Origin of the sequence: Microbulbifer agarilyticus, assembly GCF_020171345.1 — a bacterium.
Lineage (GTDB): Bacteria > Pseudomonadota > Gammaproteobacteria > Pseudomonadales > Cellvibrionaceae > Microbulbifer > Microbulbifer agarilyticus_D.
Window position 1 is genome coordinate 1556606 of sequence record NZ_JAIUZM010000001.1, and the last position, 57671, is coordinate 1614276.

Annotated in this window: 46 protein-coding genes (1 of these 46 cut by a window edge); 20 read left to right on the plus strand and 26 right to left on the minus strand. The window is 58.9% G+C overall.

Going from position 1 to position 57671, the window contains the following annotated elements:
• The 3 genes from LCM31_RS16395 to LCM31_RS06565 form a co-directional block, all read left to right on the plus strand.
• On the plus strand, nt 1–2841 hold the 3' portion of the coding sequence (locus LCM31_RS16395; protein ID WP_224868509.1) for a PAS-domain containing protein. It extends 576 nt beyond the left edge of the window; only the last 2841 of its 3417 coding nucleotides appear in the window; its start codon lies off the left edge, out of view; it ends in the stop codon at nt 2839–2841.
• 67 nt (nt 2842–2908) lie between these two features.
• Complete coding sequence (locus LCM31_RS06560; RefSeq protein WP_224868510.1) at nt 2909–4108, plus strand: MFS transporter; 1200 nt, start codon at nt 2909–2911, stop codon at nt 4106–4108.
• The gene (locus LCM31_RS06565) at nt 4095–5027 is read left to right on the plus strand and encodes an alpha/beta hydrolase (protein WP_224868511.1); all 933 of its coding nucleotides are present in this window, start codon (nt 4095–4097) and stop codon (nt 5025–5027) included. Before LCM31_RS06560 ends, LCM31_RS06565 begins: the two co-directional genes overlap by 14 nt.
• Before the next feature lie 384 nt (nt 5028–5411).
• Here LCM31_RS06565 and LCM31_RS06570 read toward each other — a convergent pair whose 3' ends face one another.
• The 5 genes from LCM31_RS06570 to LCM31_RS06590 all read right to left on the minus strand — a co-directional run bounded on the left by LCM31_RS06570 (nt 5412) and on the right by LCM31_RS06590 (nt 9251).
• Nucleotides 5412–6089, minus strand: coding sequence for a response regulator (locus LCM31_RS06570; RefSeq protein ID WP_224868512.1), 678 nt, complete (start codon nt 6087–6089; stop codon nt 5412–5414).
• Complete coding sequence (locus LCM31_RS06575) at nt 6074–6874, minus strand: 3-hydroxybutyrate dehydrogenase (protein WP_224868513.1); 801 nt, start codon at nt 6872–6874, stop codon at nt 6074–6076. Before LCM31_RS06575 ends, LCM31_RS06570 begins: the two co-directional genes overlap by 16 nt.
• A 102-nt stretch (nt 6875–6976) precedes the next feature.
• Nucleotides 6977–7186, minus strand: coding sequence for a hypothetical protein (locus LCM31_RS06580; protein WP_224868514.1), 210 nt, complete (start codon nt 7184–7186; stop codon nt 6977–6979).
• A gap of 326 nt (nt 7187–7512) precedes the next feature.
• The gene (locus LCM31_RS06585; protein WP_224868515.1) at nt 7513–7797 is read right to left on the minus strand and encodes a hypothetical protein; all 285 of its coding nucleotides are present in this window, start codon (nt 7795–7797) and stop codon (nt 7513–7515) included.
• Between the two features lie 359 nt (nt 7798–8156).
• Entirely contained in the window at nt 8157–9251 is a 1095-nt protein-coding gene (locus LCM31_RS06590) for a hypothetical protein (protein ID WP_224868516.1), read from the minus strand.
• 179 nt (nt 9252–9430) lie between these two features.
• On the opposite strand from LCM31_RS06590, the gene serB reads away from it, so the two are divergent.
• Nucleotides 9431–10474, plus strand: coding sequence for a phosphoserine phosphatase SerB (serB, locus tag LCM31_RS06595; protein ID WP_224868517.1), 1044 nt, complete (start codon nt 9431–9433; stop codon nt 10472–10474).
• A 70-nt stretch (nt 10475–10544) separates the two neighbouring features.
• Here serB and LCM31_RS06600 read toward each other — a convergent pair whose 3' ends face one another.
• The 7 genes from LCM31_RS06600 to epmB all read right to left on the minus strand — a co-directional run bounded on the left by LCM31_RS06600 (nt 10545) and on the right by epmB (nt 23017).
• Complete coding sequence (locus LCM31_RS06600) at nt 10545–10736, minus strand: hypothetical protein (RefSeq protein WP_224868518.1); 192 nt, start codon at nt 10734–10736, stop codon at nt 10545–10547.
• Between the two features lie 159 nt (nt 10737–10895).
• Nucleotides 10896–14015 (minus strand): efflux RND transporter permease subunit, encoded by a 3120-nt coding sequence (locus LCM31_RS06605; RefSeq protein ID WP_224868519.1) that lies wholly within the window; start codon nt 14013–14015, stop codon nt 10896–10898.
• Nucleotides 14012–15091 (minus strand): efflux RND transporter periplasmic adaptor subunit, encoded by a 1080-nt coding sequence (locus tag LCM31_RS06610; protein ID WP_224868520.1) that lies wholly within the window; start codon nt 15089–15091, stop codon nt 14012–14014. Before LCM31_RS06610 ends, LCM31_RS06605 begins: the two co-directional genes overlap by 4 nt.
• 246 nt (nt 15092–15337) lie before the next feature.
• Nucleotides 15338–17356 (minus strand): M1 family metallopeptidase, encoded by a 2019-nt coding sequence (locus tag LCM31_RS06615; protein ID WP_224868521.1) that lies wholly within the window; start codon nt 17354–17356, stop codon nt 15338–15340.
• 219 nt (nt 17357–17575) lie between these two features.
• The gene (locus LCM31_RS06620) at nt 17576–19663 is read right to left on the minus strand and encodes a GGDEF/EAL domain-containing response regulator (protein WP_224868522.1); all 2088 of its coding nucleotides are present in this window, start codon (nt 19661–19663) and stop codon (nt 17576–17578) included.
• A 279-nt stretch (nt 19664–19942) separates the two neighbouring features.
• Nucleotides 19943–21751 (minus strand): hypothetical protein, encoded by a 1809-nt coding sequence (locus LCM31_RS06625; protein ID WP_224868523.1) that lies wholly within the window; start codon nt 21749–21751, stop codon nt 19943–19945.
• Between the two features lie 216 nt (nt 21752–21967).
• Nucleotides 21968–23017: an EF-P beta-lysylation protein EpmB gene (gene epmB / locus LCM31_RS06630; RefSeq protein WP_224868524.1), complete on the minus strand. Its 1050-nt coding sequence runs from the start codon at nt 23015–23017 to the stop codon at nt 21968–21970.
• A 107-nt stretch (nt 23018–23124) separates the two neighbouring features.
• Between epmB and efp the strand changes: the two genes are divergently transcribed.
• Together efp and epmA are read left to right on the plus strand one after the other, a co-directional pair.
• Nucleotides 23125–23697, plus strand: coding sequence for an elongation factor P (gene efp, locus LCM31_RS06635; protein WP_010133269.1), 573 nt, complete (start codon nt 23125–23127; stop codon nt 23695–23697).
• 271 nt (nt 23698–23968) lie between these two features.
• Nucleotides 23969–24934 carry an EF-P lysine aminoacylase EpmA gene (gene epmA / locus LCM31_RS06640; RefSeq protein ID WP_224868525.1) on the plus strand — a complete coding sequence of 322 codons (966 nt, stop codon included), beginning with the start codon at nt 23969–23971 and terminating at the stop codon, nt 24932–24934.
• Between the two features lie 26 nt (nt 24935–24960).
• On the opposite strand, the gene LCM31_RS06645 is transcribed toward epmA, so the two are convergent.
• The 3 genes from LCM31_RS06645 to LCM31_RS06655 all read right to left on the minus strand — a co-directional run bounded on the left by LCM31_RS06645 (nt 24961) and on the right by LCM31_RS06655 (nt 27743).
• Nucleotides 24961–25821: a GNAT family N-acetyltransferase gene (locus tag LCM31_RS06645; protein ID WP_224868526.1), complete on the minus strand. Its 861-nt coding sequence runs from the start codon at nt 25819–25821 to the stop codon at nt 24961–24963.
• 63 nt (nt 25822–25884) lie between these two features.
• Nucleotides 25885–26715 carry a serine O-acetyltransferase gene (gene cysE / locus LCM31_RS06650; protein WP_222248643.1) on the minus strand — a complete coding sequence of 277 codons (831 nt, stop codon included), beginning with the start codon at nt 26713–26715 and terminating at the stop codon, nt 25885–25887.
• A gap of 41 nt (nt 26716–26756) precedes the next feature.
• Complete coding sequence (locus LCM31_RS06655; RefSeq protein ID WP_224868527.1) at nt 26757–27743, minus strand: serine/threonine protein kinase; 987 nt, start codon at nt 27741–27743, stop codon at nt 26757–26759.
• A 131-nt stretch (nt 27744–27874) separates the two neighbouring features.
• Here LCM31_RS06655 and LCM31_RS06660 point away from each other — a divergent pair, with 131 nt between their 5' ends.
• Complete coding sequence (locus LCM31_RS06660; protein WP_224868528.1) at nt 27875–28195, plus strand: antibiotic biosynthesis monooxygenase family protein; 321 nt, start codon at nt 27875–27877, stop codon at nt 28193–28195.
• A 101-nt stretch (nt 28196–28296) separates the two neighbouring features.
• Here LCM31_RS06660 and LCM31_RS06665 read toward each other — a convergent pair whose 3' ends face one another.
• From LCM31_RS06665 to LCM31_RS06675, 3 genes are all read right to left on the minus strand, one after another.
• Nucleotides 28297–30276, minus strand: coding sequence for a S8 family serine peptidase (locus tag LCM31_RS06665; RefSeq protein WP_224868529.1), 1980 nt, complete (start codon nt 30274–30276; stop codon nt 28297–28299).
• A 429-nt stretch (nt 30277–30705) separates the two neighbouring features.
• Entirely contained in the window at nt 30706–31851 is a 1146-nt protein-coding gene (locus LCM31_RS06670; RefSeq protein ID WP_222231446.1) for a beta-ketoacyl-ACP synthase III, read from the minus strand.
• 209 nt (nt 31852–32060) lie between these two features.
• Nucleotides 32061–32795: a ComF family protein gene (locus tag LCM31_RS06675; RefSeq protein WP_224868530.1), complete on the minus strand. Its 735-nt coding sequence runs from the start codon at nt 32793–32795 to the stop codon at nt 32061–32063.
• Nucleotides 32796–33012: 217 nt separating this feature from the next.
• On the opposite strand from LCM31_RS06675, the gene bioB reads away from it, so the two are divergent.
• From bioB to bioC, 3 genes are read left to right on the plus strand one after another with little or no spacing between them, the layout of a single operon-like run.
• Entirely contained in the window at nt 33013–34080 is a 1068-nt protein-coding gene (gene bioB, locus LCM31_RS06680; RefSeq protein WP_224868686.1) for a biotin synthase BioB, read from the plus strand.
• A gap of 14 nt (nt 34081–34094) precedes the next feature.
• Complete coding sequence (bioF, locus tag LCM31_RS06685) at nt 34095–35300, plus strand: 8-amino-7-oxononanoate synthase (protein WP_224868531.1); 1206 nt, start codon at nt 34095–34097, stop codon at nt 35298–35300.
• Nucleotides 35301–35308: 8 nt separating this feature from the next.
• A complete protein-coding gene (gene bioC / locus LCM31_RS06690) occupies nt 35309–36952 on the plus strand; it encodes a malonyl-ACP O-methyltransferase BioC (RefSeq protein ID WP_224868532.1) in 1644 nt (547 codons plus the stop codon).
• A gap of 20 nt (nt 36953–36972) precedes the next feature.
• On the opposite strand, the gene LCM31_RS06695 is transcribed toward bioC, so the two are convergent.
• The 7 genes from LCM31_RS06695 to LCM31_RS06725 form a co-directional block, all read right to left on the minus strand.
• Nucleotides 36973–37851: a cyclase family protein gene (locus LCM31_RS06695; protein ID WP_224868533.1), complete on the minus strand. Its 879-nt coding sequence runs from the start codon at nt 37849–37851 to the stop codon at nt 36973–36975.
• 420 nt (nt 37852–38271) lie between these two features.
• Nucleotides 38272–38928, minus strand: a complete 657-nt coding sequence (locus tag LCM31_RS06700) for a DUF6515 family protein (RefSeq protein ID WP_224868534.1) — start codon at nt 38926–38928, stop codon at nt 38272–38274.
• 102 nt (nt 38929–39030) lie between these two features.
• Nucleotides 39031–39909, minus strand: a complete 879-nt coding sequence (speB, locus tag LCM31_RS06705) for an agmatinase (RefSeq protein WP_224868535.1) — start codon at nt 39907–39909, stop codon at nt 39031–39033.
• A gap of 407 nt (nt 39910–40316) precedes the next feature.
• The gene (gene nspC, locus LCM31_RS06710) at nt 40317–41510 is read right to left on the minus strand and encodes a carboxynorspermidine decarboxylase (protein WP_224868536.1); all 1194 of its coding nucleotides are present in this window, start codon (nt 41508–41510) and stop codon (nt 40317–40319) included.
• A 75-nt stretch (nt 41511–41585) separates the two neighbouring features.
• A complete protein-coding gene (locus tag LCM31_RS06715) occupies nt 41586–42785 on the minus strand; it encodes a saccharopine dehydrogenase family protein (protein ID WP_224868537.1) in 1200 nt (399 codons plus the stop codon).
• Between the two features lie 38 nt (nt 42786–42823).
• Nucleotides 42824–44746: a biosynthetic arginine decarboxylase gene (gene speA, locus LCM31_RS06720; protein ID WP_224868538.1), complete on the minus strand. Its 1923-nt coding sequence runs from the start codon at nt 44744–44746 to the stop codon at nt 42824–42826.
• A gap of 299 nt (nt 44747–45045) precedes the next feature.
• Nucleotides 45046–45843 carry a DUF6515 family protein gene (locus LCM31_RS06725; protein WP_224868539.1) on the minus strand — a complete coding sequence of 266 codons (798 nt, stop codon included), beginning with the start codon at nt 45841–45843 and terminating at the stop codon, nt 45046–45048.
• 226 nt (nt 45844–46069) lie between these two features.
• Between LCM31_RS06725 and panC the strand changes: the two genes are divergently transcribed.
• From panC to LCM31_RS06745, 4 genes are all read left to right on the plus strand, one after another.
• Nucleotides 46070–46918, plus strand: coding sequence for a pantoate--beta-alanine ligase (gene panC, locus LCM31_RS06730; protein ID WP_224868540.1), 849 nt, complete (start codon nt 46070–46072; stop codon nt 46916–46918).
• A 16-nt stretch (nt 46919–46934) separates the two neighbouring features.
• Nucleotides 46935–47324, plus strand: a complete 390-nt coding sequence (gene panD / locus LCM31_RS06735; protein WP_224868541.1) for an aspartate 1-decarboxylase — start codon at nt 46935–46937, stop codon at nt 47322–47324.
• 243 nt (nt 47325–47567) lie between these two features.
• Entirely contained in the window at nt 47568–49433 is a 1866-nt protein-coding gene (locus tag LCM31_RS06740; protein WP_224868542.1) for a bifunctional acetyl-CoA hydrolase/transferase family protein/GNAT family N-acetyltransferase, read from the plus strand.
• A 2-nt stretch (nt 49434–49435) separates the two neighbouring features.
• Nucleotides 49436–50362 carry a histone deacetylase family protein gene (locus LCM31_RS06745; RefSeq protein WP_224868543.1) on the plus strand — a complete coding sequence of 309 codons (927 nt, stop codon included), beginning with the start codon at nt 49436–49438 and terminating at the stop codon, nt 50360–50362.
• Between the two features lie 190 nt (nt 50363–50552).
• On the opposite strand, the gene LCM31_RS06750 is transcribed toward LCM31_RS06745, so the two are convergent.
• Entirely contained in the window at nt 50553–50906 is a 354-nt protein-coding gene (locus tag LCM31_RS06750; RefSeq protein WP_224868544.1) for a cupin domain-containing protein, read from the minus strand.
• Nucleotides 50907–51218: 312 nt separating this feature from the next.
• Here LCM31_RS06750 and acs point away from each other — a divergent pair, with 312 nt between their 5' ends.
• From acs to alaE, 6 genes are all read left to right on the plus strand, one after another.
• On the plus strand, nt 51219–53156 hold the full coding sequence (gene acs, locus LCM31_RS06755; RefSeq protein WP_224868545.1) for an acetate--CoA ligase: 1938 nt from the start codon (nt 51219–51221) through the stop codon (nt 53154–53156).
• A 373-nt stretch (nt 53157–53529) separates the two neighbouring features.
• Nucleotides 53530–54381, plus strand: a complete 852-nt coding sequence (locus LCM31_RS06760; protein WP_224868546.1) for a universal stress protein — start codon at nt 53530–53532, stop codon at nt 54379–54381.
• Nucleotides 54382–54540: 159 nt separating this feature from the next.
• On the plus strand, nt 54541–54957 hold the full coding sequence (locus LCM31_RS06765; protein WP_224868547.1) for a RipA family octameric membrane protein: 417 nt from the start codon (nt 54541–54543) through the stop codon (nt 54955–54957).
• A 155-nt stretch (nt 54958–55112) separates the two neighbouring features.
• A complete protein-coding gene (locus tag LCM31_RS06770; protein WP_224868548.1) occupies nt 55113–55502 on the plus strand; it encodes a VOC family protein in 390 nt (129 codons plus the stop codon).
• Between the two features lie 16 nt (nt 55503–55518).
• Nucleotides 55519–56505 (plus strand): TIGR00341 family protein, encoded by a 987-nt coding sequence (locus tag LCM31_RS06775; protein ID WP_224868549.1) that lies wholly within the window; start codon nt 55519–55521, stop codon nt 56503–56505.
• 343 nt (nt 56506–56848) lie between these two features.
• Nucleotides 56849–57445, plus strand: coding sequence for an L-alanine exporter AlaE (gene alaE / locus LCM31_RS06780; protein WP_224868550.1), 597 nt, complete (start codon nt 56849–56851; stop codon nt 57443–57445).
• Nucleotides 57446–57671: the final 226 nt, after the last annotated feature.

Here is a 57671-nt window from a genome sequence, read left to right on the forward strand (position 1 = left end):
GCGTTCGAGGCGCTGGTCAAGATTGGCGCGCTGGTGGCGGTGGCCTGGTTTGTGGTGGGTGCCGCGTTTGACGGTTCGGTGGATCTGGCACGTTCAGTACTGTCCAGCGAGCGGGTGGCGGCGCTGGCGGAATCGCGCCCTGCGGATACCGGCTTTTTCGCGGTGGTGGTGCTGGGGATGGCGGCCATCTTCTGCCTGCCGCGGCAGTTCCATATTCTGATGATCGAGAGCGACGGCGAGCGCGATATCAAGACCGTGCGCCGATTGATCCCGCTATATCTGGCGCTGGTATCGGCGGCAGTGCTGGTGGTCGGCTACGGCGGCCTGCTGTGGCTGCCGGAGAGTTACGCCAATGCCGAGCGCTATGTGCTGGGTATCCCGCTGGAGAGCGGTACGCCGTGGCTGGCATTGCTGGCGTTTATCGGCGGCCTCTCTGCTGGTTCCAGTATGGTGATTATTGCCACGATTGCGCTTTCCACCATGATCGCCAACACCATGGTGGTGCCCTGGTGGCTGAAGCGCCTGCAGCAGCGCCCGGCCGGGGTGGCACTGGGTAGCGACCTGCGCCGGGTGCGGCGGGTGATTATCGGCCTGCTGATGCTCGCCGCGTTTGGGGTGAGCGAACTGATTGGCTCCGGGGTCAGCCTGGGTACCTTCGGGTTGCTGTCGTTGGCACTGGTGGCCCAGCTGGCGCCATCGATGGTCGCGGCAGTGACCTGGCCTGGGCACTGGTTCCAATTGCGCGCCGCCGGTGTGATCGCCGGTTTGCTGGTGGGCTCGGCGGTATGGGCCATGTCCGCGCTGCCAGCGGCGCTGGGGCAGGCCGACCTGATCGCCGGTGCGCTGGGGCTTGAGTGGAATGCGTTGACCACCAGCTGTGTATTCGGACTCGGTTTGAACGCAATTGCGCTGGCGGCAGTGTCGCTGTTGCAGGAGCGTCTGCAGCCCGGCGGTGGTGCGGTGCAGGCCGCCCCTGTGGATAAGTCGCAGCTGCGTCAGTTACTGGCACGGTTTGTGGGCGAGGCGGCCGCCGAGCGGGCGCTGGCGCCGCTGGCAGAGGGGGCTGAGGCCGACTCCGGCAGCAAGGCAGCCAGAGAGGCTGCGCGTAAATACCGCGAGACGGTAGAAAAGATTCTCGCGGGCATCGTCGGCAGTACCAGTGCCCAGCGCCTGGTGCGCCAGCTGGGTGAGCCGGACGTGACCGCGCAGGAGTTGCAGCAGGCCTCGGAAATCTATCAGTTTGGCCGCGGACTGCTGCAGAGCAGCATCGACAATATCGATCAGGGTATTTCGGTGGTGGATGCCAACCTCAATCTGGTGGCCTGGAACCGCCGTTATCTGGCGTTGTTCAAGTACCCTGCGGAGATGATTTACGTGGGGCGCCCGGTGGCGGAGCTGGTGCGCTACAACGCCAGCCGCGGTGAGTGCGGCCCCGGCGATGTCGAAGAACATGTGCGCAAACGCGTCGAGCATTTGCGCAACGGCACCGCTTATCGGGTGCAGCGCAATCGCACCGATGGCACGGTGCTGGAAATTCGCGGTAATCCGCTGCCCGGCGGCGGCTTCGTAACCACGTATACGGATGTGTCCGATTACCAGCGCGCGCTGGCTGAGCTGACCGAGATTCGCAACTCCCTCGAACAGAAGGTGGCGCACCGCACCGTTGAACTGGAAACCGTTAACGATGAGCTCCAGGAACTGAATCGCGAGCTGCAGGCGGCAAGCGCCGGCAAGACCCGCTTCCTGGCTGCCGCCAGTCACGACCTGGTGCAACCGCTCAATGCCAGCCGCCTGTTTATCGATGCGCTGGCCGCGCACGCGCTGGAAGATGACAGTCGACAGCTGCTCACCCGTGCCGACCGCGCCCTCGCCTCCGCCGAACAGCTGATCACCGACATGTTGCAGATCGCGCGCATGGACGCGGGGGATATTCGCCCGAGCTTCGCCCCGGTATCCCTCGACAGTATCCTCGACGACGCCGTGGCCCAGGCCCGGGTCGCCGCCGGCAGCCGGGGTATCCGCCTGCGTTACCGGCGCAGCCACCTGTGGGTGCACAGCGATGAAAAGATGCTGCGCCGGGTGGTGCAGAACCTGCTGGATAACGCGGTGAAATACACCGCGCGCGGTGGCGTACTGGTAGCGGCGCGCAAACGCGGCGCGGACATATCCCTGGAGGTGTGGGATACCGGTGAAGGTATCGCCCCTGAGCAGCAGCAGGCGATCTTCCGCGAGTTCTGCCGTTTAACTTCGCAGGATTCCGACAATGTGGCGCGCCAGCACGGTTATGGGCTCGGCCTGGCCACGGTGGAGCGCCTGTGCCGGCTGTTGAACAGTCCCATCAGCCTGTCTTCGGTACTCGGCCGCGGCAGTGTGTTCCGCGTGCGCTTGCCGCGCGCCACCGCCCGTGCCGCATCGCGCCCTGCCGTGACGCCGATCGCCGGGCGCGGCGCCAAGCTCAATCTGCAGGTGCTGTGTGTGGATAACGAGCCATCGATCCTTGAGGCCATGGCGGCACTGCTGAGTGGCTGGGGGTGCACGGTGCACTGCGCGCGTAATCGCGCCGAGGCACTCGCGGCGGCGGAGCCGGATCTGCTGTTGATGGACTTCCATCTGGACGATGGCGACAACGGTATCGATCTGGCCGGTGAGCTGCTGTCCCGCTGGGGAGGCGGCATTCCCTGCGTGATCATTTCTGCCGAGAACACCAATACAGTGAAGACTCGCGCCCAGAACGCGGGCTGGCAGTTCCTGCAGAAACCGCTGCGCCCGGCGGCACTGCGCGCCTTGCTGCAGCAGCGGCAAAAGTCGTGCAGTGCGGAGTCTGCGACCAAGGTCGTATAGGCAAAAGCCTGCGATCCGACGCAGTCTGACCTGTGAATACATCAAGAATAAATAGTGGTATCCCGCGATGAAAAAAACCGTGTTGGAAATACTGATGTTCAGCGCCTACGCGCTGTTCGCCGCAAGCTGGGTGTCCGGGGCCATTCTCACTCCGGCGATCCAGTCGTCCTTTGGTGAGGAAGGCTTCGCGAATGCGACCTGGGGCAGCAATGTCATCACCATCGCCAAGATCGTCGGCAACCTCGCCGCCGCGGCCCTGCTGATGCGCCTCGGTGCCAAGCGCGCGTTTCTGATCGCGATCATCCTGATTGCCGCCGGTGGCTTTGGTGCCCTCGCCGGCAGTTACGGTGCCTGGTTGATGTCCCGTCTGGCCCTGGGCCTCGGTGGCGCGCTGGCGATCGTTTACTTCGCACCGGTGGTGCTGCATTACTTCTCTGCCGAAGAGCGCCCGCTGATCAATGGCATCAACGCCGCCGCGTTTAATGCCGGCAACCTGCTGGCCCTGCTGACCACCACCGCGCTGCTGAGCTGGTTGGGCAGCTGGCAGTCCGTGGTGGTGCTGTACGGGGTGATGGTGCTGGCGCTGGGTATCCTTTGGTGGCTGAGTGCCGAGAACTTCCCGCTGTCAGGCGGCGGCGACAAGCCGCAGGAAGAGTACGGCTTCAGGCAGGGCGCCCGCGAAGGCTTCAACTGGTGGTTGCCGCTGGCCTACTGTGGTGTGCTGTTCTGCTACATCGCGGTATTTGCACTGTTCCCCCTGATCGACGGCTTTGCGGTGGCGAGTAATCACCTGTCTGCGGTGATGATTGCCGCGGGTATGGTGGGCACCGTAGCTGGCATTATCGTCACCAAGCGCTATCCGCTGCGTCTGCCGGTGTTGCGCTTCGGTGGTCTTGCGCTGGTGGTATTTGCCGCGCTGATGGTCACCAGCCGCGATCCGATGATTGCCTACACCGCAGCCGCGCTGGCCGGCTTCTGCATGTTCCTGCCGATGACCGCACTGGTTACCCTGCCGCAGGAACTGCCCGGTATGACCCCGGCAAAAATTACCGTCACTTTCGCCATGTTCTGGTCCGTTTCTTACGGTGTGGAAACGGTGTTGATGTACGGCGCCGGTGTGCTCGCAGACGTTACCGGTGAGCCGGCAACGGCTGCGTATTTTGCGGTCGCCTGTTCTGCCTCCCTGTTTGTGTTTTCTTTCCTGCTGCCGGAAAGCGGCAAGAAACCCAGTGAAGAAAACCTGGAGGCCGACAATGCGACAGCTTAATCCGAAACTCGCCGAATGGCTGGTGGCGGTCAACGCCCAGGTCGCACAGGTTAAAGCCGCCGGCTTCGAACCGACCCCGGTGAACGCGCGCGAGAGTCTCGCTAATCTCACTGCAGGTTTCGTTACTGCAGGGCCAGAGATGAAGGTGTCTGATACGGTGGTAACCGGTGGTGAATATGCGGTGCCGGTACGGATTTATCAGCCGGAAGGCGCGATCGATGGCGCGGCGATTATTTACTGCCATGGTGGCGGGCATATGGCCGGCAGCGTTACGGTGTATGACCCAATTTGTCGACGCGTGGCGGATGCCAGCAAGCGCACAGTTATCTCCCTCGAATATCGTCTGGCGCCGGAGAATCCTTACCCGGCTGCATTGAATGACTTGATCAGTGTGGTACGCCATCTGGGTACGGCACTGGACCGCAAGGGTGTTGCCCACAATGGTCGCTGGATCTTGATGGGCGATTCCGGCGGTGGTGCTCTGTGTGCTTCGGCTAGCCGGCTACTGCAACATCAGCCGCATACCATTGATGCGCAGGTGCTGATCTACCCGAGTCTGGACTACACCATGCAGACGCCTTCCATTGAAGAGAATGGGCGAGGCTATTTGCTGGAGAAAGAAAAAATTCTCTGGTACTTCCAGAATTATCTGCAGCGTGCGGAAAATCCCTATTCGGTTTCGCCTCTACACGGCGAGTTCACCAAAAATATGCCTGCAACCCTGGTTGTTACTGCGGAGTTCTGTGCTCTGCGGGATGAGGGCGTGGAATATGTGAATAAGGTGCGCGCCGGTGGTGCCAATGCAGAGCTGCTGCACTTTGATGACATGATTCACGCGTTCTTGAATGTGGAAAACCTTGTGCCTGAGGCGTGTGAGCGGGTTTATCGCCATGTTGCTGAGTATTTGCAGGGCGTCTAGGTGGGCCCTCGGTGCTCTGGTCGCGATTCGCGGCGCCTCGGCACCGGGTATTCGTTTTTGAAACCGCTGTGAACCCATCCCTGGGCGCTGCGTCGGCGACGTCCCTGTCGCCGACGCTTTCAAAAACGAATCCCCGGTACCAAGCCTTCAAATTACCCATTAGTACTTCGTAAGCATTGGAAAAACCCAGCTTACGGAGTGGATATATCGGATGTGAAGGTGGAGTGCCGGGTGTGGATTTTCAGGAGCGTCGCAAACAGGATGTTTGCGCCGCAGCGCCCAGGGATGGGTTCACAGCGGTCCTGAAAATCCACACCCGGCAATCCGCCGCCATGGAATTCAGAACAAAGCTTTTAAGGCTACGAAGTGCTGAATAAAGCAGAATTAGAGCTGAATCAGCGCCTGCGCCTCTCGAATCAGCTGCTTGCGATCCCGCAATTCAAGCTTGCGTAAAATCGCAGTCACGTGGCTTTTCACCGTTGGCTCGGTGATGTCCAGGTCATACGCAATCTGCTTGTTCAGCATGCCCTGCGCAATCATCTGGAAAATCTTCAACTGCTGGGGAGTAAGCTGCGTGAGTTTGTCGGCGAGCGCAGATTCGGTCTCCGCCTGCAGTGCCTCCTCGCTGAACCACTGGTCCCCAGAAAGCACGCATTCTATACACTGCAGGATTTCATCCGGCCGCGCAGTTTTGGACAGAAAACCACTGGCGCCGAGGCCAGATGCTTGTTGAATAACGGAGTGTTTATCGCTGCCGGACACAACCACGACCGGCACCGCGGGAAAATCGTTGCGGATACGTGCCAGGCCACTGAAGCCCTCGCTGCCGGGCATATTCAGATCTAACAGCAGCAGGTCGACTTCCGATTGGGAGAGACGTTCCAGGGTGGAATCGAGATCCTCACTCTGTAGCAAATCCGCATTGGGAAAATGACTGGAAAGGGTCGTCGCCAACGCATCGCGATAGAGCGGATGATCGTCGGCAATCAGCAACTGATAATTCACGGCAGCACCCTGAAGGATAAAGTGAGCGGGTGCGAAGGATACTACTGTGCGGTCCATCCACCGTCCACCGGTAGTGATGCTCCCGTAATCGTGCTGGCAAAGTCACCGCACAAATACATAGCCAGTTCGGCAATAGCATTTGCTGGACTGGCTTTTGCCATGGGTTGTTTGGCGCCGACCAGCTGTGCGCGAGCGGTATCCAAATCCACGCTCTGCGCGCGACTGATCGTCTCAATCTGGGGTTGGATCAGTGGGGTCTCGACCCAACCCGGACAAATTGCATTGGCGGTGATATTGCAGTCGGCATTTTCCAGAGCCACAACCTTGGTTAGCCCCACCAAACCGTGCTTGGCCGCGCAGTAACCGGCCTTGTTTTCCGACGCAACGAGACCGTGTACCGAGGCGATATTGATGATGCGTCCCCAGTTCGCAGCACGCATGGCCGGCACCAGGTCGCGCATCAGATAAAAACTGGCGCTCAGGTTGATCGCAAGGATCTGTTGCCAAACATCCGAGGGGAACTCATGGGTGGGGGCGGTGAACTGAATGCCGGCGTTATTCACCAGCACAGAGGGGTTGCCAATGGCTTCGCGGGTTTCGCTTACCAGCAGGGCACAACCCTCTTCGCTGGACACATCGGCGCTGCTGAAGCCTACCTTGCCGTCGTAATCGGCAAACTCTTGGCGTATGGCTTGGGCATTATCCGCATCGGCAAGCCCGTGCAGCATCACATGGTAGCCGGCGCGACCGAAGCAATGGGCCATTGCAAGGCCGATTCCACTGGTGGAACCGGTAATCAAGACGGCGCGTGATGTATCTTGTTGCACGGCAAACTCCCGCATGCTTTCTTCTTTGCAGAAATCCTAGCAGTGGCGGGAGTTGCGGGTCTGTATGACCAAGGTATGAGAGAGGGCTCATACCTTGGTCTACTTGGTCCTGATTAACTAGCCAAGCTTAACGGCGATGCGCTCTGCCGCGATGTGCTCCGCTGCGATGGGCGCGATGCGCTCCGCTGCGATGAGCGCGATGCGCTCCGCTACGATGGTAACGATGGGATCCACCGCGATGGTAGCGGTTTCCATGATAACGATGTCCACGATTGTAGTAGTGGCGACCATGATAGCGGTGGTGGCGATGGTAGTAACCGCGCCCATAACGATAGTAACTACCGCGATAGCGCGGGTAGCCGTAACGGTAATAGCGTGGCGAAGAGTAATAGAAGGACACACTACTCGACGGATAGACGTAGGGCCGTGAGTAGGGGTAGCTCGAATAGCCCACGCTACTCGACGAATAATATCCGTCGGAGACACAGGCGCCTAACGTGAGGGTGCCGAACACCGTTATGGCCAAAAGGCCTTTCTTGATAATACTCTTCATGCGAGACCTCCGCGTTGCAGAGTAAGGGTGTGGCTCTGCGCAAACCGGAATGGTTGGCAGTGCGGTACACCAAAAGTTTTGAAATTACGTGTGCGCTGGATTAGCGCGGCTGATTAATTCGGCTACTGGGCATTTCGCGGCGGTAGTCGCCGCCACCACGGGTGTAGTAGTTCGGATGCCGAACGTTGTGACAACGGTTGTTCTGGTGGCAGTGGTAGTAGCGGCTCTGGACTCGGTAGTAGCCGGGCCCTTCGTTGGTACGGTTGATGGCCGTCGTGGTGTCGGTCATGTCTTCCATGGTGGTGCAACCGGTGGCAAGCAGCATTGCTGCGGCCCCCATTGCTCCGGCGAATCGCCCGGCGAACCGTTCTGGTGAACGCTTCATGAAAACCTCCGCGCCCGTAGGCGGGTAACTTTTTTACTTCCTTTCGATCTGTTCGCTGCTTGACAACAGGTGAAACAGCCTCGAAACCCAAGTGAAAGTTATTTAAAGGTCGCGGAAGGCTAATCACTACCCATTGCGATGAATATCAACAACTAAAAAGTTATGAAGGGGTGGTGGGATATAAGCGGATGGCTGGAAGTTGAGTGGCGGTGCCGCTATCCGATGCGGGTTTACGAGACACGCCGTGCACCCATCCATGGGGGCTCTGCGAAAACATCCCTGTTTTCGAAGGTCTCGCAAACCCGCACCGGATAGCGCCCCCTTCACATCTGACCGCAAATATTTTGCGTGAGAGGAAGCTAGGCCGAAACCAACTGCTGTAACTGGTTGTCCAGCAATTGCTGCAGCTTGGGATTGAGCCCGGTGACCTCGGCGCCCCAGTCGGTAGTGTGGCACTGGATGCGGTCCGCCAGAGACTCGTCATCGAGCAATTGTGGGTGTAGGGTCAGGCCGCGCGACTGGCTTAGCAGTTGTTCGCCATTGAAGTCGAACTGATCGGGCTTCGACGGTAGTACCGCGAGGGCCAACTGCAGGCCGGTGGCGCGGCTGGATTGCTGCAGGCCGCGCAGTAACAGGCCGGCACACACCGCGCGGAAAGCGGCATCTTCGCCGGCAAAGCCGAGTCCGACGGAAGGGCCGGCGCTCGGCAGCGGCTGCGCATCGTAAATACGGGTGAGCAGTTGCAGGCGCTGTTCCAGTTCGCCCTGCAAATTATCCAGCGCGCTGCGCGAGAGCTGGTTGCCGAGCTGTGCCCAGTTAAGCGGGCGCAGGTAAAGCCCGGAAGTAACTTGTGGCTGCGGTTTGGGCTGGGCCTTGGGCACCAGTAGGGGTTTGCGCTGCTTGGGTTTGTTGAACCGAAGTTGGGAAATGCCCATGGCGCAGGCGGCGCTGAACGGCAGTGCAAAGATCATACACAGCAGCAGGCTCGCCCAGGGGTAGCCTACCTGCGCACCGGGCTGAATGTTCAGCGCCACACTGCCGGCAAAGCTATCGTGCAGCACCACCGGCTCGGTAATCATTTCTCCGCGGTCGCGCACCCCGGTTTGTGCCAGTGGGCTGGAGTCTACGTCCTGAATAGTCACGCCATGTACGGCGGGCAGTACCAGTGTTTGCTGGGCCAGCAGCTGCAGGCTGATGCGGTCGCCGGCAACGATCTGTTGCAGGCTCTGGCTCGCGAGCAGTTTTGCCGCTGCAGTGGCACTTGCTCGGTCGCGGTTCTGCGCTGTGGATAACTGCTGACTGTAGGCGTGGCCCAGAGTGGCCAGGCAGAAGCCGCAAAGGGTCAACCAGATGGTGGCGGCAATGAGCTGGCGCTGGCGCTTGGGGCTCAGTTCTTCCAGCCACTGGGGCAGCGATCCGGAACGTTCGGACAGGCGGGTGAGGAGTGTTTTCATCGTGTTTTTACTGTGCGAACAGAAGTCCGCCCGATTCTATCCCACTTCTTCAGTGAAAAAAGGCGCCGGGCTATAATGCGCGGCCAATTCACTTGCGGCCCGGCGGTCATTCGCGCCCGGGCCGGGCAAATCGCGCTCAATGACGCGCGTATAAAGCAGCCAGCCAACGAGATTCAGTCATGGACGCCAGCTCCCCATCAGCCCACCCATCCACCCAGTACACCTCCCTTGCCGATGCCAGTCATGCAGCCTTCTCGCTGCCGGTTGCCGCAACCCTGCCAGAGGCCCCCGCGGCGGTCACTGCTGCCTGGTGCCTGACGGTGCTGGCGGACGACATCGAGGCGGTGCAACTGCAGCGACTGGCGGAGTTTATTGAGGCGAATGAATGGCGCCCGGTGATGCTGGATATTCTGGCCGCGCGGGAAGATTGCCGCGTGCTACGTATCCAGTTGGAAGGGGATATTGCGTTTGCCGCGGCGCGGTTGGCCCTGCTGGAGCTGGCGCAAACCCTCGGCCTTGAGCTGGTATTGCAGGCGGGCAGTACCCAGCGCGCACCGAAGCTTGCCTGTTTCGATATGGATTCCACCCTGATCCAGGCGGAAGTGATCGACGAACTGGCGAAGATCGCCGGTGTTGGTGACCAGGTGGCGGAGATAACCCTGTCGGCGATGCGCGGCGAGCTGGATTTTCAGCAGAGCTTCCGCAAGCGCATGGGCTTGCTGAAGGGCTTTACCGAAGCGAGCCTCGCGGAAATTGCCCCGCGTATTCCGGTTATGCCCGGCGCCCAGCGCCTGCTGCTGGCGCTGCGCGCACTGGGGTGCAAAACCGCGATTCTGTCCGGTGGCTTCACCTACTTTGCGAATTATCTGCAAGACAACCATCTGGCGGTGGACTTTGTCCACGCCAACCAGCTGGCCTTTGCCGACGGTGCCCTCACCGGTGAGGTGATTGACCCGATTGTGGACGGCGCGCGCAAGGCACTGCTGTTGCAAGAAATTGCCCAGCAACTGGATCTGTCACTGGATCAGGTGATTGCGGTGGGCGATGGCGCTAACGACTTGCCGATGCTGTCGCTGGGTGCGCTGGGAATTGCGTTCCATGCCAAGCCGAAGGTGCGGGCCGAGGCGCCGCAGGCGATTGACGGATTTGGACTGGATGCGGCGCTGTACCTGTTTGGCCTGAACGACCGTCAGATTAGCGACTTGGTAGGCGAAGCCGCTTGATTAGGGGCGAAGCCGTTTGAGTGGAGACGCAGCCGCTTGATTAGGGGCTGGGCCGCCTAGCGGAAATGTCTTAATCGAAGGCGTGGTAAGCCGCCGCGTATCTGGCGGCGAGGCCTACCGCTGGCGCCAGCTCGTTCACGGTACTGGCAAATGGCATGCGCGGCTTGCGCTCCCCATCCCGATAGCACACCTGCTTGGTGCAGGCGCTCATCATCATTAGCAGTGAGATCAAAGCCGTGGCGGCGAGAAGTCGCTTGCCCATGAACATGGTCGTTTCCCTGTATACGATGTTCTGTTTCTGTCCAATTGTGCGAGTTAGACGACCTCAACGCGAAAAAAGTTGCGGTCGTCTCACAAAAGACTGGCAGAGGTTAAGAGATCTGCGCCAGCTTAGATAGTCCGGCGCAGAATTAGCCGCCACTCAATCCTGTTTTTGCGCTGGGTACTCCGCGTCCAGCTCACCAATTTTACGCGCCACCTGTCCCGGCGAGCCAGTGCGGCGAGCCAGTACATCATAGGCCGTCGGCACGATGTAAATAGTGAACAGTGTGGCCGCGAGCACCCCGAACAACACCACGGTACCGATCACCGCGCGGGTCTCGGAACCCGCACCGGATGACAGCAGCAGTGGCAGCGAGCCCGCTGCGGTGGTGATGCCGGTCATCAGGATCGGGCGCAGGCGGGTTTCCGCTGCCTGGCGCAGTGCCTGGCCAAATTCTACGCCGCGATCGCGCAACTGGTTTGCAAATTCCACGATCAGGATGCCGTTTTTGGCGGCAAGTCCCACCAGCATGATCAACCCCACCTGACTGTAAATGTTCAGCGATTGATTGGTCAGCAGCAGGCCCAGCAGGGCGCCGGCCATGGCCAGTGGCACCGTGAACATGATCACCAGCGGGTGCACGAAGCTCTCGAACTGGGCGGCGAGCACCAGGAATACCACCAGCGCGCCGAGCAGTATCGCAAACAGAATGGTGTTGCCGGAATCCTGGAAGTTCTTGGATTGCCCCTTGTAGTCAACCACCGGGGTGCCTTCCAGATTATCTGCCACCAGCTGGTTCAGGTAGGCCAGCGCCTCTCCCAGTACCAGGCCATCGGCCAGATTGGCGTCCAGGGTAATCGCGCGCACCCGGTTGTAGCGTTGCAGCTGCGGTGAGTCCGCGTATTCGCTGACTTCCACCAGGCTCTGCAGCGGGATCAGCGCACCACTGGTTTTGGAGCGCACGTAGAGGTTCTCGAGGCTGTCCGGGGTGCGTTGCAGGTCCCGCTCGCCTTCAAGAATTACGTCGTACTCCTCGCCGTTGTTGATAAAGGTGGTGGCGCGCAGGGAGCCGAACATGGTCTGCAGGGTGGTGCCCACATCGCTCACCTGAACCCCCAGGTCCGCGGCGCGCTCGTAGTCCACATTGATGCGCAGCTGCGGCTGGGTTTCCTTGTAGTCCCAGTCGACGCCGAGCAGTCCCGGGTTGGATTCCGCCAGCGCCTGGTTCAGCTGGTCGCGCCACCCGGTGAGCTGGCCGTAGCTGCTACCGCCCAGTACAAATTGCACCGGCTTGCCGAGGCCACCACCGAAACTCTGGCGCATCACCGGGAAGGCGCGCACACCGCTCAGGTCTTTCACCGCCGCGCGCACCTGGTTCATCAGCTCGAATGCGGAGGGGCGTTCACCCCAGGGTGCCAGGGTGAAGATCACCATACCGGTATTGAACGTGGCCGAAGTGCCGAAGGAACGCGGTGAGCGCACCAGCAGGCGGTTGACGTAACCCTTGTCCACCAGCGGCATCAGGCGCTCTTCGATGGTGTCCATGTACTCCTGCATGTACTGGTAGCTGGCGCCCTCGGGGCCGTTGACCAGCAGGAAGAAGGAGCCGCGGTCTTCCCGCGGGGCATATTCGGTGGGGATCAGACGGAATGCCAGCGCAGCGAATGCCATTACCCCGAGAAACACCACACCGGCAATCCAGTGTTTGCGCAGCAACACATCCAGCCCGCGGCTGTAGCGGTGCTGCACGCGGGTCAGCGCCTTGTCCATGAAGCGGGTGGCCGCGTTGTGGGAATCGCTGGGACGGATCAGCTTGGCGGCGAGCATCGGCGACAGGGTAAGCGCGGTGATGGAGGAGAAGATCACCGCCGCCGACATGGTCAGCGCAAACTCGGAAAACAGCCGGCCGATATCCCCCTCGAGGAAGGTGATGGGTACGAACACCGCCACCAGCACCAGGGTGGTGGCGACCACCGCAAAGCCCACCTCGCGCGCACCGCGGTAGGCGGCCAGCAACGGCGGTTCGCCGTACTCATCCATGCGCCGGAAAATGTTTTCCAGCACCACGATGGCGTCGTCCACCACCAGGCCGATGGCCAGTACCAGCGCCAACAGGGTGAGCAGGTTGATACTGAAACCGAACGCATACAGCAGGATTGAGGTGGCGATCAGGGACACCGGTACGGTAACCGCGGGCACCAGCGTTGCGCGCCAGTTACCCAGGAACAGGTAGATCACCAGGGTCACCAGAATCACCGCGATGGCCAGGGTGGTGTACACCTCCTTGATCGCCTCGGATACGAAAACCGAAGCGTCGTAACTCTGGCTGAGGCGCATACCGTCCGGCAGGGACTTGTTGACCTCAACCATCTCCGCCTTGGCCGCTTCCGCCACGGCGACGATGTTGCCGGTGGACTGGCGGGTAATACCGATGCCCACCATGGGCTCGCCATTGCCGCGGAAAGTCGAGCGGTCTTCCGCGGAGCCCAGTTCGACCCGCGCCACATCGCCCAGGCGCACCACATGTCCGCTGTCACCGGTGGTGATGGCGAGACGGGCAAAGTCTTCGGCGCTCTGGAACTGGCGCTGCAGGCGCAGGGTGAACTGACGATCGCTGGACTCCAGATAGCCCGCGGGCAACTCGCGGTTTTCCGCACGCAGCGCCTGTTCGATATCTGCACTGGTGACGTTATGCGCGGTCATCGCGCCGCGGTCCAGCCAGATACGCATGGCGAAGTCCTTGGCACCACCGACCCGCACCCGCGCCACGCCGTCGAGTACCGAGAAGCGGTCCACCAGGTAGCGGTTGGCGTAGTCGGTCAGTTCCGGCACGGTCATGCGGTCGGAGGTCAGGTTCAGCCAGATCACCACGTCGTCGCTGCTGTCGACCTTTTCGATCTCGGGCGGATCCGCTTCCACCGGCAGGTTGTTCAGCACCCCGGAGACGCGGTCGCGCACATCGTTGGTGGCGCCATCCACGTCGCGGTTGATATTGAACTCGATGGAAATGCGCGAGCGCCCGTCGCTGCTGGACGAGGTGACCGTCTTGATGCCCTCAATACCGGCGATGCGGTCTTCGATCAGGCGGGTGATGCGGGTCTCGACAATCTCCGCAGAGGCACCGGGATAGTTGGTGTCGATGGAGACAATCGGCGGGTCGATATCCGGGTACTCGCGCAGCGCCAGGCGGTCGAAGCTGATCAGGCCGAATACCACCAGCAGCAGCGACAGTACCAGTGCAAAAACCGGGCGTTTGACCGCCGTATCACTGATGATCATTGCTTGTGGGCCCCGTTCTCAACTTCCACGGCAACGGGCTGGCCGTCGCGAATATGCAGCGTGCCACGGGTCACTACCTGGTCGCCCTGAGACAGGCCGGTGAGTACCTCTACCTTACCTTCGTAGCGCTGGCCGATCTGCACCTCGCGGCGCTGCACCATATGCCCGCCTTCGGTTTTCTTCACCACGTACACCGACTGTTCACCGGCCAGCGGTACCAGCGCGGCCTCCGGAATCGTCAGTGCGCGACGCGGGTTGGTGACAACGCGTACGCGCAACAGCATGCCGGGCTTGAGCTGGCCGTCGCGATTGTCGAGGCGGCCGCGCACAGTAAACGCTCGGGTCTGCGGGTCTACGCGCGCCTCGACAATCATCACTTCGCCGTTGAACACGCGGTTGGGGTAGGCCTGGCTTGTTGCCTCGATGGCCATGCCGCCGCTGATCGCGGACAGCTGGCGCTCGGGTACGGTGAAGTCCAGCTTCAGGCGCGCGCTGTCCTGAATGGTGGTGATTTCGGTGGTCGGGGTCACCAGGCTGCCGACGCTGATATTGCGCAGGCCCAGCTGGCCGTCAAACGGGGCGCGGATAATGCGATCGTCGATGCGCGCCTGCAGGCCATCCACCAGTGCGCGGGTTTCGGCCACCTGCGTCTCGGCGGCCTCCAGTTGTTCGCGGGTGGTGAGGTTTTTGGTTACCAGGCCGCGCAGGCGCTTTGCATCGCGCTCGTAGCGCTGCAGGGTGGCGCGAGCACGCGCCAGTTCCGCCTTTTCCTCGCCGTGGCTCAGTTCCACCAGCACATCGCCGGCCTTTACGCGCTGGCCGCTCTCAAAGTGCACGCGGCTGATGTGTTCCGTGACCCCCGCGCGAATGGAGACAAACTCCCACGCCTTGGCGGTGCCGAGGGCTTCTACCGGGTTGGAGATCTGTTCCAGCTCGACCGGCGCTGCGCGCACCGGCACCGGGGCCTTGTTCGGTTGCGCCAGGGCGGCAGAGGGCAGCAGCAGTGTGGCGACGAGGGCGAGCCTGGCACAGGCGGGCTGCAGGGCACTTAGGGTGGATACACCAATGGATTTCATGTTGTGTAGGGCGGTCTGTATTTGTGGTTATGGTCGGCGAGTGGTCGAAATAAACCTCCGCCGAATGGAAATCTTGCGTTGGATCAGAGAAGTTGCTGCAGCAACATTTACGCCAGAGTAACCGGCGGAGATCTCAAAGAGGGGGGAGTTTACAAAAATTTACCTCCCGCCGAGCAGGCGGCGAGAGGTAAATCGACGAACGTTTTACTCCGCGGGATTATCCGCTACGGAGTGTGGTGAGACGGCTCAATCGCCGTAGATAATTTTGCTGTTTACCTTGACGGTGAGCGGGTGGTAGCCGGGCTTGGCTTTTTCAAAAATCCGTTTGGCGCTATCGCTCTGGCCGTGCACCATCATGTTGCGGTACAGCGGGCGCAGGAACTTGTTGCGGCCGATGGTTACCAGGAAATCTTCCAGACGAGGCTCGGCGGGCTTGTATTGGTTGCGCACCGCAATCATCAACCAGCTGAATGCGATCTCATTATTTTTCGACTGGGTGAGATTAAAGGTGCTGTCCAGCTCGGCCAGTTGGTCTTCGCTCAGTTTCTCCGGCATGCCATCGAGGAAATATTTCCACTGGTGGAAGGTCCAGCCCTCGGTGTCGATGTCGCTGGCCTTGATCTCGCCGTTTAGCCACTGCTGGCGTATCGGGTCCAGCTTGGTAAACGCATCGGAACTGGGCTGCGGTGCACCTTCTGGAATACCGGGTTCGAAAATCCACTGCTGGATACGCGCGCGGTCGAGCTTGTCCGGGTACTGTTTTAACAGCGTTTCGTCCAGATACTTCACAAAGTCTTCCGTGGTGATGCTCTGGAAGGCGAAGTGGTTGAAGTAGTCCATCAGGAATTGGTCGAAGTTCTCACGACCGATTTTTTGTTCCAGTTCGTACAGGAACAGGGAGCCCTTTTCGTAAGGGATATTGGAAAAGACTTCATCGGGATCGCGACCGCGCAGGTCGATGGCCATGATCTCGTCTTTGTCTTCGCGGTCATCCAGGTCGGCCTTCAGGTCGTCGTAACCAAGGGCCATTTCCATCTGATAGCGCTCGTCACCGTACACAAACTGCATGATGCGGTTGGTGAGGTAGGTGGTGAAACCCTCGTTCAGCCACAGGTCGCGCCAGCTGGCATTGGTAATCAGGTTGCCGGACCAGGAGTGTGCCAGTTCGTGGGCAATCAGGGCGACCAGGCTCTTGTCACCGGCGATGACCGTGGGGGTGATAAAGCTCAAGCGCGGGTTTTCCATGCCGCCAAACGGGAAGCTCGGGGGCAGGATCAGCAGGTCGTAGCGGTCCCAGCGGTAGGGCCCGTAATTTTTCTCGGTAACCTCCAGCATGTCTTCGGTGTCTTCGAACTCGGCGGCTGCTGCGTCCAGCAGTTCCGGCTCGGCGTAGACGCCGGTGCGCTCGCCCATGGGTTTGAACTCTAAATTGCCAATGCCGAGGGCAATCAGGTAAGACGGGATCGGTTGCGGCATTTCAAATTCGTAAACGCCGTCTTTTTCCGTCTCCGGGTCGTTGTTGGCGCTCATTACCGCCAGCAGTTCTTCCGGAGTACGGATGGTGGCCTTGTAGGTCACGCGCACCTTGGGGGAGTCCTGCAGCGGGATAAAGCTGCGCGCGTGGATCGCCTGTGCCTGGGTAAACAGGAAGGGGTGCTTTTTGCCGGCGGTTTGCTCCGGCTCCAACCACTGTACACCGGAAGCGCCCGGGGAAGTCTGGTACTGGATGGCGACCCGGTTGGCGCCCTTGGGCAGATTGATCTTCAGCGGGGTCCCCAGATTGGGGTCGGTTTTGCCCAGGCTGAACTTCACATCCTGCAGGCTGGTGCCAACACCCGCGCGCACATTGGTTACGTCGAGATCGCGGGTGTCGAGAATCAGCGCCGGGTTCTTCTGGGTGAGGCGCTGGATATCCAGGATCGCTTCGCCCTTCAGTACTTTGTTGTCAAAGTCTGCGGTGAGGTCCAGATCCACATGTTTGATCAGGTAATCGTTGGTGTTGGCGAAGGAGTGGTAGTCGACACCGGATTCGGGGCCCGCCTGCTGCGCCATCGGTGCGGACTTTTCCAAGTCTTCTGGCGTGTATTTGGTGGTGCTTTCTGGAATGTCGCCGGCACTCTCGCCGCTGGCGGCAGCTTCCTGCTTAGCCTTGCTTGCGTCGGTATCCGCGGGTTTGCCGCACGCGCCGAGTGTGACCAGGCTGGCGGTAAGCAGCCCGGCACCGATCAGGCGGCCGAGGCTGGTGTGAAACAATTGGGGCAGCATGTTGGGCTCCGTGATTGTTGTATTTCTTGAGTGAGAATCGGGTGAATTCTTCGCGGGACAGAATACCCAATCACACGGGTGGCGGGGAAATTGGATTTCTGTTTTGGTCCTAGGTTAGACCGAATTTTGAGGTTTTGCCCCGGATAGGCAGCGCTGGGCAGTGGTGATGAGCCCCGGGCATCACCCTGTAAAGGTGGTGCCGGGGGCTGCCGGGTGGGATTAGTCCAGGCTGAAGTCGAAGTCCATTTCGTCCGCGGGCGGCTGAACATAGTAGCCCTGGATGTAGTCGGTACTGGACTGCCACAGGGTGGGCAGCATACTGGCCTGTTCGATATGCGGGACAATAACCTTGATGTCGCTTTCCTTGAGCTGGCTGACGAGGTTGACCAGCGTTTCGCTGTCTTCGCCCTGATCCTGCACCTCGCGCACGAAAGAGGCATCGATCTTGGCCAGATCCACCTTTACGTGTTCCAGCGCCTTGAACGGGCTGAGGCCGGTACCGAAGCTGCACACGGCAACGCGGCAACCCAGGTCCTGGACTTGTTTGGCAAAGTCGCGCGCGGCGTGCAGGTTGCTGCTGAGGTCTTCGGCGCGCAGCTGGAAGGTCACGTTTTTGGGGGCCACCTTGGATGCCTTGAAGGCCACACCCAGCCAGGCGGGCAGGCTGCCGTCTTTTAGGGAGGGCGCGGTCAGGTGGATGAGAATGGAGGCGGCGTTACCCTGGCTGTTTTTTGCCGCGACGGCTTTCATCGCATTGAGGATTACCCAGCGATCCATCTTGCAGGACAAGCCCGCGTCACCCAGGGTTTCGAGGAAGGCCATGGGGGCCAGCTCCTCCTTGCCGTCTACGAGACGCACCAGCACCTCGTAGAGTTTTTCACCGCTGCCCTGCAGGCTGAGGATCGGCTGGTACAGCAGCTTGAAGTTGCCTGCTTCCAGCGCCTGTGCAACCCGCGCGCGCAGATAGGTATCGGTATCGCCGCCCTGTTGTTCGCCGTCGGGTTCAAACAGGGCAAAACCGTTGCCATTGTCTTTGGTTAGGGCCTGGTCGTGGGCCTTGGAGGCCTGCTCCAGCACCTTGTCCGCATTGCCAGAGGTTTCACTCAGCAGGGAGATGCCGATGGAGGCGGTGATGTGCACGGTTTTGCCCGCGGCCTCGAAAATGGTATCCGCCACTTTTTGCAGCAACTCTTTCGAGCGGGACTCGGCGCTGTCCGGTGTGGTTTCCGGCATCAGCAGGCAGTAACTTTCCTCACCATAACGGGCGATGACATCGCCGCGACGCACACTGCTCTGCAGGAGTTCGGCGAACTTTTTGTGCACCTGATCGGCGCCGGCGACGCCAACCACCTGCTGCACGGATTCCTCGAAACGGTCAATCTCGATAAACATCAGGCCGCCGGTGCGCTGGGATCCCGCTGCAGACTGGATGGCACTGTTGAGCAGCTGTACAAAGCGCTGGCGGTTGTACAGGCCGGTTGCGGAGTCGCGGCTCTTGGCTTCGCTGAGCTGCGCTTCCAGCTCCTCGGTGTTGCCGGTGCTGGCGGCGATGCGCACCTGTAGGCAGCGCTCCTCGTCGTACACCGTCGACAGTACTTCCGCCTTGGTGGCGAGTGGCGTGCCCTTGGCGGTGCGCGCGGTGAACTGCCACTCCTGGGCTTCCACCTCATTGTTGTTGATGGCACAGCTGCGCAGGAATTCACGCGCGTCCGGCTGCTCGCCTTCGGTCAGCATGTCGATCAGCGGCTGGTATTCCACATCATCGCGGTCCTCGTAGCCGAAGCGCTCGGCGAAAGACTCGTTGGCGTAAACAATCAGGCCATCGGAAATGTAGGCGATGGCGTCCTTGGAGCTGTCCAGCAGTTCTTTGGTGCGGTTGAGTGTGGCGTGGTAGCGGCGTTGGTGCTGACGAGCCTGGCGGCGCTCTTCCAGTGCGCTGAGTTCGCGCTGGATGGTCAGCAGCAGATGCTGATCCTCATCGATGGTAACCACGTCGCGGGCGCCGGCTTTCAGGCCTTCCACCACCGGCTGCGAGCCTGCTCGTTCGGTAAGCAAAATCGCGGGAACGTCTTTCTGCAGTTTGCTGATGGTGCGGATGGCGGTCGCCGCTTCCAGCTGCTTACCCTGCTCTGCGGCAATCAGCAGATCCCAGGTGTGTTCCTGCAGGAGCTTGGTCAGCGCCGCCTCGCTGGCGACGTGCTTGGCGCGGTTGGGCCGGCCGGCATTGTGCAGCATGCTCACCAGTCGCTGGGCCTCGGCCGGGACATCGTGAATAAGAAGAAGGCGGATGGTGTTTTCGCTGCTCATTGTGTTCCTGTTGTACTGCGTCGCGGCGGTTATTTTTAATTGTTCACTCTGATCGGTTTCAGATCGACCGCTTCCCTGCCGGTGCCCGCCCCGGTTGAGGCGGTCCAGTACCGCGAACCTGATAGTTTAGGTCGTTATAAATACCGTGAACAAGTGCACAGTCGGCACTCTGGGATATGGTTCTACGTTCCTGGAAAGTGAAGGGAAAATCTTCGCCATTGTGCACAAGAATTGTGCCGTAGATGGGCGGGGGCACTGGTGAGGTGCCCGGGAGACCATTCAGGAAAAGGCAAAGATGGCGATGCTGCCGGTGTTCAGGGTCTGCTGGCGCAGGGTCACCGTACGGGATTGACCGGCGGCGATGATGTCTACTGTGTCACCTTGCTGGAACAGGGGGGTGGGCAGCAATAGCTCTGGCAGCTGCCCCGCGACGCCGTTCAGCAGGCCCGCCATGGAATCCGAGCGTCGCCCGTCCCTGGTGTGGCGGCGCACCCGCACCGCACTGGTGTGGCCGCCGAGTAACTCCAGTCCAGCGCGACACTGATCGGGCAGACCGAACTGCCAGCGCACCAGCCCTACCTCCCAATGCTCAGCGAATTTGAGTGCGATCAGGTTGCCGCTGTGAAGACGCCCCTGAACTTCTGCCGGCATACGCAATCCCGCGCCGTTGCCGCTGGTGTTGAGCAGTGTGGCGGGCGTTGGCGAGTAGCGTTTTGGCGCTGTGCTCGCACCTTCGCTGTGCCGACGCGACACCGATGGCGCGCAGGGCAGTGGCGTGGCCACTTCATAATCCTTGAGAGCGCGGCCAGTGCTGAAGTCGATGGAATCCACCTCCATCACCAGATCCGCGGCATTGCTGGTATTAAAACTTGCCGCGAGCTCCGGGCCTTCATCGCCGTCCTGCTTGAGGTGGTAGGCGATCGCGCTGATGCCAACGGCAACCTGGCAGTCCAACGCCACCGGAGTGCGCTGTTCGCCCCGGCTCTTGGCGCCCGCCCAGATGGCCTGCACCCGCTCCAGCATATCTACCGACAGCGCCCCGGGGCGCCGCAGCCGTTTTTGCAGCAGTCGCAGCGGCCCGCTCAGATCCACGGGCCAACCCAGTGGCGCGGAGAAATGCTTCAGGTCAACTGCGCTGCGGCGCAGGCGCACCGCGGGAATGGGCGGCTGGTCCAGATTCAGGCAGCACAGCAGAGTCTGCGCGGATTTTTCCGCACGTTCGAGCAGTGTTGCCTTGCTCGCCCAGCGGCCGCAGCACAACCACAGTTGCAGCTGTTCATCCAGGGTCAGCTGCAGTGGGTTGGCGCTGGCGAATAGTGCGGTTTGCAGATAGGGGTGCGTTAGCTTTTCCCAGCGGTTCAGCCGGCGAGTGGCGCGCAGCGGAGCATCCGCGGCACCCGTCGCCAGCGGATCCACAACCCGGCGTTGTTCCAGGCCGTGCTCGCGCGCTGTTTGCACCAGTTGCTGCAAGCGCAACCAGCTGCCTTGTGGCGGGGCCTGGTAGGCGAGGTTGCAGATCTGAATCAGCCGGCGATAGCTGTCGCAGCCGCGATGCAGGGCGCGGGCAAGCCGGCGGCGGAAAAACAGGGTGTGGGTCTCCTCCATAAGCTGGCTGCTCACACTGGCGTAGGCCTGTGCCAGATGCTGGTAGAGGATGACGGCGGTAAGTTGTTCGCGACGCTGCCGCTGGTTTTGGCCGCGCTGAGCGCTGGCGAAATTGGCCAACGGCGCGAGTGCGAGGGTACCGCAATGCTCGGCGATTGCCGGGCGCAGCACCTCCAGGCAGGCCAGGCGCAGACGCACCGGTGCATCCCAACGAGTAATCTCCGAGAGCAGGCTGCGCAGGGTGCCGGCGTTGCGCTGGGCCTTTTCATCCAGCGGGTTACGGCTGAGGAAGTCGCGCAACCATTGCTTTAGCTGACGATGATTGCGGCATCCGCAGGTGAGCTGGGGAAGGTCCCTGAGTGGAGGCGTGGATGGGCCGGCCTGTGTGCCCTGTGGCGATGGGAAATCGGAGTGGGGGTTATGTGCGGTTTTATTTCCGCGACGGGCATCCTGCCCGACTTCTGTATCTGCTGCGTCCTGCATGGCGATAACCGAGTGTTGCGTGCATGCAGTATACGAGGCCGCGAAATTTGCACAAACATGTCAGAGGAAATAGGCGTCTAAATAGAAGCTTACGGCGCCAAAAATCGCCGAACAGGCGACAAACTTGTCGTATATTAGCTCTTTTGGGGGGCTTTTGGAGCGTGTTTGGCGGCTCCATGCGAGCGCCAGCGTTGGGGGCTCAGCGACAAACGCTGTTTATACCGGTGTCTTGGATTTTTCCGCGGGAATTTCCCGCACCAGGCGCGGTACCAGATAACCTGGCAGTTGCTGGCGCACACTTTCCACCAGTGCGCGCGCGCGGGTGTCTGCCACTTCGAAATGTGCGGCACCCTGCACGTGATCCAGCTGGTGCAGGTAATACGGCAGCACCCCATTGGCGAACAACTTTTCGGAAAGCTCGGCCAGCGTGTCGGCGCTGTCGTTGACGTTTTTCAGCAGCACAGCCTGGTTGAGCAGGGTAACGCCGGCAGCGCGCAATCGGCCGAGGGCGGCCGCGACCTCATCGTCAATCTCGTTGGGGTGATTGCAGTGCAGCACCAGTACAGGCTTGAGGCGGCTACGGGTAAACCAGCCCAACAGTTCTTCGTTGACGCGGGACGGCGCGACGATGGGCAGGCGGGTGTGGATACGCAGCTTGTCCAGCTGCGGGATCTGCTGCAGCTCGCCCGCCAGCCAGGCCAGCTGACGGTCGCTCATCACCAGGGGGTCGCCACCGCTTAAAATCACTTCACGCAGGCCCTGCTGAGCGCGGATATAGTCCAGCGCCTGCTGCCACTGCTGGCGGTTCAAATGGTTGTCGCCGTAGGGGAAGGCGCGGCGGAAGCAGTAGCGGCAGTTGACCGCGCACTGGCCGGCGGCAATCAACAGCAGGCGGCCCTGGTATTTATGCACGACGCCGGGCACCGGATTGGCGTTGGCTTCCTCCAGTGGGTCGTTGTTGTAGCCGGGGCTGGGCTGCAGTTCTGCTGCGGTGGGCAATACTTGCAACAGCAGTGGGTCTTTGGGATCGCCGGGGCGGATGCGGCTCAGGAACGGGCGTGGCACGCGCAGTTCGAAGGTGGCCGAGGCAGCGCTCAGTTGGGGCAGCTGCTCAGCATCCAGTTGCAGCAGCTCGAGCAGTTCCTGCGGGTCGCGCACCAGATCGCTCATTTCTTCCTGCCAGCGGCGCGGGCGCAGGATCTCCTCGCCGGAGGCGGCGATTTCGATGCTGCTTATTTCACGTGCGGGCTGGCGGTGCTGTATCATAGCGGGCTGTTTTTTTGGCGCGGTGGCCGTTGGCTACTGGTTGGCCCCGGAGGGGCGCGCGAAGTTTAATCAATTTGATGGCGTAATGCTGATATTTCGAGGAGCTCATGGCTAATTATTCCACTAACGAATTCAAAGGCGGCCTGAAGGTAATGCTGGACGGCGACCCCTGTTCCATTGTGGACAATGAGTTCGTGAAGCCCGGTAAGGGGCAGGCCTTCAATCGCGTGAAGCTGCGCAACCTGAAGACCGGTCGCGTGTGGGAGCGTACTTTCCGTTCCGGTGAGAGCCTGGAGAGTGCGGACGTGATGGACCGCGACATGGAATACCTCTACAACGATGGTGAGTTCTTCCATTTCATGGAGCCGGAGACCTTTGAGCAGCATCAGGCGGACGCGAAGGCGGTTGGCGATGCGGCGAAGTGGCTGAAGGAGCAGGATATCTGCGTGGTCACTCTGTATAACGGTGCGCCGCTGGCGGTCACTCCGCCAAACCACGTGATCCTGGAAATCACCGATACCGATCCGGGTGTGCGTGGCGATACTGCACAGGGCGGCACCAAGCCGGCGACCCTGTCTACCGGTGCCGTGGTGAAGGTACCCCTGTTCCTGGAAATCGGTGAGACTATCAAGGTCGATACCCGTACCGCGGAATACCTGGGTCGCGCGAAGGAAGACTAATCCTCTTTTGCTCAGCGATTCTGAAGGGCGAATACTCTGGTATTCGCCCTTTTTAGTTGTGGCTGCGGTGGTTCCTTTTTCCAGGGCCTCGAGGCGTCAAAATACCGGGTGCGGGTTTTCAGGACCGCTGTGAATACATCCCTGTACGCTGCGTCAGCGGCGTCCTTGCCGCTGACGCTCCTGAAAACCCGCACCCGGCACTTTGCCTTCGCATCGGCGATTGGTGGTTCTAGGCAGCTAAACTGGTACATCTTTTTAAATTTAAACTCCTATGTCTGAATGCCTCTGGCAGCCCTCTGCCCCACTCGACAACCTCCGCCGCCGCGCCACCCTGCTCGCGGATATCCGCCGTTTCTTCAGCGAGCGTCAGGTGCTGGAGATGGAGGTGCCGATTCTGTCCCGTCGCGCCACCAGCGACCCGCATATCGATTCGATCACGGCGGACTGTAGCGGCGCGCCGGCGTTCCTGGCGACCAGCCCGGAGTTTGGCCTGAAGCGTTTGCTGGCCGCGGGCATGGGAGATTGTTATTACCTGGGCAAGGCGTTTCGCAATGGCGAGGCCGGTGGTCGGCACAATCCGGAATTCACCATGCTGGAGTGGTATCGGGTGGGCTGGGACGATCATCGGCTGATGATCGAGGTGGGTGAGTTTCTGTCGTGGGTGCTGAATATTTCTCGCGTGTGTTCCTACAGTTACCGCGCGCTGTTTCTGAAGTTTCTCGATATCGATCCGCACCGGGCGTCGCTGGAGGAGTTGAAGGCGGTTGTGGCGCGGGTGCTGGAGTTGTCGTTCGAGCCGGCGGATCGCGATGAGTGTCTGGATCTGTTGATGAGCCACCATATCGAGCCGAATATGGATTCGTCAGGCGAGCGTGGGATTACGCTGGTCTACGATTTCCCCGCGAGCCAGGCGGCACTGGCGCGGGTGGAGCACGATGAGCTGGGTGCGCCGGTGGCGCGGCGGTTTGAAGCCTATGTGGCGGGGATGGAGCTGGCCAATGGTTACTGGGAACTGACCGATGCCGCGGAACAGCAGCGCCGGTTTGAAGCGGATCAGAAATACCGTGCAGAGCATGGCAAGCCGGTAAATCCATACGAGGAGCGTCTGGTGGAGGGGCTGGCGTCTGGCATGCCGGCCTGCGCGGGCGTGGCGCTGGGGGTGGACCGGATATTGATGTTGGCCTGCGAGGCAGAGCGTATTGATGAGGTGATCGCGTTTCCGATTGAGCGTGCGTAATCTCGCTGGTTATCCGCTAGCTGCACTCATGCGCTTTCGCGATCTTCACTTGCATCGTCATTGGGCGCGTCCTGGCGGAGGCTGCTGGCACCGCGCTCGGGGGTGAATTCGTAGCAGGTGACTTCGCCCACGGCGTAAAAGCCAGTATCTAACCAGAGGTCTTGTTGGTCTTCTCCCACCAGTGCCACTGCGTGCTTGTGGTGGCTATGCAACACTTCCCGCACCATTTGCTGGAACATGGCACTGCCGACTCCGTGATCGCGATATTCGGGTAATGTCCACAGGTCGTAGAAGCCGAGCGCATCGGCGGAAGAAAACAGGCAGCCGGTGGCCACCGCTTTTCCCTCGAACTCGCCGATATGCATTTTCAGACGGCTGTATTTGTGTTCGGGTAATTCGGATAAGTGTTTGTAGAACTTCTTGGTTTGCGCGGCTTCGAGGTTGCAGCTTTGTGATGCGGCAATCAGGTCGCCGTAGGCGATGACATCCTCTGCGCGCGTGACGTTTTTAATCGTCAGCTTGTCATCGGCCTTGTCGTTTGGGGCCAGTTGTTTGACCTCCGCCGCCATGGCAATCAATGGCGGTTGGCGAATCAGATGTAGTTCCGCCAGTGCCACGTCATCCAGTGGCTTGTTTGCACAGTGCCACAGGGAAAAGGGGCTGTGGCGCTCGGCAAAATAATCGACGACAAAACGCTGCAAAATGCGCGGCTGTACCACCGAGTTGCTCACTACCTGGTTGAAATGCGAGGAGAGGAGCCCGCTGTCGGTGCGCAGCAGGCCGGTGATTTCTTTGGTCTGACTGGGGTTGGCCAGCCCGGCAAAGTACCCAGCTTTAGTTTCCAGGTTGCGGCAAACGAGGTTTTTGGCACTGAGACTGTATTTCATGGTTAAAGGATAGTCTTGCCGTTGCCTGGCTGGAATGAATGTGTGCAACCTGTGACAGCAGAATCAGCGCAATTGATCCACCTGCGATATTGCGGTTTGATTCATGCTGATGGCGGGCTGGTCGCAGCTTGCCGTGCCAATCACTTTGGCGGGCACCCCGGCTACCAGAGATTTCTCCGGTACTGGCTTCAGCACCACACTGCCGGAAGCGATCTGCGAGCAGGCGCCAATCTCGATATTGCCGAGAATCTTGCTGCCGGCACCAATCAGCACACCGCAACGCACTTTCGGATGGCGGTCGCCGCTTTCCTTGCCGGTGCCCCCCAGGGTCACCGATTGCATGATCGAGACATTGTCTTCCACCACCGCCGTCTCGCCGATGACGATGCCGGTGGCGTGGTCGAGCAGGATGCCCTGCCCCAGCTCGGCGGCGGGATGGATATCCACACCGAATACCACCGAGATACGGTGTTGGATAAACAGGGACAGTGAACGTCGCTGCTGTTGCCACAGCCAGTGGGCCACGCGCCAGGCCTGCAGGGCGTGATACCCCTTGAAGAACAGGAACGGCTCATACAGCGAGTGGCAGGCACTGTCGCGTTGTTCGATCGCGGCCAGGTCCGCGCGCGCGGCGGTACCGATACTCGGGTCCGCGGCCAGTGCTTCGTCAATCACTTCCCGAATCAGCAGGGCTTGAGCAACCGGGCTGTCCAGCTTGTTGGCCAGGTGAAAACTGAGGGCCGATTCGAGCGTGGCGTGATTCAGGATGGTGGCGTGCAGGAAGCTCGCCAGGATCGGCTCCCGCTCGACCTGCACCGCGACATCCCGGCGAATGCCGTCCCAGATCGGGTCAAGTTGGTCGACTTGATCAGCGCTTGGCTTTACGTTTTCCATCGGATACAGCTCCTTTTTTCTCACCACGATTTACGCGCTGGTTAGACTGCCCCAAGTGTGAGGGGCGGCTCCTGCAGCGCGGCAAGCTGCTCGCGCAGGGCCAGAATATGTTCTGCCCAGTAGCGGGGCGTATTGAACCACGGGAATGCCTTGGGAAACGCCGGGTCCTGCCAGCGCCGCGCCAGCCAGGCGGCGTGGTGCATCTGGCGCAGGCAGCGCAACGGTTCTACCAGCTGTAACTGAGCCGGATCAAAAGGGTAGAAGGTTTCGTAGCCTTCGACCACAGTATCCAGATAAGCGGTTGCCTCCGCGCGGTCACCAGAAATCAGCATCCAGATATCCTGGATGGCCGGACCTTGTAAGCAGTCGTCCAGATCCACAAACCAGGGGGTATCGTCCCGCCACAGGAAGTTGCCGCTGTGGCAGTCGCCGTGCAGACGCAGCGTGGGCCACTCCCGCTCAAACTGAGGTGCAATCTGTTCGATGAGATGTGCCGTGGTGGTGGCGTAGGCCTCCACATTCTCTCGCGGCAGGAAATCTCCGGCCAGAATGGTTTCGCGGCTATCGATAGCGAAGCGCTGCAGGCTCAGTTGCGGGCGGTGCGCGAAGGGGCGCGCAGCACCGATGGCGTGAATTCGCCCGAGCATGGTGCCCACCTGTTCCAGGTGGTCAAAGTTATCCAGCTCGATCTGGTGACCGCCGCGGCGCGGAAAAAGTGCGAAGCGGAACCCGTGGGCTTCCAACAGCGTGGTGCCATCAAATTCCAGTGGTGCCACCACGGGAATCTCTGCGGCCGCAAGCTCCAGCGAGAACGCGTGTTCCTCGAGGATTTGCGCATCACTCCAGCGTCCCGGGCGATAGAACTTGGCGATTAACGGTTGCGCCTCGTCGATCCCTACCTGGTAAACGCGGTTCTCATAACTGTTGAGTGGGAATATGCGCGCGTCAGACAGCAGGCCCACGCTCTCCACGCAGTCGATTACCCGGTCGGGGGTAAGCGCGTCGTAGGGATGTGACGATTCGGTCATGGGGGCTCCACTGAGCGCGATAGGGCTCGGATCAAATGGGGGCGCTATGCTAACGCGGATGGACTGGCGCACCAACTGTTCATGGAACGCATGGATGTCCATGGATACAGGGAAATCGACAGGAGAACACGGTGAAATACATTTTTGAGGTGCAGATAAAACAGGGCTTCCGTGCGGAGCAATACGCCGATGCCTGGGTGCGCGCATCAGAGCTGATTCAGCAGGCGCCGGGGGCACGTGGAACTGAACTGCATCGCAAGATTGGTGAACCGGACAAGATGATTGCGATTGCACATTGGGATTCCAAAGCGCAGCGCGATGCGATGCAGGAAAAACACAACCCGGAGATCGACAGCATCATTCGCAGTGCTGCGCCCTTTGTCGAGATTCGGGTGCTCGGCTCTTACGAGGAGCCGGAATGGGTGGTAACGCCGCCGCAAGCAAAAGCGTAGTCGGCAGCCGTGTTTTATCGGGTAGAAAAAAGGGCGCCCTGTAAACAGGGCGCCCATATTGCTTGCGAATTGAGGAAATCCGCGCGGTGCGTTAGCGCACCTTAGTTGCTGTACCAGTAAGCATCCAGAGTCACGCCGCTGGCTCCGTTGCGGGTAGCCTTGAGGCCGATATGCCAAGTGCCAGCCGCCGGGTTGGCGATGGTGCAGGACTCATTGTTGCCGCCACCGGTGTCGCGGCAATCGTACAGGCTGTTGGTTGGGTTGGCGCCGAGGCGTACGTACAGGTTGACGTTACCGCTGCCACCGGAGGTGGATACCTCGAGGCTGGTCGCGCCGGCGGGTACGTCAATGGTGTAGTACTCCCAACCACGCGAGGCAACACTGATGTTGCTCTCGGTAAAGCCGTCGCTGCTCGGGCCGCCGCTGCCATCGCTAACGGTTACCGACTGTGTGCTGCTATCGCTAGCGCCATCGTCGTCGGTCACGGTCAGGGTCACAGAGTAGGTGCCGGCCGCACTGTAGCTGTAGCTCGGGTTGGCATCCGTTGAGCTGCCGCCATCACCGAAGTCCCAGCTGTGGCCCACAACACTGCCATCGCTATCGCTACTGCTATCGGTGAAGGTCACGAACAGGTCTGAAGCGTTAAAGGTGAAGCTCGCATTCGGTGCCTGATTAGTGGGAGTGCCGCCGCCGACCGCATCGATCGCCGCGCTCGCGTCGATAATACCCGCACCGCATCCGCCGGAGCAGGCGCCGGGTAGTGCACGCGCGGTAGACTTGAGTGCGCTTTCAACCTGAGCTGGAGTAACGCCGCCGTTGGCTGCGTACATCAATGCGGCAACGCCGGATACATGAGGTGCCGACATCGAGGTGCCCTGGTAGTACACGTAATTTTCGGCACCTGGGCCGGTAGCGCCGTCGTTCAGGGTTGATGCGACACCATGGGTTGCATCGTATGCGACATCGCCACCGGGTGCGCTCACATCGACGGTGGAGCCAAAGTTGGAATAATACGCGCGGGCGCCGAAGCGCTCGGTGGCCGCGACAGAAATTACATTGTCACAGCTGGCCGGGCGATAGCCTGAAGCGTCGGCGTCGCTGTTACCCGCGCTGACAACAACCGTTGAGCCATTGGTAACCGCTGTGTTAATCGCACTTTGATAGGTGGAATCACAGGCTCCACTACCGCCAAGGCTCATGTTGATCACCTGGGCCGGATTTGCGTTTACCGGTACGCCGGAAACATTGCCACCGGACGCCCAAACGATACCGTCGGCAATATCGGAAAGGTAACCACCACATTTGCCCAGTACACGTACCGGAACCACTTTCGCGTCGAAGGCAACACCGGCTACGCCTTTGTTGTTGTCGGTAACCGCGGCGACAGTGCCGGCCACATGGGTACCGTGCCAGCTGCTGCTCTGGTCTTGGGGTGGATTGAAAATACCGCACTCGTTGCGGGTAACGGCATCGCCGGGGTCAGAGGGGTCCGCGTCGCGGCCGTCGCCATCGTTAGACACAAAGGTATCATCGATAAAGTCGTAACCGGGCAGGATGTTGGCATCGAGATCCGAGTGGTACACGTATCCAGTATCGAGTACCGCAACCGTCACACCCGCACCGGTTTGCTTGTCCCACGCGGCGGGCAGGTTGATACCGCCAGTGGCTTCAAAGTAGTGCCACTGTACGTTGTAGTAGGTATCGTTCGGTGTGTATTGCGGCACCATAAACGCATCTTCCTCGACGGAAAGAATATTGGGATCCGCTTCCAGTGTGGCCTGCAGCTTCTTCAGCTGGCCCGGCGCCATCCGTGTTTCCAGGCGAAATACCTGGCGGTCTTCAAGCGCCATTTTGCGCAGGTGGCCCATCTTCACGCCGCCGCGATTAGACAGGGTGGTAGCCTGTGACTGCCAGTCGCGTGCCTGGGTGTCTTTGTAGCGAACGATCAGGCGCTGCGGCACATTGGAAAAATCTGCATCGGCAGAAATCTGTGCAACAGCCTGTGAGTGATTGCCGAGTAGCCCCAGCGTAGTGATTGCCGAAATGGCGGCAAAAGAATACCCCTTCAGAATGGATTTCATTCTTATTGTTCTCCCCGTATCAGGATCTTTGTTTGGGTGGTGTGCTGAGTCGCAGCGGACTGCTGTTGGCAGGGCTACTTCGCAGCAATAATTTGCGCCAGTACGATTAGCCGGTAGGGCCGCGCGCGATGGAAAGCCGCAAGCTCGGCGTTGCTTAAACGCCGATATATGACTGTAAGCGAAACTTGGTGCGTCAGTGCCAGACCTTGATCACGCAAATTGCATGATTTCTACGCCAAAAAATGTAATTTCGTGAAATATAAACTTTTGCAGTAAATCCGTGCCAATAACAGCCCGGATGCACAACAAGCGTGCGTTGAAAAATACACAAAAGCGAGGGGAGGGAAGGAGAAGGAGGGCTCTAAGCCTCTCCGCTCATCGACATGCGGAGAGGCTCATAGATCGCCACATTAAGTGACGAGACAAAAATCAAACGGCAATTTTCTCCAGCGCCAGGCTGCCGATAGAGTAGCCAGCACCGAAGGAACAAATCACCCCTTTGCTGCCAACCGGCAAATCGTCGTTATGCAAATTGAACGCGATGATGGAACCCGCACAGCCGGTATTCGCGTACTGGTCCAATACGATAGGTGCGCGCTCAGGGGAGGCGTCGTTGCCCATCAGCTTTTTCGCAATCAATAAATTCATATTGATGTTTGCCTGATGCAGCCACCAGCGATTGACCTCATTCGGTTCGAAACCCAGCTCTTGCACCTGGCTTTCCAGATGTGCGGCGGCCATCGGACAGACTTCCTTGAACACCTTGCGCCCGTTCTGGCGGAACAGCTTGCCCTCGCCAAACGGATCCACATCCGCGGCGCGTGCGGTGTAACTGAAGTTTGAGCGAATATTGTTGGAGAAAACGGTTTTGGCTTTGGTGCCGAGAATTTCCCAGGCACTGTCGGTATTGCAGCTCTCCTTGCGCTCCACCACGGTGGCCACCGCCACATCGCCGAAAATAAAGTGGCTGTCGCGATCGGAAAAGTCGATCTGCGGTGACGCCAGCTCCGGGTTAATTACCAGTACGGATTTGGCAGAACCGGAACTGATCGCATCCACCGCGCGCTGCAGGGCGAAGGTGGCGGAAGAGCAGGCCACTTCCATATCGAAGGCAAAGCCGTCGATACCCAGCGCAGACTGGATTTCGATGGAGATCGCCGGATAGGCGCGTTGCAGATAAGACGCACCCACAATCACCGCATCAATGTCTTCCGGTTTCTTGTTGGCCTTTTCCAGCGCCAGCTTTGCCGCGTTCAAACCCATCTCCGCCTGCAGGCACAGCTCGTCATCGGCGCGCTCCGGCAGGTACGGGCGCATACGGTTCGGATCGAGGATGCCCTCTTTGCTGATCACGTAGCGGTTCTTGATACCGGACGCTTTCTCGATGAACTCTGCGGAAGAAAAAGACTTGGCTTTTACCTGGCCGGATTCGATGGCATCGGCATGTTCGCGATTGAATTTTTCCGCGTGGGCATTCAGCGCCACCACCAGCTCTTCGTTGCTGATGGCCTCAGGCGGTGTCCACAGACCGGTACCGCTGATCACGATGCCGCGAGGTAGTTGGAATTCACTCATGTTTCTCGGTCCCATCATCCTGTGCATCGCACCCGCATAGCCCTGCTAGTGAAGGGGCAATTACGAGCACGCTCTAGTTATAACGTTAGCAGCCGGTGGTTTTTTGCGCAGCGGCGGCGAAAGGGCGACTATTTTGGCGCCTAGAGTCACATTGGTCTATGAATGGATGCGCGAGTCTGGCGGGTCATTGAGGGGGGATTGGCTGACTATCAGGGGGTTCTGGCCAGAGCGTAAACACTGACGCGCGATGCGCCTGCTGCGAGGAGTGACTGGGCCGCCGCCTCCTGGGTGGCACCGGTGGTAATGACATCGTCCACCAGGCCCACATGCAGGTCTTTTACCTGCGGCCCGGCGGCAAAACTGTGGGCGAGATTCTTGCGTCGCTGGGCGCGTGAAAGTGTTTGCTGGCTATCGCTGGCGGCAACTTTACGCAGTGCGTCTGGTGCCACTGGCAGGCGCCAGTAGTCGGCGAAGATATCGGCGATCAGCCGCGCCTGGTTGTAGCCCCGGCCGAATAATTGCTTGCGCCAGTGCATGGGAATCGGCACCAGTATGTCGATGCGGGGGGGCTGTTGTACGTGCGGGTGGAGCGCCTGTGCCGCGAGTTCGGCGAGCGTGCGCCCGGCGGCAAAGTCCCGCTGGTATTTGAAACGCTGCACCAGCTGTGCGATCGGGTAGGCATAGGCCCAGCAGGCGACGCTGCTGGCCTGGGGTGGCGGGCGTTGAATGCAGGTGGCGCAGTAGCGGTCGAAGTGCCGGTCCTGCGTTTCTGCCAGCGGCAGCGCACAGCCTATACAGGCGTGGCCCAGCGAAGGCAGATCGCACTGGCACGATGCGCAGACTCCGGCCTGCACTTCGTCACCGCTGCCGCACAACAGGCAGCGGGCAAAGTGCTTATCGAGGGGGCGGGTGAGTACTTGACCCAGTAATCGCAATAGCGGCACCGCAATCCTCCCTGACTGCAGACTTGTAAACCAGAATGGGTTCTGTTGGTTGACAGCGATAGGGCCACCGCTACACTGACAGCCTTTCGCGCACGATTTACCTGTAAAAACCAAGAACAATGTGGCTCGGAGCCCTGTCCCGCAGCCGATCGACGGCGAACCCCCTATGGAGTTTCGTCGTCTGAGGAGAGTAATCCCAGTGACCGCCAATCTGCAAATGTCTTCCGCCTCGTCTACTTACGGCGAAATTCGCCACGACTGGAGTCGCCAGCAGGTGCTCGACCTGTTCGCGCTGCCGTTCAACGATCTGCTGTTTACCGCGCAGATGGTGCACCGACAGCACTTTGATGCCAACCGGGTTCAGGTAAGCACCCTGTGTTCGATCAAAACCGGTGCCTGCCCGGAAGACTGCAGCTACTGCCCACAAAGCGCCCGTTACGACACCGGCCTTGAGCGCGAAAAGCTGATGAAGGTGGAGAAGGTGCTGGAAGAGGCGCGCGCAGCCAAGGCCAGTGGCGCGACCCGCTTCTGCATGGGCGCCGCGTGGCGCTCACCGAAGAACAAAGACATGCCCTATGTCACCAAGATGGTGCAGGAAGTGAAGGCCCTGGGCATGGAAACCTGCATGACCCTGGGTATGCTGAGCGATGAGCAGGCCAAGGGTTTGGCCGAAGCGGGCCTGGATTACTACAACCACAACCTGGATACCTCGCCGGAATACTACGGCGACATCATTACCACCCGCACCTACGAAGACCGTCTGAATACCCTGGCGAATGTACGTGCGGCGGGTATGAAGGTGTGCGCCGGTGGCATTATCGGCCTGGGTGAAGAGGAAAAAGACCGCGCCGGCCTGCTGATGCAACTGGCCAACCTGTCCGAGCACCCCGAGTCGGTGCCGATTAATATGCTGGTAAAAGTTGCCGGCACGCCGCTGGAAAACAACAAAGATCTGGATCCGTTTGAGTTTATCCGCTGTATCGCAGTGGCGCGCATCATGATGCCGAAGTCCCATGTGCGCCTGTCCGCCGGTCGCGAATCCATGAACGACGAGATGCAGTCCCTCGCCTTCCTCGCCGGTGCCAATTCGATTTTCTACGGCGAAAAACTGCTGACTACTGGCAACCCGGAAGCCAACGAGGACATGCAATTGTTCAAGCGCCTGGGCATCAAGCCAGAGGAATACCAGCAGTACGAGGATGAGTCCGCAGTGGAAGCCGAGCTGCAGGCAAAAATTTCCGAACAGGAATCCGACCCCTTCTTCTACGACGCCGCCAAGGCGTAAGTTCAGTTATTGCTGTGACCGCTGTGGTAAATAGCCTGCAGGACTTTCTCGATGCGCGCCTGGCAGAACGCCGGGCGCAGCAGCTGTACCGCAAGCACAAAGTTCTCGCGGCTGCGCCGGGCCCTGTGGCCGAGGTGGATGGCCGTACCCTGGTTACCTTCAGCAGCAATGATTATCTCGGTCTCGCCACCCATCCCGATGTGATTGCAGCGCAGCAGCACGGTGCCGCGCTGGGTGCCGGGGCCACCGCCTCGCATCTGGTCAATGGCCACTTCGATATCCACCAGCAACTGCAAAACAAGATTGCCGAAGTCACCGGCCGCGAAGCAGCACTGCTCTTCGGCAGCGGCTATATGGCCAACGTTGGTGTTATCAATGCGCTGGTTGGCCGCGGCGATTTTGTGGTGCAGGACAAACTCAATCACGCCTCGCTGATTGATGGCGGGCGCATCTCCGGCGCCCAGTACCTGCGCTTTGCCCACAATGATCTGGAGGCTTTGGAAGTTCAGCTGCGCCGTGCGCGGGAAAAAAACAGCGGAAAAATTCTGCTCGCCGTGGATGGCGTGTACAGCATGGACGGCGACTCCGCACCGCTCGCGCAGATGGCCGCGCTGTGTCAGCGCTACGACGCCTGGTTGATGGTGGATGAAGCCCACGGCTTTGGCGTGATGGGAAGCGCTGAGAATCCCAGCGCCGGCAGTGCCGTCGCCGCCGGGCTGGACCAGCACAGTGCGCCCATCCTCATGGGTACCCTCGGCAAAGCGGCTGGCAATGCGGGTGCCTTTGTCGCAGGCTCAAAAGCGCTGATCGAATACCTTACCCAATTTGCCCGCACCTATATCTACACCACCGGCATGCCGCCGGCAGTGGCTGCCGGGTGCCTGCGCGCGCTCGAGCTGATGCAGCAACAGCCGTTGCGCGAGACCTTGCAGCAGCGCATTGATTATTTCCGCGAGCGCGCCGCGACGCTGCAGTTGCCACTGGAAAACTCCACCAGTGCCATTCAGCCGCTGGTGCTCGGCTGTGAGCAAACCGTGCTCGCCGTCGCCGGACGATTACAGGAAGCGGGCTTTCTGGTGGGCGCCATTCGTCCACCCACGGTACCTGCGGGCACCGCGCGTTTGCGCATCACCCTGTCCGCTGCACACAGCGAGGCGCAGATCGATGGCCTGCTGCAGGCACTGGTGCAGGCGCTGCGCGCGGTGGAGGTGCCGGTGTGACTCGTTCAATGGGCGAAATTAAAAGTCTGGCGCTGATTCATGGTTGGGGCGGCGACTCCCGTTGCTGGCAGCCGTTGCTGGCGCAGTGGCAATCCGTTGCCGGCACTTTCAATGGCCCCTTCGATGGCCCCTTTAATGGCCACATTGTCACCGTGGATTTGCCGGGCTTTGGTGCGCGTACTAACGAGCCCTGGCCGCAAACCGAAACCCTGCTTGCCGAACTGGAAGCGCAGTTGCCGGAAGATTGTCTGCTACTGGGCTGGTCCCTGGGTGGGATGCTCGCGGTGCAGCTTGCCGAACGCAGCAAGCGAGTTGGAAGTAACAAAGTGCGGGCACTGGTGACCATCGGTGCCAACGGGCGCTTTGTCGCCAGCGATGGTTGGCCGGCGGCTATGCCGGAAACGGTGTTCACAGATTTCTGTCGCGCCCAGCGTGAGGCGCCGGCAAAAAATATGCAGCGTTTTGCCGGCCTGCAGGCGCGCGGTGATTCCGAGATGCGCGGCTTGCTGAAAACGCTAAAGGCCGAGGTGCCCGCAGCGGTTCCACAAAGCTGGTCGCAGGCCCTCGAATGCCTTGGTAGCCTGGATAACCGCAAGCTGTTGTCTGCTCCTGTGGTGCCAACGCTACACCTGTTTGGTGAAGGTGATGCATTGGTACCTGTACAGGCTGCGAGTGCGTTGGAAGTGTTGGGTGCGTCGTGCAAGGTGATCCCGCAATCCGGGCACTGCCCGCACCTGAGCCGTCCCGCGCAAGTCGCGGAGATCATTCGCGACTTTGTCGGTAATTCACTTGGTAACTCTATTTCTAGCGCTGTTTCTAACTCTGCCGCACCGCTGGAAAAGACTTCCGTGGCGCGGGCCTTTGGCCGTGCGGCAGCGAGTTATGACGCCGCCGCCCACCTGCAGCGCGCGGTCTGTCGTGAGCTGCTTAGCCGCGCCCCGGAGCACCGCGTACCAAGACGCATTCTCGATCTGGGCAGTGGCACTGGTTACGGCAGCGAGCTGCTGCGCAAACGTTTCCCCGATGCGGAAATTATTGCGCTGGATATCGCCCCGCAGATGCTACAGTTTGCCCGCGCACACCGTCCCGTAAGCAATGCGTATGTGGCGGCGGATGCAGAACAGCTGCCGCTGGCAGACGGTTGTATCGATCTGGTCTTTTCCAGCTTTGCCTTGCAGTGGTGTTACCGGTTGCCGCAGTTGTTTGCGGAAATACGCCGGGTGTTGGCGCCCGCTGGAGACGTATTAATTTCCACGCTGCTACCGGGGACGCTCAGTGAGCTGGAAGTTAGTTGGGCGGCGGTGGATGACGCGGTACATGTGAATCGTTTCCTGCCCGAGAGTGACTGGCACAGTGCCTGTGTGGCCAATCACCTGCAAACAACCACCGCGGTCGAGCAGCGTGTATTGCATTTTGATGATGTGAAATCGCTGATGCGGGAATTGAAGAGCATTGGTGCCCACAATGTGAATCGTGAAGCGGGCAAGGGGCTGCTGAGTCGGGCGAAATTGCGCAAGCTAACCGAAGCCTATGAGAGCGAACGCACCGACGTGGGACTGCCTGCGACCTATGAGGTGTTGTATTTACAGTTAGCGCATTCAGCCGCTGCCGCTTCAGCCCTCGATGCTCTTGATGCCCTCGCGCCGGGTTAAGCGTCGGCGCAATTGCTCTGCTAATCCTCCGGAATAAATCCCACCACGCGTGTAGGCCCACCGCTGCCACCGCGGATTTTCATCGGTAATGCAATCAGGGTGAAGCCTTTCTCCGGTAGCGCCTGCAGGTTGGTTACGTTTTCCAGTGCGGGAACATTCCGCTTGAATAATTCGCGGTGCGCCTTGAATAGTTTCGACGCGCCATAGTCGATACTCGGCGTGTCCAGCCCTACCGCTTTTATACCGCGCTCGTCTGCCAGAAATATCGCCGCCTCGGGAGATAGCCCGGGAAAATTCAGTTTATCCACGGCCGCTTTACCGCGCTCTGCGGTACCCAGGTACTTCACCGGGTCTGGCCAGTACTGTGCACTGCCGGTATCAAATAACACGATCGTGTCTTTCTCGATCTTGCCGTGCTGCTGTTCCCAGCGTTCTATGTCGGCAACGCTAATCAGATAGTTCCTATTGGCGCCTTTGCCCGCTTGCGGAATCTGCCCGGCGACCCGAATTACCACTGCGGGCCCGATTAGTTGCTGCAGGGGTATCTGGTCCACGCTTTGCTGGCCGCGACCGAAATGCACCGGGGCATCCACATGGGTGCCGCCGTGTTCGGCTGCCGCCAGGTTATACGCGGAATAGTAATACCCCTTGTCGGTTTCCCCGGCGAACACCGTGTCTTTGTGAAATTTGTCGGCAGTGGGCCAGTAGAGGGTGTCATCGGCAAAGTCGTGGGACAGGTCGACCCAGCGGCCCTTGGGGAATCCATCTGCGAGCGCGAAGCTCGCCCAGCAAAGCGCCACAACCACAGTGAGATGGCAAACACTCGGCCAGAAAAGGCGCCAGACAAGGTGACAGATGCGGTTCCATGAAGCGGCGAAAAGCGGGAGCCGGTTGCGCAATGTTCTCTCCGTTTGTTGTCATTTTTCGTGCGGGCGTTAAGTCCGCGCCGGGCTACGCAGATAGTGGTGTGTCGCTGTCCGAGGTAGTCGTGCACACCACAGCCTTTGAAAGCCTATACCAAAGCGCCGAGTCTGCCAGTGGGACAGGCTCGCGGTAGCTGTTGCAGCGCAAACGGCTGAAGCGGTTATGTGAGTTTGATTACCGGCTCGAGTGCTGCGTGCCTGCAGCAACGGAAGAATTTGGCTAATTTCGTCTGCCGGTATTCCACCGGGACGGGTTTGCAGGTGTGGTCGATCTGAAGACGGCTTGGGATGCGGGACGTTTGTCTGGATTCTACAAGACCCTCGCCGACTTCGCCCGCTATCTCGGGCGCGCCTGCGAGGGCCTGTAAACCAATGTGGTGTTTGTGTCGTTGGGGATCACACCTGCACGACGACATAGACCTCACGGCCATCGCGCTGGGTCGGCATAAAGTAGTGGCCGCCGTAGCGATAGTACTGGATGCCGTTGATCACTTCGGCGGTATAACCAACCGGCAGCTCGCTGACTACCTGACCCGGCGAGTAGGCCTGCTGGGTTACACCCACTACCGGGGCCGCTGCCACGGTAGTGACCGGTGCCGGCACCACCACGTAGCGATTCATTTGTGGGCGCCATTGGTAGTAGGAAGCGCCGTACTGGTAATACGTCAGTCCGCCGATTTGCACGCGCACCGCACTGCCGGGCAGGGTGAGTACCGCTGCGCCCAGCGGCGCGTTGACCACCACAAAGCCGGTTGGTGCCGGGCGGTAGTAGTAACCGCCGGAGTAGTAATAGGGCACTCCGCCCACTGCCAGGTTCACGTAACCCGCGGGCAGTACCGGAACCGTTACCCCAATACTGATACGCGGCCCGCGATAACGGGGGCCCCAGTAGCCGCGCCCGTAGACCGGACGGTAACGTGGACCATAGGCTGGAAGGTGGCCGTGGTGATGACCGCGGTGCCCAGGATGAGCCTCCGCAGGTGCGGCAAATGCAAAGGAAAGCAGTGCCGCAAGGCCTACTCCCAGCAAGAGGTATTTAGCCGCTTTTTTCATGAATTCCCCCGCGAGCGAGTACTTACTATCTGTGCAAATAATAACCGCATTTGGGGGCGCTTTCTAGCGAGGGACGGCGCGTCACCGTTAAGAATTGTCAGTTCAGCTGGCGTTCAGGTTGCGCTGTATTATGCCCATTAGCTTGTACAGCAACTGCGCCGCACCGAATTCGTAGGCGTGGAAACCGCGGATGGGCGCGAACTCCAGCAGGTCGAAGCCGATGATCTCGCGCTGCCTGGCCACGGATTCAAACAGGTTCAGAGTCTGGTACCAGCCGAGACCACCCGGTACCGGGGTGCCGGTGGAGGGGAAGACCGATGGGTCCATCCCGTCGATATCCAGGGTGAAGAACACCTTGCTGGGAAAGTCCTGTGGCAGCTCGATGGACTGGATCTGGGTAGGCACCAGTTCGTGTGCGTCCATGTAGCCGACGCCGTACTGTTTACGCGCCTCGATTTCCTCTTCGCAATAAGCGCGGATACCCAGTTGATACAGCGGAATGCCCGCCTCACATACCAGGCGCATCACACTGGCGTGACTGTGCTTGTGGCCTTCGTATCGGTCCCGCAGGTCGGCGTGTGCATCGATCTGCACGACACCGAAGTCTTTGATGCCCGCGTCCAGATAGCCCTTGATGATGCCCCAGGTGACCGAGTGTTCGCCGCCGATCCCCACGGGCATTTTACCGAGTCGCAAGATTTCGCTGGTGGCACTGGCAATATTCTCCATCACCCCCTCGGCGGGGCCGCTCACGTCCACCGCTTTGCGCGTGTAGATCCCAAGATCACAAGGGGAGGAAAAATTGTCGAAGGTCTCGAGCTGGTGGGATGCTTCAATAATTGCCGCCGGTCCTTTACCGGTCCCGCCTCCGTAGGAGACGGTCTCCTCGTAGGGGATCGGTAGGATATGGAACAGTGCCTCTTCGGGTTTGGGCTGTTCGATTTCGGAGCCGAGGAAAATGTTTGGATCATCTTGGTGCATGAGATTTTGCCTAGTGATTCTAGGTTTCGCAGTTCCAGATTGAGAGGCCCACTAGGACCTTCTGTGGCGGCCAAGCGTTGGGGATCTATTTTCAAAACCGCTGTGAACCCATCCCTGGGCGCTGCGGCGGCGCCGTCCATGGCGCCGACGCTTTTGAAAATAGATCCCCAACACTTGGCCTTCGCATTACAGCTAAATACTTCGTAACTCAAAAAAATTATTGGCACTGAGGTTAAAGCTGAAGGGATAGTGCCAGGTACAGGTTTTTGGGAGCGTCGCAAACAGGATGTTTGCGCCGCAGCGCCCAGGGATGGGTTCACAGGGGGGCGCCTAGCCCGGTCCCAAAAACCTGTACCTGGTGCTATACCGCCACGGGCTTCGGGGCGAAGTAATCTCAAGCCGGTAATTCACGACAGGCGCCCTTTAAAATCCTCATAACCAAACTCTTTGACCATCCGGAGTTCATCCGTATCCGAATTCCACAGTGCAATCGAAGGCAGCGGAATTCCATTAAACGTGTTGGTTTTGACCATGGTGTAATACGCCATCTCTTCAAACACCAAACGGTCGCCGACATTCAACGGCTCGGCAAAGCTGTATTCACCAATTCGATCCCCCGCGAGGCAGCTCTGCCCGCCCAGCAAATAAGCGTGAGGTAACTCCTGGGGTAAGCTGGCACCGGTAATTTCCGGGCGGTAGGGCATTTCGATCACGTCGGGCATATGGCAGGTCGCGGACACATCCAGAATCGCCTGATTTTTGCCATTCCAGGTTAGATCGATCACTTCGCCGACCAGCACGCCACAGAACAGGGCCACCGCCTCGCCGGGTTCGAGATAGACCTGCACATTGTGCTTTTGCGAGAAGCCCTTAACCGCGTGGATTAACGCCTCAACCTGATAATCCCGCCGAGTGATATGGTGGCCGCCGCCAAAGTTGATCCATTCCATTTGCGGCAGCAGATCGCCAAATTTTTCTTCCACCGCTGCAATGGTACGTTGCAGAGGTTCGAAGTCCTGTTCACACAAGGTGTGGAAGTGCAGGCCGCTGATACCAGAGAGGTCTTCATTTTCAAATAGCGAGCGCACGATGCCGAGACGTGAGCAGGGCGCGCAGGGATCGTAAATCGGCGTGTGGCCTTCGGAATGCTCGGGATTGATGCGCAGTCCAAAGCGCAACTCGGGCCGTTCCTTCTGTGCCGCAAGGCACATGGGCTTGTAGCGCTGCCACTGGGAAAACGAGTTGAAGATAACGTGGTGCGCAAACTCCAGGATTTCTTCCAGCTCCTGCTGTTTGTAGCCTGCGCTGAAGACATGCACTTCCTTGCCAAGATCCTTGCCGCCGTATTCCTCGAAGCCCAGTCTTGCCTCGTTGATGCCACTGGCGCAGGTGCCGGACAGGTATTCGACAACGATATGCCCGACGCTGAACATGGAGAAGGCTTTGAGTGCGGCGAGTACCTTGGCACCGCTACGCTGCTGCACATCGGCCAGCACTTCAAGGTTATCGCGCAGGGCGATTTCGTCGACCACAAAGCAGGGGGTGGGTACCCGGCTGGGGTCGAACTCGCCAAAATAGTCTCTACGGGGTGTCAGATCCATAAATCAATTCTGCCGCTGGAGTGCGAAAGCCCCGGGCTACGCGAAGGCGCGCCCGGGATGTAAGCGGTATTGGAATTACAGGAACGGCTTGTCAAGCCAGGTTTCCTGCCACGGCAAGCCGTATTTATTCAGGTCATGCATAAACGGATCCGGATCCAGCTGTTCCATATTCCACACGCCGGGCTTCATCCACTTGCCTTCCATCATCATCTTCGCGCCGATCATGGCCGGTACGCCGGTGGTGTAGGAAATCGCCTGGGACTTAACTTCCTTATACGCTTCCTGATGGTCGCAAATGTTGTAGACGTAGTAGATTTTGTCATCACCACCACCCTGCGGGGTGCCCTTGATGATGTTGCCAATACAGGTCTTGCCCTTAGTCAGTGGGCCCAGGCTTGCCGGGTCCGGCAGCAGCGCCTTCAGGAATTGGATGGGTATGATTTGCTGGCCCTGGAACTCTACCGGCTCAATGCTGGTCATGCCGACGTTCTGCAACACTTCCAGATGCTTCAGGTAACTGGCACCGAAGGTCATCCAGAAGCGTGCGCGCTCGATTTCCGGGTAGTGCGTGGACAGGGACTCCAGTTCTTCGTGGTACAGCAGATACAGGTCTTTCTCACCGATGCCCTCGGGGAATTCAAACACCCGCTTTTCTTCCATGGGTTTGGTGGTTACCCATTTGCCATCTTCCCAGTAGCGGCCATTCGCGGTGATCTCACGAATATTGATTTCAGGGTTGAAGTTGGTGGCAAACGGCAGGCCGTGGTCGCCGGCGTTACAGTCGAGAATATCCAGGGTCTTGATGCGATCAAAGTGGTGTTTTTTCGCATAGGCGGTAAATACGCTGGTGACACCCGGGTCGAAGCCGCTGCCGAGCAGTGCCATCAGGCCGGCTTTTTCAAAACGGTCCTGATAGGCCCACTGCCACTTGTATTCGAACTTGGCCTCTTCTGGTGGTTCGTAGTTGGCCGTATCCAGATAGTGCACGCCGGTTTCCAGGCAGGCATCCATGATGTGCAGATCCTGATAAGGAAGCGCCACATTGATGACCATGTCTGGCTTCACTTTTTCAATCAGCGCGACCATTTCACCAACGTTATCCGCATCCACCTCCGCGGTGTCGATTTTGCGCGGCAACATTTCAGCGATTTTGTCGCACTTGGATTTGGTGCGGCTGGCGAGGGTGATGTTCTCGAAGACTTCTTCTACCTGGGCGCACTTGTGCGCGACTACCTGGCCGACGCCACCGGCGCCGACAATCAGAACGTTGGCCATTTCTTTCTCCCTGTTCCGGATAGTGGGGAAACCAAAAGTTACTTCTCGAAGTAGGTATAGCCGCTCATACTCGCGGTATACGTATGTAAGATGTCTTTGCGCTGCTGTGGGCTAATGCGCTTTTCTTTCACCGCGCGCTCCGCCAGCTTGCGAAAACGCTCGAACAAATCCTGCGGTGAGTACTCCACGTAACTCAGCACATCGGCAATGCTGTCACCCTGAATTTCACGGCTGTAATCCACATGCCCATCTTCGTCAATCCGTACACTGACCACATTCGTGTCACCGAACAGGTTGTGCAGATCGCCGAGAGTCTCCTGGTAGGCACCCACCAGAAAAGTGCCGAGAATATATTCCTCGCCTTCGTTCAGTGGGTGCAGTGGTAGCGTTTTGCGTTCGCCCTGGCGATCGATAAAACGATCGATCTTGCCGTCACAGTCGCAGGTGATATCTGCGATGATTGCCGAGCGTGTCGGTGCCTCGTCCAGACGGTGCACGGGCACCAGTGGAAACAGTTGATCAATCGCCCAGATATCCGGCAGGGACTGGAACACGCTCATGTTGGCGTAATAGATGTCGGACAGTACTTCCGGTAGTGCCTCCAAGTCAGCCGGGATATGCTCGACTTCATCGAGTAGCTTGCGAATTTTTTGTGCGCACTGCAGAAACAGGTTTTCCGCCAGCGCGCGGTCGCGCAGGCTCACCTGACCATGTAAGTAAAGTGCGCGGATCTCGTCGCGATAGTAGAGCCCGTCGTTGTAGCTTTCCTGCAGGTTTTCCTGCGCTACGCTCTCCAGTGCTTCCTGCAGGTTCTTCAGCATTGGATGCGCATCGCTGCCGATACGGTCGTCTTCCAGCTCGATGGGCTCGAAGCTGGTGGTATCCAGAATGTTGAACAATAAGACGGATGAGTAGGCGACGGTTGCGCGCCCGGATTCGGTAATGATGACCGGATGGGTAACGCCCTCGCTGTCGAGGGTCTCCATAATGGCTTCCACCACATCCACACAGTACTCATCCAGAGAGTAGTTTTTGGAGTGGGTGTAGTTGGTCTTGGAGCCATCGTAGTCCACCGCCAGGCCGCCGCCGAGGTCCAGGTAACCCATGGCCGCACCCTCTTCCACCAGGTCCGCATAGTAGCGACAGGCTTCCAGCACACCGGTGCGAATGTCGCGGATATTGGGTACCTGCGAACCGAGGTGGTAGTGCAGCAACCGCAGGCAGTGCAGCATGTTGTGATCACGCAGTCTGTCGACCATCGCGATGAGGTCGTTACTACCGAGGCCGAAAATACTGCGGTCACCGCTGGTGGCGTTCCAGTAGCCGCCGACTTTACTTGCCAGTTTTACCCGCACGCCAATGTTGGGCTCGACCTGCTCGCGCTCGGCGCAGCGAATGATGGTGTCCACTTCCGATGGTGTCTCCACCACGAAAAACACCTGTACCCCGAGGCGCTGTGCCTGCAAGCCCAGGTTGATGAATTCCTCATCCTTGTAACCATTACACACGATGAGCGCATCGGTATTGTCGAGGATCGAAAGTGCGGCAATGAGCTCCGCCTTGCTGCCCGCTTCAAGCCCGTGCCCGAAAGAGCGCCCAGCCTTGGCGATTTCCTCGATCACCTGGCACTGCTGGTTGACCTTGATGGGAAAAACGCCGCGGAACACATTGTTGTAACCACAGCTGTCGATCGCGCTGCGGAAAGAATTGTTGATGCGTGCGATTTGCGCGTCGAGCAGGTTTTCAAAACGCACCAGCAGCGGCATGCCCAGCCCGCGCTCGGTGGCACCGTGGGCAATATCCAACAGCGATACCGCGTGCAGTTCACCGGCGTCATTTTTTACTTCAACCGTGATTTCACCGCGCTGGTTCAGGTTGAAGTAATCGGCACCCCAGTTGCGGATACCGTAGAGTTCTGCGGAGTCTTCGCAGGTCCAGTTTTCAATCTGTTGTTGCTTCATGGCGCCTGTTAAATTTTGGCAAATATTGGATGGAACCCGGTGCCGGTTTCGGGGCGCGAATCTTGGGGTTTGGTTGTGTGGAAATCAATAAGAAATGAAAAGAAATTGCGGATAAATCCACAAGGTTAAAACTAAATTTTTATTCGGTTTTTTATTCGTTTTTTGTATATCGCCAAACATTTGTTTATGGCGCAACGGGTTTAGGCGAAAGTCTTAAATAATTTATAAATAAAAAAGGCGACTCGTGAGAGTCGCCTGGGGAAGTAACCGAATAAATATTCGGTTGTTGGGGTTGGAATTCAGAGGAAGCCCGGGTTGGCGACCACCACATAACCGTGTCGGTGGTGGTCCCACTGGTAGTAGGTGTCGTAGGCGACAAAGTAGTTCAGGCCATTAAAGCTGACACTGAATGCCGTACCCGGCAAGGAGCGAACAAAGGCACCTACCGGGGCCTCGGCCACCACGTAGCCGGCACCGTAGGGACGGTAAAAAATACCGTCGCTGAAGTAGTAGCCCAGGCCGCCAAAACTCAGGCTGACATAGGATGTCGGCAAACGCTGCCAGCGGTAGCCGTAACCAAAGTGGGCCGGGCGCCAGCGATGCTCGTGCGGGCGGTAATAAGGCCGATGGTGCGGGCGGTGATGCGGCTTGTAGTGTGGCTTGTGACGCGGCTTATAGTGCCCGCGGTAGTCCACATACTTGTAGTCCTTGTAGTCCTTGTAGTCCTTGTAGTCCTTGCGCTCGTGCTTGTGTGCCTTGCGCTCGTGCTTGTGTGCCTTGCGTTCATGTTTGCGCGCCTGGCGTTCGTGCTTGCGTGCCTGATGTTCATGCCTATCCGCCTTGCGCTCGTGTTTACGCGCTTCTTGCTTGTGATAGTGCTTTTTGTCTTGGTGGTGATCGTGGCGACGGTTCTCCTCGTCACGCCGTTTGTCGGCGATGTCACGCACCCTGTTGCCGTGTCGCACCTGGTGGTCGCGCTGCTGCATGTGCTTGCGGCCGTGGTCGTTGCGGTGGTGGCGGTCGTCCCGGTCGGCCAGCGCGGGCGCTGTGGTCAGCAGCAAGCTGGCGGTGGCAACGGCAGTGATCAGTGTTTTCATGGTCGTTCTCCTCAGCCATGCGTGTGGCTGACTCTGTGGCCTTATGTAAAGGCTTCTCGATAACGTGGGGACCAGTGTGCCCCCTGTACACTGAATCTTTCCTGAACCGGCTGCAGAAACTCCCTGTGATGGCAAAAACCGAATGTGACCAATGCTTCCCGATTTGTTCGGTGTCCCCGCGGAAGGTAAGATGCCGCGCAACTAACCACTTGGCGGAACCCCGGCAATGCAAGTTTTTCACCACGTGGCCAGCCTGCGCGAGGCGCTGGCGGAGGCCCGTCGCGATGGCAAGACCATCGGATTCGTGCCCACCATGGGCAACCTGCACGATGCGCACATCGAACTGGTCAATCTGGCCCGCAAGCAGTGTGATGTTGTGGTGGTGTCGATCTTCGTTAATCGCCTGCAATTTGGACTCAATGAAGACTGGGATACCTACCCGCGAACCATGCAGGCGGACATGGCCAAGCTGCGCGCGGCCAACTGTGATTACCTGTTCCACCCGGATGAAGCCGAAATCTACCCCAATGGGATGGACGAGCAGACCAAAGTCATCTGCCCGGCTATGACCGATGTGCTGTGCGGCGCGAGCCGTCCGGGGCACTTTGAAGGCGTGACCACGGTGGTGGCGAAGCTGTTCAACATCGTGCAGCCAAAAAAGGCGGTGTTCGGTATCAAGGATTTCCAACAGCTGGCGGTGATCCGCCGTATGGTGGAGGACCTGTGTATTCCGGTGGAGATTGTTGCGGCACCGGTGCACCGTGAAGACGATGGTCTGGCGATGAGCTCGCGCAATGGTTATCTGAGTGAGGAGGAGCGTCCGCGTGTGGCGATCCTCAACCGGTCGCTGAACTGGGTGAGCGATGAGATCAAATCTGGTCGCAAGGATTTTGCGGCGTTGGAAGATGAGGCGCGGGCGAAAATCGAGCAGGCGGGTTTTAAGGTGGATTACTTTTCCATCTGCAACAGCAAGGATCTGCAGCCGGCGGCCCACGACGATAGCGAGATCACAATTCTCGGCGCCATGTACACCAGCGGTGCGCGCTTGATCGACAATGTTTCCGTGAGTGTGTGAAGTCAGGAGTTCGTTGATGCAAATTGAGATGTTGAAAGGCAAGCTGCATATGGCGGCGGTTACCCAGGCGGAACTCTGGTATGACGGTTCCTGTGCGATCGATGAAGATCTGGTTGAGCTCGCGGGGCTGCGCGAGTTTGAAAAAATCGATATCTACAATGTTTCCAACGGCGAGCGCTTTCACACCTATGTGATTCTGGCGGAGCGGGGTTCCGGCATTATTTCGATGAATGGTGCTGCAGCGCGCCGCGTGCAGGTCGGCGATCGTATTATTATTGCCGCCTATGCACAGATGTCTGAGGCTGAGGCCGACGCTTTCAAACCCAAGCTTGTTTATCTGGATGAGCAGAATCGGGTTGAGCGTAGTACCAATACTATTCCTGTGCAGATGTCGGAACCCGCATAAAAGCTGGGGGTTCTTTTTCCGGTCCTGTGGCGGCTGAGCGCCGGGTGCAGGTTTTCAGGAGCGTCGCAAACAGGATGTTTGCGCCGCAGCGCCCAGGGACGGGTTCACAGCGGTTCTGAAAACCTGTACCCGGTGCTTGGCCGCCACCGTGGTCTTTAACTGGATCCCGTGAGCTTCGCTTGTGACCACTAAACCACCCGCCTACCATACCTCCAAACTCAAGGTAGGATTCCACTCATCTCTATGTCGTCTCTGACAAATCCCAAAACCAGCGAACCCGTCGCTTGGGATCAGCTGCTAAAAAGTGGCTGCCGTATCTTCGTTGGTTCCCATGCCGCTGTTCCCGATGCATTAATGGCTGATCTGATCGCCAATAGTCAGGGGTTGAATGACATCGAAGTCACGCAGGTATTTACGCTTTCAGATAATGTCTGGGCAGAACGGAAACACGCTGAGTTGTTTACCATCAACGCCCTTTATATCGGTGGTACCGCGGTGCGCAATGCGGTCGCCGAAGGGCGCGCGGACTATACGCCCACCTTTCTCTCGGAAGTACCAAAGCTGTTTAGCGATCATGTACTACCGCTGGATGCCGCACTGATTATGGTAAGCCCGCCGGATGAACTGGGTTACTGTTCGCTCGGTGTGAGTGTGGATGTAGTGTCATCCGCAGTAAAGCATGCCACCACGGTGATCGCCCAGATTAATCCGAGCATGCCGCGTACCTGTGGCCACACATTTATTCATCGCGACCAGATACATGCCTGGATGATCGAAGATGCTCCAATCCCGGAATCCCCACCGCCGGAAATGGATCAGGCGGTGGAGCAGATCGGACAGTATGTTTCCCTGTTGGTAGAGAATGGGGCCACGTTGCAGATTGGTATGGGCAAGATCCACGATGCGGTGTTGCGTTACCTGGGCAATCACAAAGACCTCGGTGTGCATTCGGAAATGATTTCCGACGGCATTGCCCGGTTGATGAAAAGCGGGGTGATCAATAACCGCAAAAAGACCTTCCACAAAGGCAAAACCATAACCGCCTACTGCATGGGATCGCGCGAACTCTATGACTTTGTCGATGGCAATCCCCACGTCGAGCTGTATCCCGCCGAGCACGTGAGCTCGCCGGTAAAAATTGCGCGCAACGACAAGATGGTGGCGATCAACAGCGCTATCGAAGTGGATCTCACCGGGCAGGTAGTGTCGGACTCGATTGGTCGTCTGCTGTATAGCGGTATTGGCGGCCAGGTGGATTTTATTCGTGGCGCCGCACTGAGTAAGGGTGGCAAACCCATTATCGCCTTGCCATCCACGGCGCGGGACAAAGACGGCAAACTGGTGTCCCGCATTGTTGCTTCCCTCACCCCGGGCAGTGGTGTGGTCACCTCGCGCGCCCATGTGCACTATGTGGTAACCGAATACGGTATCGCCTCCCTGCGCGGTAAAAGTGTGCGCGAGCGTACCCTGGAAATGATCCGTATTGCACACCCGGAATTCCGGCGGGAGCTGCTGGAAAAAGTACGTGAGTTTTACTGGGTGCCGGAATACCAGGAGCAGGCGCCCACCACGGTGCCGGAGCTGGGCCCGGTGGACCAGAAACAGTACACTTTTGACGGCGTGCGCTATACGTTGCGCCCACTGCGCCCGTCGGATGAGCGGCGCTTACAGGAGTTCTTTTACACCCACAATAAAGAAACCTTGATGATGCGTTACAACCACCATGTGACGCAGATGTCCCGGGAAAAGTCCTGCAGCTTGGTGAGCGTCGACCAGGGGTGTGACCTGGCACTGTGCTTTACCGATTTTGATGGTGAAGGCGAAGTGATTCAGGGGGTGGGGCGCTACTACTATTACCCGGCAGATAACAGCTGCGAGGTGGCATTCGTGATCAAGGAGAGCCGCCGCGGTAAGGGTATTGCCACCACCCTGCTGAAAGAGATGGAAAAGGTTGCGCGGGCGCGTGGTATTGCGAAAATGTTTGCCTGTGTACGCCGCGATAACAAGCCCATGCTCAAGATATTTGAAGCGAACGGCTTCACCACCCGACCCGGCGACTCCATGGATGAGCTCTATCTGGAACTGATACTGTCTGGGAACAAGGACTGACTATGCCCGCCGTTGGATTCTTCTCTGACCCCACCTGCCATAAACACGATATGGGCGACGACCACCCCGAGTGCCCCGCGCGTCTGGACACTATTCAGGATCAGTTGCTGAGTAGCGGTATTGAATACGTGCTGCGCTTTTTCGATGCTCCACAGGCCACACGCGAACAAATCGAGCGGGTGCACACGCCGGAATATGTGGAATCGATTTTCGCACGTGCGCCCAGCGAAGGCTTTGAAGTCCTCGACGAAGACACCCGCATGAATCCCCATACACTGATTGCTGCATTACATGCAGCCGGCAGCGGCGTGGACGCGGTGGAACGTATTATGCGCGGCGAGATCAACTCAGGGTTCTGTGCCGTACGCCCACCGGGCCATCACGCCGAGCGTGACAAGGCCATGGGCTTCTGCCTGTTTAACAATATTGCGATTGCTGCCGAGCACGCGCGAACACAGCATGGTCTCAAACGCGTCGCCATCCTCGATTTCGATGTGCACCACGGCAATGGTACCGAAGACTTTGCCGCCGGCCGCGATGGCTACCTGTTCTGCTCCAGCTTCCAGTCGCCGTACTACCCGTTTTCTGGCACCGGAGAATTGCCGGCTAATATCATCAACTCTCCGTTGGAAGCGGGCGCAGGTGGTGACGCACTGCGCGAGATCGTCGCAAAGCAGTGGCTGCCGGCCCTGGAAAAGTTCCAGCCACAGATGTTGTTTATCTCGGCTGGATTTGACGGGCATGTTGAAGACGCCATGGCGCAACTGCGCTTCAAGGAAGACGACTATCTGTGGGTAACCGAGAGGCTGCGGGAGTACGCAGACGAGAACTGTGAAGGGCGGATTGTTTCCGCGCTGGAAGGTGGTTATGCGTTATCTGCACTGGGGCGTAGCGTTGTAGCTCACCTCAAGGGATTAATTGGTGGTTAGGGCGATGTTATGTGTGTAGATGCGAAGGGGCTGTGGTGGGTATGGTTTTTCAGGAGCGTCGGCAACATGGATGTTGCCGACGCAGCGCACAGGGATGTATTCACAGGGGGGGCGCCCAGCGCGGTCCTGAAAAACCATACCCACTACAGGGCCGCCACTAAGTTCGCTAGTGGTAGCCCCTCAGGCCGAGTTACTCTTCATAAATCGCATAAAACTTCTTAACCGAACCAATGGTTTCCCAGGTTCCTTCAAATCCGGCCGGAATACAGAACGCATCCCCGGTGGTAACCCGCTCGCTGTCCCCTTCGGCATCGGTAATGATTGCCTCACCATCAATGATGTAGCAGAACTCGTCCTCACTGTAAGTAAGTGACCACTTGCCGGTATCGGAAGACCAGATACCACAGAAGAAATTTTCCTTCTTGTTGGTGAAAAAGTGCTCGGTCCACTGCTGCGGGTTCCCCGTTAGCACCTTCTCAGGTGCCACCACCCCGGACTCTCTCTCCACCTTACCTTCTGCAACGCGCATCAACTTCGCGGTCATATCTACCTCCGGCAATATAAAAATGTGATCACTTTTCTTGTCGACTCATTTTGCCTGTTTGCGACAAAAAAGGCACGGGATTCCAGCTGCAAGGTGGGAAAGCGTGAAGACGTCAGGCTATGATGGTACGACAGGATCATTGACAGCGTTGTCATAAGGCCGCCGCCAGTGGTATAACTTATCGGGATAGCAGTGACACGAAATACGCCGGGCAGCGCGATGACCGGGCGTAGCGCTGCGATGCCTGCAGCTAACAGGCCTCAATGAATGGGGCCATGCAGCATCCCGATAATACTAATAAGGGAGAAAACGATGTCTGAAGTGCACACTTACCCGGTGCCCGAAACCTTTGCCGCCAACACCCTCGTAACCAACGACGACTACCAGCGCATGTACCACCAGTCCGTTGAGGGTCCGCAGGCGTTCTGGTCCCAGCAGGCCAACGATTTCCTGCAGTGGAGCAAGCCGTTCACCAAGGTGGTTGAGGAAGACCTGACCAAGGGGCACGCGGCCTGGTTTGCCGATGGTGAACTGAATGTTTCCGTCAATTGTATCGACCGCCATCTGCCAACTCGCGCGGCACAAACCGCATTGATCTGGGAAGGGGATGATCCGGCCGATAGCAAAAACATCACCTATCAGGAGCTGCACGACAACGTAGGGCGCCTGGCGAACCTGCTCAAGGCGCGCGGCGTCAATAAGGGCGATCGCGTGTGTATTTACATGCCGATGATTCCGGAAGCGGCCTATGCCATGCTCGCCTGTACCCGCATTGGTGCGGTGCACTCGGTAGTGTTTGGCGGTTTCTCGCCCGACTCCCTGAAAGACCGAATCCTCGATTCCGATTGCCGGCTGGTGATCACCGCCGACGAAGGCGTACGCGGCGGCCGCAAGGTGCCGCTCAAAGCGAATGTGGATAAGGCCCTGGCCAGCTGCCCGGACGTACATACCGCAGTCGTGGTTAAACGCACCGGCGCCAATGTCGATTGGGACAGCAAGCGCGATATCTGGTACGCGGAATCCGTGGCCGAGCAGAGCACTGACTGCGCCCCCGAACCGATGAACGCGGAAGACCCGCTGTTTATCCTGTACACCTCCGGCTCTACCGGTAAGCCCAAGGGCGTACTGCACACCACCGCCGGCTACCTGCTGGCCTCCACCATGACGTTCAAGTACACCTTCGATTACAAAGAAGGCGACGTCTTCTGGTGTACCGCCGACGTGGGCTGGATTACCGGCCACAGCTACATCGTTTACGGCCCGCTGTGTGCCGGCGCCATCTCACTGATGTTTGAAGGCGTACCGACGTACCCGGATGCCTCCCGCTGCTGGCAGGTTGTGGAAAAACACAAGGTAAATACCTTCTATACCGCACCCACCGCGATTCGCGCACTAATGGGCGCCGGCGATGATTTCGTTACCAAGTGCGACCGCAGCTCGCTGAAACTGCTGGGCACCGTGGGTGAACCCATCAACCCCGAAGCCTGGGAGTGGTACCACAATGTGGTCGGCGAAAATCGCTGCCCGATTGTGGATACCTGGTGGCAGACCGAAACCGGCGCGCACATGATTACCCCACTGCCCGGTGCCACCGCGATGAAACCCGGTTCCGCGACACGCCCGTGCTTCGGCGTACAGCCGGCGCTGCTGGACGAGAAAGGCCAGGAAATTGACGGTGAAGGTGAGGGTGCGTTGGTCATGAAAGCCAGCTGGCCGAGCATGATCCGTAGCGTATACGGCGATCACCAGCGCATGATCGACACCTATTTCTCTACCTTCCCCGGCTACTACTTCACCGGCGACGGCGCGCGCCGCGATGCCGATGGCTACTACTGGATTACCGGCCGCATCGACGATGTACTGAATGTCTCCGGCCACCGTCTGGGCACCGCGGAGATCGAAAGTGCGATCGTACTGCACGAAGATACTGCCGAGGCTGCGGTGGTGGGTTATCCACACGACATCAAGGGCCAGGGCATATACTGCTATGTGACCCTGAAAAATGGCCGCGAGCCCTCTGAGGAATTGCGCAAGGAACTGATCAACCTGTGTGTGCAGGAGATCGGTCCTATCGCCAAGCCCGACATCATCCAGTGGGCCCCGGGCCTGCCGAAAACCCGCTCTGGCAAAATCATGCGCCGTATTTTGCGCAAGATCGCCTGCAACGAGCTGGATTCTCTGGGTGACACCTCCACGCTTGCCGATCCTTCTGTGGTGGATGAGCTGGTGGATCATCGCGCGAACAAGTAATTACTTTCCTCCGTCCCTGGACGTTCTATTGGGCGTCCGGTGGGGGAAAACCCGCCCCCACCACTTTCCCTTCCATTCTCGCTGCCACGTACAAGTTTTATCGAGTCACATGTGAAATATATTCGCTAAATGCGAAGGTGGAGTGCCGGGTATCGTTTTTCGAAAGCGTCGGCGACAGGGATGTCGCCGACGCAGCGTACAGGGACGTATTCACAGCGGTTTCGAAAAGCGATACCCGGTGCTTCACCGCCAGAGGGCGCCAACAGTGCGAGCCCCGAGCTGGGTCGTCTTGCTCTGAGCCAAGACAAAATCGACATCCGGTGATTTAATGAATTAAAGGATTTGAATATTTCCCTGTAGCAACGGAGGCCACATGCAGAATATTCTCGTCATCCTCGACAAGCCCAAGCATGAACAGATAGCCCTGGAGCGGGCACTGGAGTTGGCGGAAAAGTCGGGCGCGAAGCTGCATCTGGTGAGCTTTGTTTACGAGCCTGTGGTCTCCATTCCGCTGCTGTCCGGTTCCGTGCTGAACGTCAGCGACCAGATTCAAAATGAGCGCAAGAAATGGCTGCAAGAACTGCAGAGCGAGCATCCACTTCCTGCAGGCTCCACCGCCGAAGTCATCTGGCACCACGATATTCCCTACTGGACCCTCGACTACCTCGCCGCCAATGACTGCGACCTGGTGGTAAAAACTGCGCAAAAACAATTTGGTCGTGGCGGCTTTGGCTCCATTGACTGGCGCATGATTGAGTCGGTTCCCGCGCCACTGTGGCTCGCAGTGAGTACCCACTGGGTGAAGCGCGATCGCATCGTTGGCGCACTGGATCCCGCTATCGATAACCCCCTGCATGTGGAGTTAAACCAGCGTGTGCTCGCCGTGGGTGGTAAATTGAGCACGCTGTTAGGGGCCGATCTGGAAGCTGTCGCCTGTGTGCCCAAGGTCGATGAAGTAGCCGATTTAGATGCGTTCCGCGAGCAGGCCGGAGCCCTGTTGCAAGCAATCGATACGGTTATCGCCGACAGCGGGGTAGAATGTGCAAAGACACACTTTGTTACCGGCAAGCCCGCGGCCGAGGTAAACCGCGTGGTAGACCGCAATAAAGCGCGCGCAATTCTCGTGGGACGCGGTGTGCGCAAGGGGCCAAAAGGCTTCTTGCTGGGCAATACCGCCGAGCGTATCCTCGGCCGTGCAAACACAGATGTACTGATTGTTCCCTGACAATTCTCGCTCCCGTATCCAGTGGCACCGCCCAGGAGCCTGACGATAAAGTTGTATTCATCGCATGGTTTTGCGGCACTAAAACTGTCCATGCTTTACATGGTAAGCTGGCTCAGCACGCGCCGTAATCGACCCATCTAATGAAGTCAGAGTCCTCTCGTGAACGAACAGCAGTACCTGTGTGACCACTATCGTTTTAACGCCGAACAGCGTTTAAAAGCCTTTAACTTTTTTGTGGTGCTTTCAATGTTCGCCGATGGTGGTATTTTTACCGCCGTGGAAAAAGGCTTTCACCCGCTTATCCTGGTGCTGCTGGGCGGATTTGTGGTGATTGTGTCTGCCGTATTCTGGGTCATGGATATGCGCAGCCGGCAATTGTTGAATCTGACGGTGCCCGGCCTGCGTGCAATCGAGGCGCAGCTGCCAGAGCCGGCACGAATTTTCACCCGTGACCTGAGTAATCAGGGGCGCTGCATTCGCTACACCTTCGCTATTCGTGCGCTGATCCTTGGGCAGTTTGTTTGCGGCACCGCTGTGGTGGTCTACGGAATGCTCGCCTGTTTCGGCGTCATTTGAAACGCCTTTCTCCCAGTTGCATTTCAGCTCCAGTCGCACTTCTTCCTGCCCATTTATTCACGGGCACTGCTATCGCCGTGTGTGCGTGATCGTTTCTGCCCGCGCTATCTATACTCATCTCCCCAGACGGAAAAATTCTCTAGCGGGAGGCCCCCATGCTCGACCATATCGGTTTGACGGTGCACGACTATGAGCGCAGCAAGGCATTTTACCTGGCGGCGCTGGCGCCTCTGGGGTACGAGCTGGCCATGGAAATGGGTGACTGGGCCGGATTTGGCTGGGGAGGCAAGCCGCAGTTATTGATCAAAGGGGGTTCGACCACGGCCCCCGCAGTGACTATTGCCTTTAGCGCCGAAGACCGGGAAACCGTACAGGCTTTTTACCAGGCCGCGCTGAAGGCGGGTGCTCATGATGACGGTGACGAGGGCGGTGGAGCACCACGTCTGCGTCCGGAATACCACGCAGATTACTTCAGCGCCTATGTGCGCGATCCGGATGGACACCAAGTGGAGGTGGTGTGTCATATCCCCGAAGATGCCTTTTGAGCGAGTTTGAATTGCCGTGAAGCTACTCGCCATTCTCACCGACCCCCGCGATACCGACCGTGTCGCGGCTATTGCCGAAGCGCGCAAGGCCGAAGAGTTTCGCATTGAGGGCCCGGTGCAGAGCGGGCACCAGGCCATGCGGCTGCTCACCAGCGACGACAAGGTACAGGTGTTTCTCGACGATCTCGCGCCGCTGGTGGATGGCGTGGCGGGGGCGCGCGTGCTGGTCATCCCGGTGGAGTTGTCGCTGCCCAAGCCCAGCGATGCGCAGCGCAAAAAGGAAGACACTGCCCTGGCCGCGCGCGAGGCGCTGTACGCCAGTGCGGAAAAGAGCGCCCGTCTGGATCGGGATTATGTGATCCTGGTGGTGCTCTCCACCCTGGTTGCCGCCATCGGCCTGCTGGAAAACAATGTTGCCGCGGTCATTGGTGCCATGGTGATCGCACCGCTGCTGGGGCCCAATATGGCGTTTGGCCTGGGCACCGCGTTGGCGGACACGGCGTTGATGCGCAGCGCCCTGAAAACACTGGTGGTAGGTCTCTCAGTGGCCGTGGGCCTGTCGGTGGTGATTGGCCTGATCTGGCCCTGGGGGACGCTCAGCAACGAACTCTTGTCACGCACCTATGTGGGTTGGGACTCCGTGGTGTTGGCACTGGCCTCTGGCGCCGCCGCCGCACTGTCGATGACCTCCGGCCTATCCAGCGTCTTGGTCGGGGTAATGGTGGCCGTCGCACTGCTGCCGCCGGCAGCCACCTTCGGCATGATGCTGGGCTCGGGCAAGTGGCCGCTGGCCCTGGGTGCCGGCCTGTTGTTGGCGGTGAATATCGTGTGCGTCAATCTCGCCTGTAAGTTGGTGTTCCTGATGAAGGGGATTGAGCCGCGCACCTGGTGGCAGAAAAAGTCCGCCAACAAAGCCATGAAGATCTATATCGCCGTGTGGGTGTGCACCCTGCTGCTATTGATGGCGGCCATCTACCTGCGCGACCAGTTCAATCTGCAATAGTCCTCCCAATCTCTCACCGGGCACAGAGCTGTAGGGCCTCCTGAGCCCCGGTGTCCCTGCGCTCAGTTGCTGGAGTCTCTCTGTATCGATGGCGGATAACGCGACCGATATGGCCTTGCGAGTGCCCTGATTTACTCATTGGTTGCGTTGTTTAGGATGGCTTTTGGGGTGGAAACGGTAATGTAGGATGTAATCACTATAAATAATTAAAATTTAATATGTGAAGACTGGATTTTGAAAAAATGGTGGATATAATCGCCGTCGTCACCAAAAGTGACCAAATAATGTTCAGTTTTCGCCTGTGGGGGCCAAAAGCCTGCCGCGGTTCAGGTCAAGTATCACTATGTCGCCCCAGTCTCTGTCGCAGGCAACCGAAGCCATTCCTGTGTCTCCGCCCGTTATGGTGCTGGAGGACGAGCAGCCGGTTGAAACTACCCAGTCTACTAATTCACAGGTTAACGAACGCCGCAACCGCCGCACACGCTGGAACGAGTGGTTGCTGGACGTGTTCGCCATGAACAGCTTTTCCTGGGCAATCGCTATCCCCATCGAGCTGTTACTGGCGGGTATGAGCTGGAGTGAACACCTGAAGATTCGCCTGCTCGCGGTGGTGTTTAACTCGCTGATCGCGCGCCCGTTCAGCATCTACCGCGGCTGGGTGGTACAACGCTTTGGTCGCGGCGGCGCCCTGCATAATTACGCGGTGGACACATTTGTGTTTCTGAGTTTTCAGCTGCCACTGTACACCGTCAATATGCTGCTCGGTGGTGCGTCTATGGCAGAGATCGCGACCGCCTGTATTACCTTTGCCATGATCGCCGGTGTTCTTGGGCGTCCGTACGGAATCTATCTGGATTTCCTGCGCCGTCTATGGGCGCGGCGCAGCGCGGGGGCGCCTGTTACCGATGACATGGATACCGCCACCTGCGGCATTAAGTAGCTGTAAGCGCGTGAAGTTGACTTGCCCGGCCGGGTGACTTCCAATGCGCCCGGCAAATTTCCGGCACGTTCGGGAATATTGGCGTAAAATTGGCTTAAGTGGGACGCTTGTTTGGTGTAAAACACCGCTAAGCGAATTACTCCACTGAGCTTCTGGACGTAGGAAGAGCGTCCAAGAATTCGCAAAAGGATGCGAAATATCCGCCGGGGCTGTAAACACCGGCGCA

What these genes read in the sequence shown, in the direction of transcription:
- LCM31_RS06750 (WP_224868544.1), bottom strand. Translation starts at nt 50,906, where the DNA reads ATGACCGCGAAGTTGATGCGCGTTGCAGAAGGTAAGGTGGAGAGAGAG.
- LCM31_RS06700 (WP_224868534.1), bottom strand. Translation starts at nt 38,928, where the DNA reads ATGAAAAAAGCGGCTAAATACCTCTTGCTGGGAGTAGGCCTTGCGGCA.
- LCM31_RS06655 (WP_224868527.1), bottom strand. Translation starts at nt 27,743, where the DNA reads ATGACCGAATCGTCACATCCCTACGACGCGCTTACCCCCGACCGGGTA.
- LCM31_RS06740 (WP_224868542.1), top strand. Translation starts at nt 47,568, where the DNA reads ATGTCGTCTCTGACAAATCCCAAAACCAGCGAACCCGTCGCTTGGGAT.
- LCM31_RS06560 (WP_224868510.1), top strand. Translation starts at nt 2,909, where the DNA reads ATGAAAAAAACCGTGTTGGAAATACTGATGTTCAGCGCCTACGCGCTG.
- panD (WP_224868541.1), top strand. Translation starts at nt 46,935, where the DNA reads ATGCAAATTGAGATGTTGAAAGGCAAGCTGCATATGGCGGCGGTTACC.
- panC (WP_224868540.1), top strand. Translation starts at nt 46,070, where the DNA reads ATGCAAGTTTTTCACCACGTGGCCAGCCTGCGCGAGGCGCTGGCGGAG.
- LCM31_RS06605 (WP_224868519.1), bottom strand. Translation starts at nt 14,015, where the DNA reads ATGATCATCAGTGATACGGCGGTCAAACGCCCGGTTTTTGCACTGGTA.
- LCM31_RS06570 (WP_224868512.1), bottom strand. Translation starts at nt 6,089, where the DNA reads ATGGACCGCACAGTAGTATCCTTCGCACCCGCTCACTTTATCCTTCAG.
- cysE (WP_222248643.1), bottom strand. Translation starts at nt 26,715, where the DNA reads ATGGAAAACGTAAAGCCAAGCGCTGATCAAGTCGACCAACTTGACCCG.
- LCM31_RS06625 (WP_224868523.1), bottom strand. Translation starts at nt 21,751, where the DNA reads ATGCAGGACGCAGCAGATACAGAAGTCGGGCAGGATGCCCGTCGCGGA.
- LCM31_RS06725 (WP_224868539.1), bottom strand. Translation starts at nt 45,843, where the DNA reads ATGAAAACACTGATCACTGCCGTTGCCACCGCCAGCTTGCTGCTGACC.
- LCM31_RS06610 (WP_224868520.1), bottom strand. Translation starts at nt 15,091, where the DNA reads ATGAAATCCATTGGTGTATCCACCCTAAGTGCCCTGCAGCCCGCCTGT.
- LCM31_RS06760 (WP_224868546.1), top strand. Translation starts at nt 53,530, where the DNA reads ATGCAGAATATTCTCGTCATCCTCGACAAGCCCAAGCATGAACAGATA.
- alaE (WP_224868550.1), top strand. Translation starts at nt 56,849, where the DNA reads ATGTCGCCCCAGTCTCTGTCGCAGGCAACCGAAGCCATTCCTGTGTCT.
- speA (WP_224868538.1), bottom strand. Translation starts at nt 44,746, where the DNA reads ATGAAGCAACAACAGATTGAAAACTGGACCTGCGAAGACTCCGCAGAA.
- epmB (WP_224868524.1), bottom strand. Translation starts at nt 23,017, where the DNA reads ATGATACAGCACCGCCAGCCCGCACGTGAAATAAGCAGCATCGAAATC.
- LCM31_RS06580 (WP_224868514.1), bottom strand. Translation starts at nt 7,186, where the DNA reads ATGGGCGCGGTTACTACCATCGCCACCACCGCTATCATGGTCGCCACT.
- LCM31_RS06615 (WP_224868521.1), bottom strand. Translation starts at nt 17,356, where the DNA reads ATGCTGCCCCAATTGTTTCACACCAGCCTCGGCCGCCTGATCGGTGCC.
- LCM31_RS06715 (WP_224868537.1), bottom strand. Translation starts at nt 42,785, where the DNA reads ATGGCCAACGTTCTGATTGTCGGCGCCGGTGGCGTCGGCCAGGTAGTC.
- LCM31_RS06770 (WP_224868548.1), top strand. Translation starts at nt 55,113, where the DNA reads ATGCTCGACCATATCGGTTTGACGGTGCACGACTATGAGCGCAGCAAG.
- speB (WP_224868535.1), bottom strand. Translation starts at nt 39,909, where the DNA reads ATGCACCAAGATGATCCAAACATTTTCCTCGGCTCCGAAATCGAACAG.
- LCM31_RS06665 (WP_224868529.1), bottom strand. Translation starts at nt 30,276, where the DNA reads ATGAAATCCATTCTGAAGGGGTATTCTTTTGCCGCCATTTCGGCAATC.
- bioB (WP_224868686.1), top strand. Translation starts at nt 33,013, where the DNA reads ATGTCTTCCGCCTCGTCTACTTACGGCGAAATTCGCCACGACTGGAGT.
- efp (WP_010133269.1), top strand. Translation starts at nt 23,125, where the DNA reads ATGGCTAATTATTCCACTAACGAATTCAAAGGCGGCCTGAAGGTAATG.
- serB (WP_224868517.1), top strand. Translation starts at nt 9,431, where the DNA reads ATGGACGCCAGCTCCCCATCAGCCCACCCATCCACCCAGTACACCTCC.
- LCM31_RS06585 (WP_224868515.1), bottom strand. Translation starts at nt 7,797, where the DNA reads ATGAAGCGTTCACCAGAACGGTTCGCCGGGCGATTCGCCGGAGCAATG.
- LCM31_RS06620 (WP_224868522.1), bottom strand. Translation starts at nt 19,663, where the DNA reads ATGAGCAGCGAAAACACCATCCGCCTTCTTCTTATTCACGATGTCCCG.
- LCM31_RS06670 (WP_222231446.1), bottom strand. Translation starts at nt 31,851, where the DNA reads ATGAGTGAATTCCAACTACCTCGCGGCATCGTGATCAGCGGTACCGGT.
- epmA (WP_224868525.1), top strand. Translation starts at nt 23,969, where the DNA reads ATGTCTGAATGCCTCTGGCAGCCCTCTGCCCCACTCGACAACCTCCGC.
- acs (WP_224868545.1), top strand. Translation starts at nt 51,219, where the DNA reads ATGTCTGAAGTGCACACTTACCCGGTGCCCGAAACCTTTGCCGCCAAC.
- LCM31_RS06645 (WP_224868526.1), bottom strand. Translation starts at nt 25,821, where the DNA reads ATGAAATACAGTCTCAGTGCCAAAAACCTCGTTTGCCGCAACCTGGAA.
- bioC (WP_224868532.1), top strand. Translation starts at nt 35,309, where the DNA reads ATGGGCGAAATTAAAAGTCTGGCGCTGATTCATGGTTGGGGCGGCGAC.
- nspC (WP_224868536.1), bottom strand. Translation starts at nt 41,510, where the DNA reads ATGGATCTGACACCCCGTAGAGACTATTTTGGCGAGTTCGACCCCAGC.
- LCM31_RS06600 (WP_224868518.1), bottom strand. Translation starts at nt 10,736, where the DNA reads ATGGGCAAGCGACTTCTCGCCGCCACGGCTTTGATCTCACTGCTAATG.
- LCM31_RS06575 (WP_224868513.1), bottom strand. Translation starts at nt 6,874, where the DNA reads ATGCGGGAGTTTGCCGTGCAACAAGATACATCACGCGCCGTCTTGATT.
- LCM31_RS06745 (WP_224868543.1), top strand. Translation starts at nt 49,436, where the DNA reads ATGCCCGCCGTTGGATTCTTCTCTGACCCCACCTGCCATAAACACGAT.
- LCM31_RS06565 (WP_224868511.1), top strand. Translation starts at nt 4,095, where the DNA reads ATGCGACAGCTTAATCCGAAACTCGCCGAATGGCTGGTGGCGGTCAAC.
- LCM31_RS06590 (WP_224868516.1), bottom strand. Translation starts at nt 9,251, where the DNA reads ATGAAAACACTCCTCACCCGCCTGTCCGAACGTTCCGGATCGCTGCCC.